This window comes from Vibrio hippocampi (genome assembly GCF_921292975.1).
Lineage (GTDB): Bacteria > Pseudomonadota > Gammaproteobacteria > Enterobacterales > Vibrionaceae > Vibrio > Vibrio hippocampi.
Genome location: NZ_CAKLCM010000003.1, coordinates 922,741 through 980,411, shown reverse-complemented (window position 1 = coordinate 980,411; position 57,671 = coordinate 922,741). Strand labels below are relative to the sequence as shown.

The following is a 57,671-nucleotide window of genomic DNA, read 5'->3' as shown; positions in this document are numbered from 1 at the left end:
TTCCATGGCGATCACTTGTTTCGCTTGACCATGTTTAAACAGATTGGACGCAAGATGTTCAACGCCTTGCGGCGTAGTGCGCTCTGACATGCCCACTAAAACGCTGCCTTTGCCGATAACTAAAACATCACCGCCTTCAATGGTTGATTTGTCGTAGTTGATGGTTTCATCGTCACCGAAATACTTGATGAAATCTTGCTGGGCAAAAAGAGGATGCCAGCGGTAGATTGCTCGCAGGTGATTGGTTTCGCGCTGACGCGCCGGTTTCGCCATTGGGTTAATGGATACACCACCATAAACCCAGCAAGAAGTATCACGGGTAAATAAATGGTTTGGCAGTGGGTCGATAACAAAGTCAGTAGGCTCGTACAGACCTTGTACCATTGACGATGAACTCTTAGGTAACGAGCTGTAAGCTAGACCACCTGTTAGGATTTTTGCCAATGTGATGTTGGGTAAGTCGTTAAGATAACAACGTACATTATTAGCGAGATGCTTACCTAGGCGATAATCAGACACTTGCTGATTTAATAACCAGTCTTTTGCTTCAGGGATAGCGATCGTCTCCGCTAAAAGATCAGTGAGAAGTAAAACTTCGACGCCTTGGTCACGCAGTGTTTGGGCAAAACCATCATGTTCGGCTCCAGCTCGTTCAACATCCAATACATCGTCAAACAATAAGTCTTGGCAGTTGGAGGGTGTTAAATGAGTTAATGATCTTCTTGGTCGATGAAGAATAACACGACGTAATTGACCAATTTCAGAACCTACATATAATTTGCTCATGATAGAACCTCTTTCATATTAATTAGCTTAAAATATGCAAATAGTCTGCTTAAAAAGCTAACAGGAAAATAAAATATAAAATTAATATTGACGGTGTTGTTTATAGACAACGAAGTAATATGTTTATCTAATCAATTTCGATGACTAAATAACGGTACCTAGACTTAATAAAACAATGCAGAAAAAAGTTAATATGCCGATTAATGGCATGACCCACTTGATCCATTTAATATAAGGAATGCGAGCAATGGCTAAACCACCCATCACTACCGCGGATGTTGGCGTAATTAAATTGACGAGTCCTGATGCAGACTGATACGCGGTAATGACAAGTTCTCGACCTACACCGGCAAAATCGGCTAATGGAGCCATGATCGGCATGGTGAGAACGGCAAGACCCGACGTCGAAGGAACAAGGAACGACAATATAATTTCCAAAAAGAAGATGACATTGACGAATACCACTGACGATAGACCCGTTACCATTTGTTCTGCTGAATTTAGAATGGTGTCGGTGATCATGCCGTTATCCATTACCACTACGATACCGCGAGCGATACCAATAATGAGAGCAACACCCAAGAGGTCACGTGCACCTTCTAAAAAGTTGTTAGTAAAATCTTCTTCGCTCATACGGTCTACAAAGCCAACAAGAACCGTAGCAGCAAGGAACATTGCCGAGATTTCAAGCATCCACCAACCCGCGGCAGACACGCCATAGATCATGACAGCGAACGCACAGCCAAAGATCGCGAGAATGATTTTACGAGTGGTGGTGAACTCAAGTTCTTCCTCTGATCGATTGCCAAGGAAGTGGGCTTTATTTTCTTCGTATTTATCGTGAACAATCGAATTTTTAGGATCGGTGCGAACCAAGCGAGCGTAGCGCATCACGTACCAAACACAGATAACATAGCCGAGAAACAACATAACTAGGCGCAACATAATACCGTCGGTAAACGGAATACCCGAAGCGTTTGCGGCGATCACGGTCGCGAATGGATTAATGGTTGACCCGAGTACGCCAATCCCCGCACCTAATAAGATGGTGGCAGCCGCGACAAGTGGATCAAAGCGAGCTCTCATCATGACTGGAACGAGTAGCGCATAAAAGGGCAGTGATTCCTCAGCCATACCATAAATGGTTCCTCCGGCAGCAAAAAGTGCCATAAGGATAGGTATCATCATTTCCTCACGCCCTTCTAAACGGCGTGTAATGCGTTCGATACCCGCGTCAATCGCTCCCGTTTTTGTCACAAGACCAATGAATCCACCAATGATAAGAATGAAAAAAGCGACATCAATAGCGGCATAGAAGCCTTGAATCGGCGCATAAAAGACATCGACGATACCTTGGGGCGCACTTTCTACAACTTGATAAGTGCCCGCAACAGGTACTTCTCGTCCAAGTTCTTCATTCATTGTGCGGTCATATTGACCAGCAGGAATAACCCATGTGAGAAGAGCCACTAATGCAATTAAAATAAATAAAATGGTATATGCGGAAGGAAATTTTAAATTAGTAAAGAAATTCCCTTTGTTTTTTGATTGATCAATTTGGGTGTTCATAAACACCTCCTGATATCTAAGTAATAAAGAAATTATCCATTAAAAAATGGGCGGGAAATTGATTTCGTGTATTACTCTAAATCAACCAAGTATTACTAACTTTGGGGGTCTTCACAAAAAGAATTTAATAAAGATTTGTGAAATTTACTTCTGAGATAAATAAGTGAATAGGGCAGAATAAAATTCATATTGGAGGGGGGTTAAAATCACTAATATAGGAATTTATGCAATAAAATAGATAATGAGTTTTAGGACGCTTTTTTGATTTAGATCAAAGAGAATTTTCACCTAAAAAATGGAATGAACACAAAACAATCAAATAGTTTGAACCGTGCTATCCAATCGGTGCGTGATCGTGTGCTCTACACCCAAGTGACGACTGAACTCCGCATCTTGAGGTAACTTGGGGATATAAGGGACATTTTGTAGAGTGATGGCAAACGTTTGTGCGACTGACCGGCATCATTCGCGCAGGCATCATTCGCAAAGGCATCGTGTGCGAATGTTGCCTGATTTAATATTGGAATCGACGCCAAAAGCGAAAGCAATAAGCCATTGATTAGAAGTGGGCAGCCCAACCAATTAAGAAACCTTGTGAGGCGGTATCGTATTCAAACGTGCCGTTGTTGTTGTAATCGACCCAAGTTGATTTGTAGGCGACGTTCAAATCAGACCAACCGTTCAGTCGGTAGCGAACACCAGTTAGCAGCGAAGAGGTGAAGTCGGTGTCACTGCCAAGCCCCATATCGATACTGGTATGTACGGTCCAATTATGATGGACCTGTTTGATCCAGCGAATCCCTAGCAGATAATCAATCCAATCTTCATCTAAAGACCTAGAATTCAGGCGTGTGCCGCTGTTTGTGTAGAGTTTAGAATCAATATCATTGTCCCACCAACGTAATCCAACCATATAATCAATCGTCCCGATATCGTATTGATAGCGCTTAAAGCCCTTGACCTCTAACACCCCTTGTCGGATCTCTAGGTCACCATTAAGGATGCCAGTGTTGCCGATGATTGAATCTGATTCACCACTTAACTTCATATAGCTGTAGTCGAGGTAATAGCCCCATTGGTTGTTGTAAATACCTTCAAGACGCAGCATGGCACCCATATCCAAATGGTCGACGATGAATGCAGGATCTACATCCACATCGCTGGATAGGTCACCAATGGTTGTATCTCCGCGAATGTTGAGTGCCTGCAAGTAGATCTCAACACTGTGCTGCCACTGTTTGTTGCCTGTGGGTTCGCTGGGTTGCTGTGCATTGACGACGGAAGTCGCTGCCAAGGTGGGTAAGATCAGGTAACGCCATTTAGCCATATTGATACCTCTAAATCCGATGTGAAGTAAAACAGTGGTGATCGTCCTGTCCTGATGATTCATTTTCAATATATGCAACTTGTATACAGCTGATTGTAGACTATGTTCTTAAAAAAGAGACAAATTCGAAGAAGGTGGGGGATATGAAGTCACAAAGTATTTTTTTGTTGGTCGCTGTCTTAGGTTTAACTCCGATTGCGCTGTCCTACGGGTATTCGCCTGTGGTTTCTCTTGACTACTTATTCGGTATTGATGCTAGCCCCATCAACGTGACGCATATTTTTCGTGCGGTAATGGGGCTCTATTTGGCTCTCGCTCTATTTTGGGTGAGTGGCGCATTGTTCAAAAAGTATCGACTACCTGCGCTTTATAGTCTGGTGGTTTTTATGTTGGGTTTGGCTGCCGGTCGAGTAATCAGCTTGGTATTGGATGGTATGCCTCATTGGCTGCTTGTCGTCTATCTAATACTAGAACTTGGCTTTGGCTTGGTAGGAATAAAAATGGTTCGCAAACAACAATCTGAAACAGTATAAGGACATTCTATGAAGAGAATTCTTCCCCCTGTTATTCTGAGTGTGCTGGGCAGTGTTTCGCTATCAGCATGGTCAGCGCAAGAGCAACCGAATATTTTTGTTATTTTCACTGACGATATTGGCATCTCAAATCTCAGTGCTTATCACAATGGCGTGATGAGCAGTCAAACCCCCAACATTGATAGTATCGCTGAAAAGGGCATGCTATTGACAGACTACTATGCGCAACCGTCTTGTACGGCGGGTCGCTCCGCGTTTTTAACCGGACAATTGCCCGTTAGAACGGGGATGCACTCCGTTGGTCTGCCGGGTGGTCCTGTGGGCTTAAATGCCGACACGCCAACGCTGCCTGAGATCCTAAAAACCATGGGTTATGTCACGGGTCAGTTTGGCAAAAACCACCTTGGTGACAGAGATGAATTCCTACCAACGATGCACGGTTTTGATGAGTACTGGGGTTGGTTATATCACCTGAATGCAATGGAATATACCGAAGATCCCGATTGGCCAAAAGATGGTTCATTGGATGCGTTTGCTCCTCGTAATGTGATTTATGCGAAGTCAGACAATAACGGCGGGCAAACCATTGAGGATGATGGCGCACTGACCATAGAACGTATGCGGACATTAGATGATGAAGTCAACAAGCATGCGATTAACTTTATCGAGAGAGCGGTTGAGGCCAACAAGCCATTCTTCACTTGGTACTGTCCATCCCGTGGTCACGTATGGACACATCTTTCCCCTGAATATGAAGCCATGCTGGGTCAGAACGGTTGGGGGCTTCAAGAAGTGGTCATGAAAGATCTTGACGATCATGTCGGTGAAATGATGGCGAAAATGGAACAGTTGGGCATAGCCGACAATACCATCGTTATTTTCACTGCCGACAACGGACCGGAGATCATGACTTGGCCTGACGGTGGTATGACGCCATTCCACGGCGAAAAAGGCACCACTTGGGAAGGCGGTGTTAGGGCTCCTGCACTGGTTAGTTGGCCCGGCAAGATTCCAGCGGGTAGCGTAGGCAATGGTATCTTTGATGGTATGGATTGGTTACCAACACTCATTGCTGCTGCAGGTGGTCCCACGGATCTCAAACAGAAAATGCTTGAAGGGTACAATGGATTTAAAGCGCACCTTGATGGTTATAACCAAGTGGATATGTTAACCGAAAAAGGCGACTCCAATCGTAAAGAAATCTACTACTACGAGCGAGACAAGTTACAAGCGGTACGTGTTGGGGATTGGAAGGCGCACTTCGTGGTTCAAAATCATGGTTGGAGTGGCCCAAAAGAAGAGCTTAACGCCCCGCTGTTGTTTAATTTACGCCGTGACCCTTATGAACGAGCCGCCGAAGAATCGGGTATGTACTTGAAATGGATGGGAGAGAAAATGTGGGCGTTTGGTCCTGCTCAAGCCGCGGTCCAGCAGCATTTAGCGACTTTCAAACAGTGGCCACCGATGACATCCGAGAGCCCAGCTCAAAACACGGGTGGTGTCGGTAATTAAATAAGCCATTATAGCTGGCTCGAAAGCGACTGTTGGCGCTGCTACTGGATTATGGTCTAGCGTTTATGTCCGAGAATGCTTCAAATCCCCATTCACCAACAATAACTTCTTTTAAAGCCAGATCGATTGAAGAGAGCATTTGCTCTCTTTTTTTTGTAAAAAAACTGATTTTTTGTTGCAATGGAAACAAAAAGGAGTAGAGTTCACACCCTAATTATTGTTGCGATGGAAACTAAAATGAACTCAAAAATTTACAAATACTCTCTCAATGCTGTCTTAGTCACTGCGGTTGGATTCTCAGCATTTTTAATCTCATCTGATAATGTTGCGCCATTCACTACTCAAGCGACTGTTCACAACATGATTGCTTCTGTTGCTCCGCAGGTTTCAGGAGTTGTTAGTCAAGTTAATGTGAAAAATGGGGACTTCGTTAATGTCGGTGACGTGCTATTTAAGGTGGACGGGAGTAGCTATTCGATTCTGGCTGACAAAGCGGAAGCTGAATTGACTCGAGCATCTGAGCTAGATAAGGCTGCCGTTCAATCTATTATGTCTGCAGAAAGGACAATTGAGTTGAGAAAAGTAGCGCTTTCTAATGCCACGTCTGATTACCACAGAGTGCAAAAGCTTCATTCAAGAAAATTGGCTACGACAAAGGAACTCGATGATTCAAACCTTGCACTTGCCTCAGCCAAGAGCGGCTTGGATATAGCGATTGCCGAATATAATCAATTAAAGTCTACCTCCCATGGGAAAGATTTAAACTCTGATATAAAAGTGGCTATGGCAAATTTAGAAACCGCTCAATTGAATTTAGAGCGAACAAGCGTTACGGCGGCTTCAAGTGGTTATATCACCAATCTCCAGTTGCACAGAGGGACTTATGTCAGCAATGGTGAGCATAGTCTTTACTTGGTGGATAAATCGGAATCATGGATATCTGCTGACTTCAATGAAAAAGGCATCGATAAATTATCGGTCGGTACAGAGGTTCGGATAGTTTTTGATGCAAAGCCGGGTTTTGTCTTTACAGGTTATATTACAAGTCAAGATGCTGCCGTGTACGACCAGTACAACCCTAGTAATCAGATTGCTACCGTTAGCAATGATAATCACTGGATTAGAGAGCAACAAAAAGTTCGAACTAGAATTCATGTGATAAATGGCAATGACACGTTAATTGGTGGCTCGAGAGCAACAGTGATGGTTGAAGCGGGTAATCAGTTCGTTGATCGGATTGGCGCTGTATGGATGCAAATGGTTAGCCTATTCCGCTATATCTATTAAGGTAAACCGTAATGTTTAATACCAAGTGCAATGAAGTAATACGAATCACAATGACAATAACTATTTGCATGGTTGCCGGTAAGGTTATGGGATTTGCATCACCTGTTTATCTTGCCTTATATCCAACCATAGCAATGACTAAGTGTAGAGATTATTCATGGTCGGGTTTGGTTGGGATGTTTTACCCAGTGCTATTAGCTGCTTCCACAGCGTTGCTTGTTTGTAATGTATTTGCAGACCATCCTTTTATCATCTGGACGATAAGCTTATTGTTCTTTGACTTTATGAGAAGACGTGCTGTCACTCCACAAGCCGTTGGAAGAATGCTCATGCCTACTTTTAACTGGATATTGGTGGTTATTTTCTCTATCCACACTACAGCATCAATGCCGAATAGAATCCATGAGATTCTATTGTCTATGGCGATCACAATTGTGGTGGCGAAATTATTTGTAGCTATGTTTCCAGTGACAAGCAAAGGCGAAAAATCACCGGTCTTTAAGCCCAAAGAAGTGACGTACTTGAACAGGTTGGTATCATTGGGGTTGATTGGAGGTGGCGTCGCATTTCTTATGATTGTTGATTTGATATCAGCAACGTTCTGTCTAGTTCCTGTTATTGCAGCGGCTACGCAATTTGATAGACAGTCATTTATCAAAACAGTTAATCTCAGATTTGTAACGCAAGTGGGTGGATGTGCAGTTGCTTCTGTGTTTATTGCTTTAATGATGGGGCATCAATCAGTCATTAGCTTTTATACCCTGATTTTAGGTAGTATCATTTTCTTAATATCAAAATGGATGTGTGCGGAGAAAGGTTCGAATCGTGATGTTCATGCTGATGCGCTTTTAGCAACTATGCTCCCAATTCAACTTTATGTTGGTAATGTTAACCTTGGCATGAATAGCACGTTTCTTCGAGCTTTTGAACTTGCCTGCACTTTAGCTATTTTATTTTTCTTATATCATCTAACGAATCGAGTAACAGACCATGAATGAAATCAGAGGCGTCACGGACAGCATAACTTTTGCCATGGATAGAGTGAGTAGTGAGTATAAAACGATGGCAAATGCAAAGCTACGTGCTCGATTGGGAGTTTCAATTGAAGAGCTTGGTGCGCTCATCGCTCTATCAAGTTTAGGTGAAATCAATCAACAGCAATTAGCAGACAGCTTACTTAGAAATAGGTCAAGCACCAAAAGGTTAGTTGATAATTGTGTACAAAAGGCATTGATCAATAGAAGTAATTCAAGCTCGAATTTAAAGAACGTGATGCTAAGTTTAACGGAGGATGGGCAACTAGCAGTGCAGACTGGTAACGATATTATGCGTGATATTAAAGATGATTTATATCAAAACATTACCGAACACGAAATGAAAATCGTTCGAAAAGTATGTGAAAAAATGCTCATTAAAATGAGATAAATTTCAGCACAAAAATGCCCAGTGACTGGCAAAAAAACCTTCCGATACTAAGCCAATCTGGGCGTTAACCGTCTAGGCGAAGGATTAGGGAAGTGATATCTTTACTCAGGTTATTAAATTGTTAACTCTTTCGCTAGCAAGGATGCGTATGAAAGCGACAACCTGTTTGAATTCTTTTATTATTTTATTGTTTGTTTCTATCTGTTCGATTAGCCCTGCACAGGCGATGGAGAAAATTAAGATAGCCTTACCCGAGGGGAGTATTGCGCCTTTTACCTACCTTGAAGACGGGCGACCTACCGGGTATTTCACTGAGTACTATGAGCTTGTTGCTGAAGAAGCCAATGTTGAGCTGGAATGGGAAGTGTTTCCTAATCGCCTGAAGTTGTTAGAACATGCGGTCACGAGTCTGGAAGGTTATATCACCGAAGGTGCCAAGGTCGATCGCTATAATGATGACTTTGTTTTTGGCGATGTGCTGCTTCCGCGCTTTGTCGGGACATTTTGGCGAGAAGGTCAAACAGAGCGTGTTGAGCAGCTGACACTTGAAACGTTGCCAAACTTAATCATTGCCAGTCCAGTTGGCTTTAGTATTACCAACAGTTTTAAGGCGAACTTCCCACAAGCTCAGATCGTCGAGACCGAAAACTTAAAACAAGCCTTGCAGATGGTAGCGCTTGGTACTGCCGATGTGACATTTATTGATGTTGCCACTGGCTTACATATCCAACGAGCGGAACTGATCCCTAACCTACGAGTGCTGCCAGCGCCAGAATTTATCCAATCTCACTTTAAACCTGTGCATGTGATGTACAGCAAAGCATTCCCAGAAGCGTTGAGAAATCGGTTTGAACAGGCACGCGAGCGTCTTGACCCTGCTGATGTCGATGCGCTCAAGCAAAAATGGTTTATTGATTTTCGCAATAATGATGTCGAGCTTAACCTGACCCAAGAAGAACGTAATTGGTTACTAAAGGCACCGACGATTCGAGTCTCTGCTTATGAAAATTTTGCTCCTTTTGTGTATGAAAAAAATGGTCGGTTAAAAGGCTATTCGATTGATTATCTTGACTTGATCGCCAAACGGCTGGGTATCCAATTTGTGTTTGACGCCAGCAAGACTTGGGATCAACAGCTTGATATGGCAAAAGACCGCAATCTCGATGTTTTACAGTTTATCCGTTACCGTGAAGAGATTGATCAGTATATGGACTTTACCTCGTCCTATTTTGAAGGATCTGAAACCGCATTTTTTGGGCGAGCGGGCGCTGAACCGATTGAATCGCTCGATCAAGCAGGTGACAAGGTCATCGCTGCGACGAGGGGTTATCTAGAGCAACGTTATCTAAGTAAAAACTATCCAGAGTTGAATGTTCAGATCTACAGCAACCAAGGAGAGGGAATCAATGCGGTACTGCGGGGTGAGGCAGACTATTACTTGTGCGAAGTTACCACATGTAATACTCACCTCTACAAAAATTTCATTTCTAATGTCGAAATTAAGGGCTACTTGGAAATCGAATCCGTTCATCTTGCCAATAAAGCGCGATTAGCGATACGAGACGACTGGCCTTTGCTGATTTCTGCTGTTGATAAAGCGATTGAGTCGATCACTCGGGATGAACTCCGAGACTTACGCGATAAATGGATGACGATTACCCGTGAACGCAATGATTTGATTGACACCTTGAGCACGGAAGAAAAACAGTGGTTACAACGTCACCCCCGTCTTGCATTCAGTTCGGCATTACGCGCAGCCCCCTTTGGCTATATTGATGACAAAGGGGAACTGGGGGGCGCAGCGGTTGATATCCTTGATCGTTTTGAATCTCACTATGATTTACGCTCACATCTTGTCGCCTACGAAAGCTGGAAAGATACCTATAATGCGCTGGTTGACGGTGAACTTGATTTTGTTATGACGATGAACGTGACGCCAGAACGCAAGAAAGAGCTGCTGTTTACTCATCCGACACACAAGCTCACTTATTCCATTCATACCCAATTAGACAAACAGCTGTTATCGAACATTACCGATTTAATCGGCAAGAAAATTGGTGGTGCCAAAGGCAGTGGTATCGTCGAAAAAATAAAAGCCGAATACCCACAAATAAAAATCGAACAGTATCGGACGCTGCAAGACAGTCTTCGAGCGCTTTCTAATGGCGAAGTGGACGCGGTGATTGAGAATCCGATGATCGTGAGATACCTTGCTCAAACCATGGGAATCAACAATATTAAGGTGTCAGGAGACACTGAATATTCACTTGAGATCGCCATTGGTGTCCATCCCTCTAAACCTGAGCTAGTCAGTTTGTTTAACAAAGTCATTGCATCCATTGGTTCCGAGCAGATGACGCTACTGACCGAGAAGTGGGGCAATGTCACGGTGATCGAGAAAAACCGCTGGCAACCCTATTTACTCTGGGGCTTGGGCATCAGTTTGCTGTTTATTTCGGTCACGGTTTCTATCGCTTATTACAACCGCAGAAAAACACTGGCAATGTTACAGAAAACCAGTCACCAACTAGGTAACGCACAGCGAGTCGCCAAGCTTGGTAGCTTAGAGTTTGATAGTGAAAATCGTCTACATAGCTTGTCCCAAGAGGCTGCACATATTATTGGTGTCGCTCAAGGTCGGTCGATGTCACGTCTCGATTTTGTGCAAATGATTTACCAACCAGACCGCGAGCAGTATCAATCCGCTTGGGCTAAGGCATTAGCAACGGGCTTGGTAAACGTCGAGTACCGTCTTGAACAACCAGATGGACTCAAGTGGGTGAATGAAATTGCCGAATGTCAATTTGGTTCCAATGGCAAGTTAGTCGGCGGTTCGGCGATTATTCAAGATATCAGCTTATTCAAAAGCAGCCAGCAAGCATTGATTGAAGGCCAGAAAGAGCTTAGAGAATTGGCATCGAAACTGCTGAATGTGCAAGAAGAAGAGCGCAAGCGTGTGGCAAGAGAACTGCATGATGATTTAAGCCAGCGTCTTGCCGTGTTGTCGATTGAGGCAGGTACACTCGAAATGACCATAGAAGATGTGACCACCAAACAATCTCTTAAAAAGATAAAGAAAGGGTTGGTTGGCATTGCGGAAGACACACACGGTTTGTCTCGTCGCTTGCACCCATCAATTTTGGATGACTTGGGGCTGGTTGAAGCGTTGCGTTCAGAAATTGATAATTTTAGGCGCAGAGAAGAGATCGAGGTGTCATTTTTCTGCTCTACCAAGAAGCTGGATTTAGCCAGTGACTCTGAACTAGCGGTGTTTCGCATCGTTCAGGAAGCACTGAGAAATGTCTCTAAATATTCAGAAGCTTCAAGAGTCGAAGTGAATATCGCGACCGTTCGTGGCAACTTCGTACTACAAATCACCGATGATGGCATGGGGTTTGATGTTGCAGCGGCACGTATTGCGCCGGGTTTAGGGCTTAAGAGTATGATGGAGCGCTCACGTTTGATTGGTGGGCAACTGGATATCTCATCCGAAGAGAATAAGGGCACGACAATAGAGCTTGTGTTTAATGCCAGCCAGCAGCGACCAATGTAAGGTCAACCTTTGACTATTGAGTAAAAAACCGACCACCAGTCACTGGTGGGCGGTTTTTCGATTTACTCATTTATACTGAATAAAAGTAGTAAATCTGTGCTTTCATTCGGATGATGATGCCACGGATAACATCAAGGAATGAGAGAGCATGGCTTGGCTTTTCGCCGCTTATCCATGCAAGACCGACTGCGCCAACGGGAATGTCATAGCCCTCGGGTTCGTTTAGCTTTAGACGCACAAAGTGGTATTTGTTTTTCACATTCTGCAGTGTCGTTTTAGACACCGATAGTTCACGCCCCATACTTCCCGCTTCGGATTCTCCCGTCGCTTCAACAATGCCCTGAACTTCGGCAGAGAATATTTTGCCTGGGTAGACTGGGGAAGCAAACTCAGCCAGTTGACCTGCTTTGACGTTTCTGATCGCTTGGTGGTTCACTCGCATCAGCACGTACTTTTCGTCGGTGTACATCTGCATACGCGAAAGGATACCCACATATTGACCCTCACGCAGAATAAAGTTGGTCACAAAACCATTTGAAGGGGCATACACTTTGGTCTGGGTTAAGTTCCATTGCGCTTGTGCGTGTTCTTCTTTGACAGTGTTCAATGTCGCTTCTGCATTGAGAACGTTAAGCTTTGCTTTCTCGATATAGATTTTTGACTCGGTGACTTGTACCTGATTGCGCGCAATTTCATTTTCAAGAGATTGAACATTGTTCTTCGCCAGAGAGACCTTGGTACGTTGCTCGTCCATTACACGCTCGGTAATGGTGTATTTCACCTTGTCGTTTTGGGCGATATAGCGATTCAGTGTATTAGTTTGCAATGCGAGGTCATCTTTCGCTGAATCGAGGTTGCTCTTTGAGATCTCAAGATTAATCAAACCGGTTTGATATTGCGTCTGAGACAGTTCGATTTCCTCTTTAGCCACCATGTATTCGACTTCAGCAGCTTGTTTCTTGGTCTCTGCTTGATGCTCGCGGATCTGGTAAATTTCAGAATCTAACTCAAAGATGAGCTGTCCTTTTTCTACCTTTGAATTGGGTTCAATATGTATCTTATGAACCTTGCCTTTGATCTGCGTATTGCCCGGTCTCAGTTGGACATGTGGCGCTTGTACAACCGAACCGCCAGATAAATCCATCGGAGTGTAATTAATGAGCCCGATCCAAACAAAGCCTAACCAAAGTCCGCCGCCAATATAGGCAAACAGCTTGAACGGTTTGTTCCATGGGATCCCAAGCAGACGCAGGATATAGATAAATAGTGACCAAATAGCCAGACCTTCTAACATGATTTATCTCCTTGAGTTTCATCCAGTGAATATTTCGCATCTTTGGCATCACCATGCCATAGATCGCGCAGACGAATGATGGCTTGCTCAGCATCGAGGAAAGCGATAATGATGGCGAGAACCCAAACCCAGTGCCAGACAAAGCCAACCCAGGTGAGTATGGTAATAAGCCCTAACTGGCGGTGTTCACTAGCATGAGCTTTATGAATGGGAAGTTCGTGTAGTTTCCAGAACGCAATAGCGGCGGCGCAAACGGACACTATCAGGACGAAGGCTGCAATGCCATGAAGCACAATATCGCTGGTACTGTCGACAAAAGGAACGCTGACTAGACTCATAACCTTTCTCCTCAATAAGGATAAATATGTATTCTGTTGGGTAACAAAATTGGGATTGGTTAGATCTTAAGTCATGGCAAGAAATTCACAGCTCGTAAAATTGCTAGTCGGTGAAACAATAAATACCAGTGAGCGGTTTGGGCATTGACGTCAGCACTGAACGCTTTCACTCAACACTAGTAAATTCCCGAGGGGTATTGGCAACCACAACAGGCTAGCATAATTGACAGTAATCATTATTTGGTGCCAATCAATGCAAATTCAGAGTAAAGAGGTGTTGTTCTTTGTGGAGGTCACGAATTTTTCAAGCTTCAGTGACGCGGCTGAGGCGATGAATATTCCGCAACCCACCGTGAGTCGTAGAATTTTAGAGCTGGAAGGAAAAATCAGATCGCAGCTGTTTTTGCGCTCGAAAGCTGGCGTTGTGCTGACAGAATTTGGTGAGCAGTTTCTAAGTGGAGCGATTGAAGTAAAGCAGAGCTTGAATGCATTGAAGAAGCTTGCGACCCAAGAGTCGGAGAACCCTTGTCATGTCGTGGTCGAAGCCCTTCAACCTATTGCTACTTTATTGGTGAATGATTTTCTTCCTTACTTTAGAACCTTGCACCCTGACGTGGTTTTGGAGGTGCGTTCGCTAACCAATCGAGAGCAACACCGCAAAGTGGGGGAAGTGCTAAGGCTTCAGAGTCACAAAATGGAGACGAGAAACAATTGCGTGATTCACTTCCTGCAAGCCGAGAGAAATTTTTATGCGCCGCCTCAATTGTTAACTCGTTACCCAGAGATTCAACACCCGGAAGATATTCTGCACACTGGCATTCCATGTATTGCGATTCAGCAACCTAGCAAAGAAATTGGTCGATGGCACTATAAGATGGGCAATAAATTTCATGAACTCAAAGTTAACCCAACGCTGATAGTCGATGATGCGATTAAAGCACGAGATGCCTTGTTAAACGATATTGGGGTATCGTGGAACTTTGATATTGTGATGAATGATTCCGTGAAAAACGGAGCTGCGGTCACGTTGTTTGAACAGAGCTTTTCTAGCCAAGAGAATGCTTACATTACTTATAAAGCAACGAAGCAATTGACAGAGCCTGAACACTGTTTTGTCGAGGCTCTGTTGTCATATTATGTCGTTTAAATAGTGCGGCTTAAATATAGCGTTTGTAATATAGCGTACGCAAAATAGTGTTTGCAATTTAGCGTCTGCAATCTAGCGGGTTACACCAAGCCGTTTTTGATGGCAAAAGGAACCAGCTCACTGGCACTATTGAGCTTGAGTATTTCTACCATCTTATATTTGTGGAACTCAACTGTTCGGCTTGAGACATTGAGGATATTGGCAATTTCTTTGGCTGAGTGACTTTCGGCAAGAAGCTGTAGAACCTGTCTTTGGCGAGAGGTCAGAATATCAAGTGGGTCTTCTGCCTTTCCTTGATTGTTCTTGTAAGCATCCATGATGTCTGCGGCGAGCGTTGGAGTGATATAGGTCTTATTAAGCAGCACGGTTTTAATGGCGGTGAGCAATTCTTCTGGAGCCGCGTGCTTTAGTAAGTATCCGTGGACACCAATATCCAGCGCTTTCATCGCATATTTAAGCTCAGGGTGCATCGTTAACAGAACGATCTTTACCTCTTTGTTGGTCGCGATAATTTTTTCGGCTGCGTTGATGCCGTTCATGATTGGCATTGAAATATCGGAAACGATGATGTCTGGTTTTAGCTCTTTTGCTTTTTGAACTAAGGCATTGCCGTCTTCGACGATGGCAACCACTTCATATTCGCTCGCCAGTAAATTTTTAATGCCTTCAGCGACCATCGTGTGGTCGTCTGCAAGCAATACCGTTTTCGGTGTCATAGCTACTTCCTTTGTATCCTGATACTCATCACTGTAGCGTTATCACTTTCAACTCTCAAGTGATTGTTCAGCCGATCATAAAGGAAATACTCGTGATACAAACTAGTAATTTTTCGAGTATCCCAAATCATTGAACACGGCGACAATCTGATCATAGTAAATGGAGAATTGACATAAAATGAAGGTTCAATTTATTGGTGATGAAAGGTTGTTTATTGCGGTAAAAAATTTATGCTTTCGGCTGAGCGAAATACACTTGAATTACGGGCAAATTGACGTCGCTGACAGTGACGAAGGCATCCATGGGCTCATACTCGACAGCAAATGGTTCCGTGATTTTTTTGCGCAATCTGATTTAATCCTCGCGTACAGAGTCGTGGTGATTGGTCCTTACGTCGATGACTTTAGTCGCGCATCATTTACCCCGAATCTTCAATATACCTATATTGCGTATAGTGAGCTGGAGTCTAAACTGGTGCCACTGTTGGAATCGATGATGGCATCATTTCACCATCTAGATCGCGAGTAAGTGTTCATGTCGGCGATTTTTGATGCAAACGCGATCTTTACCCTTGGCTTTGGCGGTGTACAACAAACGGTCTGTTCGTTGCACAAGCGCATCTAAACATTGGTCTTCACTTACTGTATCCATATAGCTAATACCAATACTTACCGTCGCGCTAAATGCCTGATTGTGAGCGCTGTAAAGGTGGGTATTTCTGAACTTCTCACAGATGGTTTGCGCTACACATTGTATGTGCTGCATGGATAGTTGGGGAACAAAAGCAATAAACTCTTCGCCTCCCCAGCGACCCGTCATACCACCGACACTCGCGATGGTCTCATTGGCGATATTCGATAACGTTCGAATGACATCATCGCCGACACCGTGACCATAGGTATCATTAATCTGCTTAAAATTGTCTATGTCCATTAGTAAGCAGGTGAGTGGTGAGTGCTGGGTGATCTGATCTTGTGCCCAACTATAAACGGCTCTGCGATTCAACAGTCCGGTGAGATCATCATGATTGGCTTGGTATTTAAGCTGATTTTCCAACGCCACTTTGTCTGTGACATCTTCAAGCACCACTTGCACCGCCAATTCTCCTTGCCAGTAAATAACGTTGTCATAGATATTGAAATATCGACTGATGCCGTCTAAGCCAATATTTTTCACAACACTGCTCGCTTTAGGATGCTTGCTCTCTATTAGTTCGGCATATCGCTGTTGAGCGCCTTCGATCACATGACTAGGCAGCAGTGGCAGAATGGTTTCCATGTCGAGGACTTGCTCAACCGAATCGCCGCCTTGCAGTTTCACCCAGGAGTTATTGACGAAGAGTGGCTTAAATGCTCTGTGGACAAGTATCCCCTGAGCAGAGTGTAAGATCATATCGCGAAACATCTGGTCTTGTTCTCGAGCTTTTAGGCACTGTGAGTAAGTAAACTGTATGTCAATGATCGTCATCTCTACAGCAGGTCGATTAAGCCACTCTGTTTTGTTAAGAATCAGTAGTACTGGGATAGTCCCTAGATATTGATTCTTCATGTCGAGAAGTTGTGGTTGAGATGTCGTATTGCCTTGCAGAATCAGTGCAATCTCGGCGTCAATTCGTTCTCTCTCTGTGTCAGCAAACAGATCAATCAACGACAGCGGTAGCGTGGTTGGTTGTTGGACACCCCCAAGAAGATGACAGAGCTCTTCACTCATCTCGACAATGTGACTGTCACAGACTTTAGCAGAGCCATAAATCAGGTTCATTTCTGGGTGGGGCATGGTTCAACTTCCTCTTTCGTTGGTATTGCATTGACGTACGCCCTGATGGAATGTCAATCACTGGTCGATCTAGTGAGGGCAGGCGGTGATTATATCGACAACGGCAATTGAGCGCGATGACGGGTTAAGTATGCTTCCATACGATAAGTGAATACATACAAATACCGTGCAGGAACAGCCTTAAGCCGTATGCATTTATGCTGACAATGACGTATGGTGCTGAGTCGTTATATCGTTGGAGCGGCACTTTGACCTATTATGACCGCATTTGTTTTTAGTGTTAACAAAAAAGAGTGAGCTAAATGCTCACTCTTTCTGTCTACTCGCGCGCAAAACTTAGAAGCGGTAGTCGACAGAGACCATAATTTGTTGAGTGCTATCGATTTCTACATTGTTTTCTTCAAAGTCTTGTGCAAGGTAGCGATACGACAGTTCAGTGGTCCAGTTATCGTTGATAACGTACATTGCGCCGACTTGACCACCCCAAACAAATTCTGTTGCACTTTCGTCTGCCACTTCACTGTCTGCAGCGCCTAACGAAACACCAGCAAACAAGTTGATGTCTTCGTGAACTGGCAGTAGGTAATCATAAGAGGCGATGAACTTACTTTGCTCTAGCTTATCCATATAACCATAGGTCGCCATTACGCGGTGACTGTCATCAAGAATGGCACCACTACGGATTTCAAAAGAAGCATCTTCGCCGTTGGTTGTGTTGTGACCGCTGACGTCATCGTTTTGATAACCGACACCGGCACCGACAAACCAATCTACACCGAAGTCTGAAGCGAATGTTGGTGCTGTCGCAAGAGCGGTTAGAAGTAATGTAGAGGTTGCTGTTAGCTTTTTCATAATAAAATCCTAAATATAAATGTGGTATTAAAAAGTGATTGAGCCAAATATTAATGGAGAGTCATTATTGGCTATAAATTATGATTCAAATATTGCATTCGTTAACGGTAAATTTGACTAGAAACTTACAAATTATATGATTGTCAATAGATCAGGTGTATTATTTAAAGAGCGCGATTTACCCTCTTTAAATGTATGTTCTTGTTAGAAATGGTAGTCGACGGAAACCATTACTTGCTGAGAGTTGTCGATTTCCACATGGTTCTCTTCAAAGTCTTGTGCTAAATATCGATAAGACACTTCAGTGGTCCAATTATCATTAATGACATACATCGCACCGACTTGACCGCCCCAGACAAATTCAGTCGAGCTTTCGTTTGCCACGTCACTGTCTACAGCGCCTAATGACACACCAGCAAACAGGTTAATATTGTCGTAGACAGGCAGTAGGTAGTCGTATGACGTTAGGAATTTGTGCTGTTCAAGTTTATCCATGTAACCATAGGTGGCTGATAATCTGTGGTGTTGTTGCAAAATTGCACCACTACGAATTTCAAAGGTGGCATCTTCACCGTTGCTTGCGTTAACACCGCTTACATCGTCATTTTGATAACCGACACCGGCACCAACAAACCAGTCCACATCGAAACCCGACGAGTAGGTAGGTGCGGTAACAAGTGCTGTAAGCAGAAGCGTAGAGATAGTGGTTAACTTTTTCATAATTACATCCTAAATATATAACGTGGCTTAAAATAGGTAGCCAGGGTTTTATGCGTTGTCCCTTTTGGCTTGACGCTATAATCGCAAGTTTTTTTGTTTGCAATAACTGTAAAAGTTACTAGTGAACCTAGGTAAAATTACTAGTCAGGATAAATAACTTAATGACTCGTCAGGTAAAGCAACTTAATTAGTAGTATTACTAGTTAAGGTATTTATTGATATTGTTTAATATTTGCTCTATAGAATAAATAACAACGTGTCCAAATTTAGAGAGTTTAATATGAAAGGTATAAATAGAAATATTGTTAAAGTCTGCGTTTTATTTCCTGTGAGTTTTTCTTTAGTGGCACATGAAAGTAATGAACACGATGAAGGAGAACCCGCCAAACTGTCAGCGGTAGAAGAACGACTTCAACTTGAACATGAGACACAAGATAACCCGTTTGTGCTTACACCGCACAAAATGAACTATATCCTTCCATATACCAAAACGAATTCGATCAATAGAGAGGCGTACACCAGCAATCCGAGCTGGCAGGAGAACTTTGATGATCAGGAAGCCAAGATCCAACTGAGTATAAAAGTACCGCTTAACTATGGTGATATGTTTGTTGAAGGTGATGCACTTTACTTTGGCTTTACCGCTCAATCTTGGTGGCAAATTTATTCGGATGACATTTCAGCGCCATTTAGAGAGACCAATTACCAGCCTGAGCTGTTCTATGCGGCACCGACTAACTGGACCCACTTTGACCACAAGTTTGCTTGGGGTGCTGGGGTTGAACACCAATCCAATGGTCGAAGTGAGCCCCTATCAAGAAGTTGGAATAGAGCGTATTTACTGGCGCTATGGGAGCAAGACAATACGGCCTTTGCCATTCGACCTTGGGTAAGAATAAGTGAAAGTGCAGAAGATGACGACAATCCAGATATCGACGACTACATGGGCAACTTTGAAGCCACCGCGGCGTACAAATATCAGAACATAAAACTGTTCGGTTTGGTTCGTAATAACTTTTCGACCCACAAAGGGTTTGTTGAGTTGGGTGTCACGTTCCCTATCTGGAAGCGTCTACGAGGCTACATTCAATATACCGATGGTTATGGAGAGTCATTGATTGACTATAACCACTCTCAACGTCGCTATGGTATCGGTCTCGCGTTGACGGACCCGATTTGATTTTCATTCCCTTGCTGTAACTATTGTCATGGCAATCTATGCCATGACAACTTATGTGATAGCGACTTATTGGTCATCACCGACTCTTTTTTGCTGACTTTCTCTTGGGCAAGTCAGCCGTATTTTTGCGGCTGGTTAGAAACAATTCGCCTTACGACTAGTAATTTTTACAGGTGTGACTAGTAACTCCCCGAGTATCGGCTTTTACCTTCATCCCCCACAATTACCTCATCAAATACGAAACGGGTTCGGTGAACTCAACTGCGGTTCACCGACAATTCACACTAAACCCAAAACTGAAGGTATGATTATGAAAAGCCAATCAAAAAATACCCTAGTTGCACTTGCTATTGCTGCCGCCATTACGGGTTGCAGCCAAGAAGAAGTGAAAGTTGTCGATAAGTCACCACGTCCAGTTAATGTGGTGGAACTTGGTGCTCAAGATTCGACGTATCAACAATTTTTTGCCGGACGCCTTGAGTCCGTAGACGAAGCCAATGTTGCTTTCCGCGTACCGGGCACCATTACCGAGGTGTATGTTGCACCGGGTGATATGGTCAGAAAAGGCGACAAACTGGCGCAACTTGATCAGCACGACTATCAAGTTGCACTGATGGAGCTACAGGCTCGCTTGAGTGAATCTGAGTCTGCCCACCGACTGGCAAGTTCTGAACTACGCCGCGTAAAACAAGCGATAGCAGACAATGCGATTGCAACCGTGAATCTTGACCGTGCAAAAAGTGGTTATGAACGCACTAAAGCCGCGATAGAAGTGGTTCAGCAAAACATCAAAAAAGCCGAAGATGCGATTCGTTATACCACGTTGATTGCCCCGTTTGACGGTGTCATTGGTGAACAAAACAGTGAACAGTTTGAACAAGTTCTGCCGGGCATTCCTGCCTTTAAAATTCATAAGCCTTCTAAGCTTCAAGCGGAAATAGACGTACCAGAAAGCCTGATTGAGCGTTTCGATTATGGTCAAACGGCGATGGTGTTTTGGCATAGTGCTGAGGTAAGCCTTTCGGCCGTCGCGACGGAAATCGGCACGGTGCCTCACCCAATTAAGCAAACTTATTCCGTGGTTTTCGAGCTTGATGAAAACGAAGCCACTTTGCTACCAGGAAAATCGGTGATCGTTGAAGCCCAGTTTGATACCGCTGCCGATGTACATTGTTTGCCTTACTCAACGCTATTTCAATATCAAGGTTCGGACAGTGTCTATGTCGTTCAAGATTCAAAAGCAGTAGCAACACCGGTAAAAGTTAAGCACCTATTAGGCAATGATGTGTGTGTAAGTGGAGCTATTCAATCGGGTGACAATGTTATTACGGCAGGTGTCGGCTTCCTTAAACCAAACCAAATGGTGGGTGACCTCATCGTAGTGGACAAAGACTAAGGAGCCGATGATGAATATTGCAGAATTTGCTATTAGACAAAGAACCTTCGTCGCGTTTTTCACTGTTCTTTGTATTATCGCGGGTGTCGCTTCTTACTTTAAACTCGGTAAGTTGGAAGACCCTACCTTTACAGTCAAAAGTGCGGTTATTGTCACCTTATATCCTGGTGCTTCCGCTAAAGAGGTGGAAGAGCAGGTCACCGATAAAGTCGAAACAAAACTTCAAGAAATGGCGTCACTGGACGAATTGCGATCACTTTCAACGCCGGGCATGTCAATGATATTCGTTGACTTGCGTGAAGACATCCAGTCTTCACAGTTACCGCAAGAATGGGACTTACTGCGCCGTAAAGTGAGTGACGGTAAGCTCCAACTGCCCGCAACTGCGCAAATCAGTGTGGTGCAGGATGAGTTTTCAGAGGTGTATGGAATGTTGTTCGCGATGACCAGTGACGGTATTCCAATGTCAGAATTGAAAGATCACGCCCAAGAGCTTCAACGTCGCCTAAAAGCGGTGAAAGGGATCAAGAAAATCGAACTGCACGGTGTTCAGCAACAAGTGGTGAACATTGAACTTCCTGAAGAGCGCTTAGCTCAGTTCCAACTCTCGGCGGCGCAAGTCATTAGTCAGCTTAATAGCCAAAATGCGATTTATGATGCGGGTCACTTCAAAGCGGGTATCGAGCGTATTCGTATGGAACAAAATAGTGAGTTCCAATCGGTTGAAGACGTCGCGAACTTTATGATTAAAGGTGGTGTTGGCGGTTTAAGTACCGGTCTGATTCGTTTGGGTGACATTGCGGATATTTCAATGGGTTATCAAGAGCCCGCATTAAGCATTAGCCGCTTCAACGGTCAAAATGCGATTACCCTTGCAGTGAGCCCAGTACCGGGCGTGAACGTGGTTTCATTAGGTGACGAACTGCGCGAAACCATTGCCGACTTCAAACAGAAGCTACCTTTGGGTGTTGAGATTGAAGATATTGCCTTCCAGCCGGACGAAGTGACCAAATCAATCAATAATTTTGTCAGTAACCTTCTAGAAAGTGTCCTGATTGTGGTTGCCGTGCTTTGGGTCTTCATGGGTGTTAAGAGCGCCATGATTGTTGGCTCTAGCTTGTTGATTACCATTCTTTGTACCCTTGTGTTTATGAACATGATGTCAATAGACTTGCAGCGTGTTTCATTGGGTACCTTTATCCTTGCACTTGGTATGTTGGTGGACAACGCCATCGTGATTGTTGACCTATTTACGGTAAAACTGAACAAGGGCATTGAAAGAACCAAAGCGGGCATTGAAGCGGTCAAAGAAACAGCGCTACCTCTATTTGCTGCGACAGTAATTGCCGCAATGGGGACGTTACCGGTCATCCTTTCTAATACCGATGCGTCTGAGTTTTCAGAGTCGGTACCTCAAATCATGATGTCTTCGTTAATGTTCTCATGGTTGGTGGCAGTGTCAGTGACGGTACTTATGTGTTGGTTCTGGATTAAACCTGTGCCCCAAACGGCAGAGAAAAAACAGTCAAAATTTGCTATTGGCTATCGCAAAGCGGTGAGCTGGATGGTTGAGAACCCGAAAAAAGGTCTGTCTGCGGTTATTCCACTGATTATGATTACGGTTGCGCTTATTCCACAAGTTCGCGTTGTGTTTATGCCAACGTCTGACCGAGCAATGGTGTTCCTTGATTACTGGCTACCGAATGGTGCGCAAATTGAGCAAACGTCACAGGACATGATGAAGATCGAGGACTGGCTACTACAGCAACCTGAAGTGAAGAACTTCTCTACTTATGTTGGGGCAAGTGCGCCACGTTTCTCAGTAACGGTTGAACCAGAACCTTTTGACTCGGCGTATGGACAGATCCTGATTAACACCGTGGACTATGCATCAATTAAACCATTAATCGAACGTGGTGATGTTTGGCTGAAAGCGGAATTCCCACAAGCTGAGCCTCGCTTTAGAGCGCTTAAACTTGCGACTTCAGACAAATATAGCATCGAAGCGCGCTTTAGCGGTCCCGATCCGAAAGTGTTGAAAGAGTTATCGTTGCAAGCGCAAGCGATACTAGAGCAAAACCCAAATGCCAAATACATTCGTGATGACTGGCGTCAGCCAAGTAAGGTGATTAAACCATTAATTAATGAAGACCAAGCGCGTCGAGCGGGTATTAACCGCACAGACATTGCTTTGGCATTGAAACGCGTATCAGACGGCTTCCCGATTAGCCAAATGAAACTTGAAGATGAAATTATTCCAATCCAAGTACGTGGTCGTGATGTCACGCTGGCGGATTTGAACTCAGTTCCTGTGCAGTCACTATTGGGTGTTCACACGGTGCCACTGGGGCAAGTTGTTGATGGCTTTGAGTTGAAAATGGAAGAGTCGATGATTTGGCGTCGTGACCGTGTACCGACTATCACCGTTCAAGCGGGCGTTGAGGGCACAACAGTCGCACTAGCGCGTGAATATAGCCGAGAAGCCATTGAAGCGATTGAATTACCTTATGGTTACACCTTGAAGTGGGGTGGTGAATACTACGACGAAAACAAAGCAATTGTTGATACCTTGTCCAATTTACCTGCTGCGATGTTAGTGATGGTGGTGATTATGGTGGCGATGTTTAACGGCTTTAAGCAACCGGTGATTATTTTTGGCACCGTGCCACTGGCGTTAACAGGTGTTGTAGCCATGCTACTGATATCTGATAAAGCGTTTGGATTCATGGCGTTAGTCGGACTGATTTGTTTGTCCGGTATGATCATCAAAAATGGCATTGTTTTGATTGACCAGATTGAGCTGGAACGCAAAAACGGCGCTGACCTATCGAGTGCCATTAAAGAAGCCACGATGAACCGCACCATGGCAATCTCAATGGGCGCACTAACCACGATGTTGGGTATGATTCCGTTAATGACCGACTTACTGTTCGACCAGATGGCAGCAACGATTATCGGGGGACTCGCCGCCGCGACTTTCCTATCACTGTTCGTGATGCCAGCACTGTACAAACTGTTCTACAAAGGTGAAGAACAACAGGCAACAAACGAAGCTTCGACTCTCATCGAAAACTAAGCACAGTAACGAGGACAACACGATGAAATTACGTAAATTACGCAAATTTAGCCCGGTACTTCTCTCGTTGATTCTTGCTGGTTGTGCGGTGGGTCCAAAGTACCAAGCGCCACAAGATGCGGTCGGTAACGACTTCCTTTATAGCGATGTACAAGGCGTTGCTCACAGTGAAAAAGCGGTTCAATCGGAATGGTGGTTGGCGTTTGATGATGCGATGCTGAATCAATTGGTTGAGCAGGCTCAAAAGCAGAACATTACGCTAAAAATTGCCGCTGAACGCATCAAAACAGCGCAATCTTACCAGAAAGCGATTGAGTCTTTTAAGGTACCAACGATTGGATTATCGGCAGGTGCCACCAGTTACCAAATCAGTGAAAACGACCCGCTCGCGGGTCCGTTAGTCACCCCGGAAGGGTTGGGTCCACAACTCGGTAGCCTAACGGGCGGCGACGCACTGATCGACAATCAATATGAGTTTGCGACGGTAAGCGCGAACATCACTTGGGAAGCGGATGTGTTTAATCGCCTAGGTTACCAAGCGGAGTCTGCACAGATCCGTGCCGAGCAAGCGGAGATCTTGAAGCAGGGCATGACGACGCTGATTACCGCCGATGTGATTCACAACTACCTTCAGTTACGTGGTGCGGAACAGCGCAAGCGAATCGCCCTTGAGACCATAGAGTCTCAACAGAAAACGCTCAAGCTGGTGCAAAGTGTGGTGAAGAGTGGTTATGGCTCAGAAGTTGACCTTGCACAAGCAAAAGCGGCGCTATCGATGACTCGCTCAGTACTGCCTCAATTGGATATCGCTCAGAGTGTACATAAGCAGCGCTTGGCGATTCTGTTAGGTGAAACGTCTTCGGATATGAATCAGATCCTCACGAAGGGCGGGGAACTGCCGGACTTTAGTGGCGTTGTTCCTATCGGCATGCCGTCGGAGGTTCTGAAAAATCGCCCAGACATTCAAATTGCTGAACGTGAGATGGCGGCGATTAACGCCGATGTTGGTGCCGCGGTAGCGAATAAATATCCGAAGTTTTACCTCACCGGTGCCCCCGGTCTGCTAGCTGGCGATTTTAGTGACTTGTTCAGTAGCGATTCTGCAGCATGGGTCGCCAGTATCGGTGTCAACTGGACCATTTTTGATGGCGGTCGCTCTGATGCATTAGTCGAGATCCAAGAAAGCCGATTCCAAACCGCAGCCTTGTCTTATGAGCAGTCGGTGAATACGGCGATTACTGAAGTCGAGACCTTGCTTTATGCCTACGGCAGTAGCCAAGAGCTGCAGTCATTGACGGCAGAAACTCGAGTCCAAGCCGATAACACGTTATCAAAGGCTAACTCGCTTTATAAGGCCGGCTTAGTGGATTACATGACGGTATTAGATGCTCAACGTCAGCAAAATTTAGTCAAAGATCGTGAAATTGCAGCCAGCTTGCAAACCTCTCAGGTCATCGTGGGTTTACATAAGGCATTAGGTGGCAACTGGGAAGTGACTCAGAACACCGACACGCTTGAAGCAACAGAAACGAACTAATGAAAGTCGCGCTCACTGTGATAGTGAGCGCACTTCACATTGACACTTTACTCTGAACCATAGGTCTCGTTATGGAATTTGAAAATAATATATTACAGCTAAGCTCATTCTTTGCTGTGACAATGGGCATCGTAGTGCTGTTTATCGGTCGCAGGCTCAACCAAGTGGTTGGATTCTTAAAAGAGTTCAGCATCCCAGAGCCTGTTTCTGGCGGCATACTGGTTTCAACCCTGTTCGCTTTACTTTACGCCACCACCTCTATTGAAGTGCAGTTTGACCTGATGGCACGTGATGTGTTGCTGGTGTACTTCTTCACCACGATTGGTATTAATGCAAGCCTGAAAGACCTACTCAAAGGTGGCAAACCATTAGTGGTGCTACTGGCGATTACGATCTTCTTTATGGTGATGCAAAATATCGTTGGAGTCTCAGTCGCTTCCCTGTTTGGCTTAGAGCCAGTGTTTGGCTTGTTGAGCGGCAGTATCTCGCTGATTGGTGGTCATGGTACCGCTATCGCTTGGGCACCCAAAGTCGCACAAGAATTTGGTTTAGAGAGCGCAATGGAGATCGGCATTGCCAGTGCCACGTTTGGTTTGATCCTTGCCAGTTTAATGGGGGGTCCAATTGCAAAATACCTGATTAAAAAGCATAACCTAGCGCCTGCAAAGCCGACGCAACAAGACAACCAGCAACAGGCACAAAGCTCCGTTAAAGAGAGTCTGACCTCTTTTCAATTCTTGGATGCGGTACTGGCGATTCATATTTGTATTATCGTTGGTGTGTTTCTTAATGAAGCCATCAGTCAAACCGGTTTGCAACTGCCGTTGTTCGTCTCATGTTTATTTGCGGGTATTGTGATTACCAATGTTATCCCTGAGTCTTACCCAAGAGTCTCTGGCACAAAGTGGCCAACGCGCTCTCCGGCGATCAGTTTAATCGCGGATATCGCATTGGGGACTTTTTTAGCGATGTCTCTGATGAGCATGCAGCTATGGACGTTGATTGATTTGGCCGGTCCTATCTTTGCAATTCTTGGTATGCAGTTGTTGCTTGCGGTCGTGATCAACATCTTTGTCGTGTTCCCATCCATGGGTAAAACCTACGATGCAGCGGTTGTCTGTGCTGGTTTTGGCGGGATTTCATTGGGTTCGACGCCAACAGCGATGGCAAACATGTCGGCAGTGAGCCAGAAATATGGTCACTCAGCACAAGCGTTTATCATTGTGCCTCTTGTGTGTGCGTTCTTTATCGATTTAGCCAATGCGCTGATCATCCCTTACTTTATGGGAATGATGTAGTTAGGCAGGTATCGCTTATCTCAATCTATAAAAGTCTAACTCTATAAAAAGTCCAAACAGATAAAATGCTCAAACACGAAAAGTTTACAGTAACAGGCGAAATGCCTCTTCAATAGAGAGAATTGTGATGATTAACCGCTTAGCACGTCTGGTGATGTTGATTGGCTCGTTGTCAGGCTGTGCGGCGGTTAATCATCCAAGTAATACCAACACGATAGAAGAAGTGAAACCAGGGGGAGGGTATGCGTTTTCTTCTTCCAATCATGAGGACAGCCAAGTCACGGTGATATTGGCATTTTCTGGCGGCGGCACTCGAGCCGCTGCCTTGTCTTACGGTGTCCTTAAGCAACTCAACGACACCCATATTGTGATCGATGGACAGCCGCGTTCTTTACTCAGCGAGGTGGATGTGATCAGTTCGGTATCCGGCGGTAGTTTCACCGCCGCATACTACGGCTTGTACCAAGATAAAATTTTTACTGACTATGAGCAGAGCTTTCTTAAGCGTAATGTCAAAGACGATTTGATCTCACAATTATTAAGTCCGTCAAGATGGTTTTCGGCGTTAGGAAGAACGGATCTTGCCAACAACTACTACCAAGATGAGATCTTCGGTGAAAAAACATTTGCTGATATTGATACCACAACGGCGCCCTATATCATCATTAACGCTTCGGATATCACCACTGGCGTCCGCTTTTCCTTTATCCAAGAATATTTCAATGTACTTTGCTCTGATGTGAGCCAATTCCCGATCTCAAAAGCGGTCACGGCTTCATCGGCGGTGCCTGTGCTGTTCCAACCGGTGGTACTTGAAAATCACCAAGGCTGTGAAACCAACGGCACTGCATCAATCGACGCTGTTTCATTTAACGAACTTTCTTTTCGCTCCAAGAAAGCGGTGGAGAATATTCAACAATATGACGACAAAGAAAAAAATCGCTATATTCACCTAGTCGATGGCGGCATCACGGATAATTTGGGTCTATTGGCGATTTATGATCTGCTGGAGATCGGTGATTTTCATCGCAAGTTGGATTATTCAGGACAGAGCCAGCACCATATTGTGGTTATCTCGGTCGACGCATCCACTGAACCCGAGCTAGGTATCGGGCAAAGTGTCGATTTCCCAACCGTGGCACAAACGCTCAACTCCATCACTGACATTCAACTGCATCGATATAATGACGCCACCAAAGCACTATTTATGGATTCGATGGAGCAGTGGTCAAGTGAAGCATCCAATGACCATGTCGAGGTTATCCCGCACTTTATCCAGATAGGTTTTAATCACACCCAAGACCCTGAATCTCGCCACCGCTTTAATCAAGTGCCGACCGATTTGACCATTGATGGCGATACAGTAGAGGCGATTATTGATGAAGGTCAAAGCCAACTGAAAGCCAATACAATCTATCAATCTGTTGTGGAGCAGCTAGCGCAAACACCCTAGAAAATGCTCAGGTTGTAATTAGTATTTTCCCCATTCTGAGCTGGTAATTCTACGAGCATCAAACTGGAACTCGTCTGAGTAAACTGACTGTAAATAAACCATACAGCACATTTGGTTGTGTTTAAGGATTGAATATGAACAGTCAGATAGCGTCGAACACTCACTTTAGATCTTCCACCGTTCAGCACTTACGCGAGGTTGATTTAACCAGCCATTCTCATGTTCAAATTCCCTTGGGGACAATGACCGCAGTGATTGGTTTTCTCACCATGTGCTACCCCATTGTCGATAAAGGTTGGTTTGTGTCGTTCTTGTCGATGTGTTTAGCGGTGATGGCGATGGTTTTGATGGTGAGCTCCATTGTAGCGAGTGGTTCACTCCAGAGATTGACGCAAGCCAGTGGCTTCAAGCGCTATACGTTTCTAACCGTTAATTTGCTTGCCGCCGCATTTTTTGCGACTGAACACGTTGAACTGACGCTGGGTTACTTAGGGTTTGCCATTCTGATCTACTTCCTCGCAGATGAATGGCTCGATATCGCAACCGCGTACCGTGACAAGAGTTCTCATTTATTGTTGAGTGCATTGCTGGATAACGCCCTTACGCTCGCGGCTATAGTCATGTTAATGACCAATGTTGAGCTAAGAGGTGAAACGCTAGTCACACTGATACTGGGCATCAAAGTAGCGCTGTTTGGCTTTGAGCTTATGCTATCGGGTAAAAGTGAGTACCGCTATTAATGAAAGTCGGGGGCTTGGGCTGCGACGGGTTTAAAGTACGTTGTCACTTTACATCAGTAATAGCAGCAATGACTTCATTGATGCTTGTGTCATCAAAGGGTTTTAACAGGCAAGCGCTAAACCCAAGCTCGATGGCTTTATCCTGAGTTAATTCCAAGTCACTGGCTGTCATTGCAACAACTGGCGTCGTTAACCCAAGCGCTTGAATTGATTTAAGCAGATCGTATCCACTCATAACAGGCATGTTGATATCAGTGACAATTAAGTCGTAAAAGTTGGGCTGGTTGATCAAGTCCATCGCATCTTTACCATTGGCTGCGACGCTCACAACAAAGTCCATTGTTTCAAACTGACTTTGAACAACGGTACGCATGATATCATTATCTTCAACAACCAAAATACGGCGTATAGTACGCGCTCTATGGTCTGGCATTGTTTGTTGTAGAGCTTCACGTTCCTCGTCGTGTTCAGCATAGACAAGGGCAATATCACGCAGTGTCGGCGCTACCTTTAAGAACACTTCGACGAGTTCAGGATCAAACTGCGTGCCCGCCCCATTTTTGATGATTTCAACAGCTTGAAGGTGCGTAATGGGCTGTTGATATACTCGTTTACTGATTAAAGCGTCATAGACATCGGCGATAGCCATGATCCGCGCTGATAATGGAATGCTTTCTCCTTTAAGTCCTTGTGGATAGCCACTTCCATCCCATCTTTCATGGTGACAGAGCGCCATTTCTTGTGCCATTTCAATGATGGGATCACGACCTAGCGTCGATTCAACCTCTTGCAGTAATTGCTGCCCAAGGGTCGCATGTTGCTTAACTTTTTTAAACTCGTCATCGCTTAATGACTTTGGTGTCAAAACAATGTTGTCTCTTATTCCCACCATACCGATGTCATACAACGGTGTGGAGTGATACAGATGCTCAACGGTATTCTGATTCAGTCTTGAGTCATCACTCGAAGCCGCGAGCAACGCCTCAGCCACGGTTTTTACATAGAGTTGAGTGCGCTTGATGTGAGCGCTGGTTTTGGAGCGTCTGTAATCAACCAATTTCCCCAGTGTTTCTAGCAGTACCGTTTGCGTCTGGTGCACCCTTGCGGTGGCATCGTCAGCAATTTGGCTGGCGCTTATTTGCAGTGAGGCTAAGTTAAGAGCGTTTGCTACCCGCACTTTGACCAAGCTAGGGTTAAATGGCTTGGTCAAATAATCTATCGCCCCCATCTCGAGTCCAGAGTAATCCGTTTGTTGCCCATTATCCGTGGTCATAAACACAATGGGTATCTCGCGGGTGGCGCGATTCTCTTTCAGTGTTCGACACACCTCAAAGCCATCCATTTCAGGCATATCGACGTCGAGCAGTATCATATCGGGTTGCGGTTGTTTATTCGCGAGAGACAGTGCGCGTTGACCATTGGTGGCAGCAATGACCATATAGTCGTTTTGTAGCAGTCCCATCAGCGTCTCTATCTCACTGATGGTGTCATCGACCACCAGCACTCTGAACTTCTTTTTCGTTTCCATTACTCAATACTCTTATAAAGTCCGCAAGGTACTTCTTATGATCAACGGTGTTTAATAAAATACGCTATCGAATCACAGTGAATGCTTTACGTTACTTAGTCCTCAAGGACAATATTCATTATTGACGCGATTCGCTCAATTGCCTCTATCGCCAATTCACTGTCAAACTCATCAATCGCCGCGCTAAACGTTAATAACTCGCTGTCCACATCGCAGTGGGCGAGTGCGGCCGTGAATTCATGCTTTGAGCCCCTTGCTTCCGAGAAATCTTGTTTGAGAGCAAGATACATATTGGACACCCGTTGCTGATGGCGCTCATTTTTATACGGGCTACTTGGTTGCGCTGCTTCTGTGGTGTGAGAGTTTAGTGACAGGATTGAAGACATAACGACGTCGAGCTGTTCAGACAATTGCGAGAGCAATGCTGTTGGCTCAGCCACTTCGGAATTTGAGAGTGCGAGTTCCAAGTTCTTAGCCGTTACAGAGAGTTCCTGCGCTCCTAGAGTCGCGCTAACACCACACAAAGTATGAGCGATTCTAACGGCTTTTTCTAAGTCGCCAGCGTCTATTTGTTGCGCTATTTCTTTAGCAGCCAACGGTTGTTCTGAGGCAAACTTATTTAGAAGCTCTCGGTATAGCGCTTCGTTTCCTGATACTTGTTCAATCCCCTGTTGGACATTGATACCTGGCAAGGAGTGCACCACGTCATCGCTAAGTTTGGCGTCTTGATGAGCGGCATCATTAATAAAATGATTCTCTGGTTTTTGAGTTGGTGTCACTAATTTGTGTGCCAATTCACGTTCCAATACTTTCATCAATACCACAGGGTCGATGGGTTTATTGATGTGGTCAATCATTCCTGCTTGCAGGCTCTTTTCTCTGTCTCCTGCCATAGCATGAGCCGTCATAGCAATGATTGGCCAGCCTCGACATTTGTCGATCAACTTTATCTGTTTGGTCGCATCAAAACCGTCCATCTCTGGCATTTGTATATCCATAAAGATAAGGTCAAAATCATGCTGGTTTACCCATTGAACCGCTTCTTTACCGTTATTTGCAATGGTGACTTGAATCCCCATGTCGGTAAGTAACTCCATGGCAACTTGTTGATTGATTTCATTGTCCTCAGCGATCAACACGTGAGCATCACTAAAGCTTGGTGAGGTAACCGCTACCTCTTGCTGAGCTTCAAAGTATGCTTTTTCACTGTTTGTGTTATCCAGCACTTTGGCGACACAATTAAACAAAGTACTTTGATTGACGGGCTTTGATAGAAAATCCTCGACGCCTATCTGTTTTGCTTGCTCTATGATTTGCTCCTGATCATAAGCACTCACCATAATGATGGTCGGGACCGTCACCAACTTCTTGTTTTGTTTAATCAACCTAGATGTTTCCAAACCATCCAATTCGGGCATGTTCCAATCCATGAGAACAAGTTCATAGCTTTGGCTACTTGGGCAGCACGTCAGAATATCAATAGCTTGGTATCCAGAAGATGCCTTTGTAACATGACATCCCATGGTTTCTAGGGACTCCGCCAATATGTTGCGCGACGTTTCGTTGTCATCGACAACTAACACATTCAAATGTCGAAAATGCTGCTGCAATACTGCGGGAGTAAAACCTTGCTTTTGATTGAGAGAGAATTTCGCTGTAAAGGTAAATTCACTTCCCTTTCCAAGTTCACTTTCTACTGAGATTTCCCCGCCCATTAACTCAACCAGTTTTTTACTAATGGTGAGTCCAAGTCCCGTCCCACCAAATTTTCGTGTTGTTGATGAGTCTGCTTGTGAAAAGGATTGAAAGAGTTTTTTTAGTTGTTCGGGGCTGATACCGATACCGGTGTCTTTGACAGAAAACTGTATGAGTACGGAGTGTTTCTTGATTTCAAGAGCCATGATTGAGGTCAGGATTTCACCTTGGGAGGTGAATTTTATGGCGTTGCTGGATAAATTTAGCAATATTTGACCTAGCCTAAGTGGGTCGCCAACCAACTCTCTAGGGACATTTTTATCGACTTGAAACAATAGCTCCACGTCTTTGCCACGGTTCTGAACCGCAAGTAGATTCGATAAGTCTTCTATCACTGAGTCGAGATAAAACTCATTGTTTTCAATATCCAGCTTGCCGGCTTCAATTTTTGAAAAGTCTAAAATGTCATTGATGATGCCAAGCAGCGACTTCGCACTCTGTTCAATTTTGCTGATGTAGTCTCTTTGTTTGATAGAGAGCTCGGTTTTGGAGGTGAGGTATGTCATACCAATAATGGCGTTCATTGGGGTTCTGATTTCGTGACTCATATTAGCAAGGAAATCACTTTTGGCTTGAGTCGCGGTTTCTGCGCTGGCTCTTGCTGAATCTAAATCTTGCATCATATTGAGCATGGTTTTGCGAGCTTGGGTCAACTCTTCCAACTGTTCTTCCAGTTGCTTCTTGTTCTGCTCAATTTGTGAAATATCTTCCATCGAACCAATGACTTCGATGCTGCTTCCATCGAGGCTTACTGGGTTGAACACCGCTCTAAGATACGACGTCTTATTGCCTTGATCAGGCGTGAAATAGTCTTCAAATATACTTTGACGACCATTGAGAGCCATTTTAATACAATCCACGAGCGCAACATCCGTTACCTGCTCAACTGCATTGGTGCCGATAAGGTCTTCTCTAATTAAACCTACCATTTCAAGTGCTTTATCATTGACATTGATAATGGTGCCAGAGCCATCAAGGTGAATAATTCCACCCGGTGAGTTTTCGAACACAGACCTAAGCTGGGTTTCACTCTCACGCAATGCGCGTTCTCGATCCGTTAACTGTTGAGTTCTCTCTGCGACTCTATCTTCGAGTTGCGCTTTATGGGTTTCTAATTGACGCTCAGTTTCCAAGCGACGAACAAGCTCTTGTTTCAGTTTGGTTTTGGAGCGAGACAGAGAGAACAGAACCAGAATAATCAGTGAACCTACTGCAATCGCCATCCATAATACTTTCAGGTCAACATTGTTGCTGCTGACCGTTTTACTCACCGTAAGCAGAAAAATACGGTTGCCGATATTTATCTGGTGCTCATTTTCAAACTGAAACATGGCATAGCCATCATGACTAAGCGTGCGAGTTCGAAGCGCCATTAATGGTTGGTCGAACTCTATTTCATTAGTGCTAGCGATATCTAAACTGAATGCGAGTCCATTAGGTAGTTCTGCGTTTTCAAAAAATAGCCCCGCGTCGATGTCTATCGATACGATACCGTTGTAAGAATCAATTTTTTTTGCCGTCGAAACAGGGACTTCTTTTCCTTCATAGATGGCAACAAGCAGCTTAAACTGAGCCATGGATTCACGCGCTTCCTCCGGGTAGGCAACGGCGAACGGCTCCCCGGAGCTGACGGTCTGTTCAATCGCAGAGGTTAGTTCTTTGCTGGAGAACAAATCAAACCCCAACAGCTTGGAGCTGGTCGGAGAAAAAGGCTCGACAAACAACACCGGCAGATATTGCTCTCGCTCCGTTGCCGATACTTTGGATTTTGTAGCGTCATATTCGAACACATTGTAATCGTAGTAACCCCAGAATCGCTGCTCCTCCTCAAAGGCATCAATATCTTTTTGATTGATGAGTGGCGAGTAAGACGCACTAGAAATGTAGGGAAACTTATCGAATATATCTTGCGAGATTATCCTGAACTCATCGGGTTCAACGACTTCTGAGGAATGGAATAACGCTTGAAGACGAGTCGATAATGCGTCCGAGTTATTTCCTGCTTTTCTCAACTCATCACTCAATCGTTGTGATTGAAGATTAAACACCTGCTCTTCGGTTAGCTTTATATTGTTAAAGGCGATCGCTAACAAGAGTAGCATTACGCCGCCACCAAAAAGTATCGCTAAAAAAGGTGACCAAAGGTTATTGGAATACTTATACATTGAATACCGCTCTGGAGAATACAACCATCATTAGTCCGTTAATTTCTTCGCTTTTCTCAATAGATCGCTGGGGATTTCTACATCTACTTTGGACAGCAATTCTTCGTTGACGTACAAGTCCCACTGTCTATTCGAGATGATTGGAAAATCAGATGGCTTCGCACCATTCAATATTTCTACTGCAATCTTTGCAGAATACTGTCCCTGTTCTTGTATCACTTGACTAAATGAGAGCATCGAAAAGGGCACCATCCAATCGCTGGTTGAGAAAATAAGTCGGGTAGAGTGCTTGGAGATAAATTCGATAGCCGCGTGATCATCCCAACCTTCAATACCGGCATTGTTGGTGAAGTAGATAAAGTCGTAGCTCTGCGCTTCAAGAAACTTGGCTTCAAACTCCTGATAGTTGTCGACCACGCCGTCATCAATAGTGATACCTTCGTGTTCAAAAATATCGTTTATACGTTCGTATTGCTTGTCAGCCGACAGTCGATTGGGGCGAATAAAAAGCCCTTTTTTATACTTTGGGTCGATTCGATTTAACTGCCTGATCAACTGCCTTACAGGAACAATTTCGATTATGCCGGTAACATTCTCATAGGGGTAACCGTAAGCTTCGACCGTCCAATCGACACCTGCAAATACAAAAGGTATTGGCGCATTTTTGTAATACGGTTGGACTAAGTATTTCGATGCGTTGTCTTCTATTGCGATAACCACGTCTGGCTTCCATTGTTCAATTAACGCTTTTGCTTCCAGCGCTTTTGCTTTTATAAACTGTGGATCAGGATTTCGCTTGGAATCCATATCAAACTTTTTGACTTCGCAGTGACCATTGAGCTCTTCCAGTGCCGGCTGCACTTTGAGTTGCTGACCGGGGAACTCGTCATGATAGGACGCAATAATTAAGCAGCGCTGTTCGTTGGCATGACTGTCCATACTGGTAATAAGCAGTGGCAACATGAACAGAGACAGCAAAGTGGGTGGGTTCCACATTTTTCGTGGTCTATGGCGGAGTGTTTTCATTATCGTTTCCCTACGTTGGTTGATTCCGTGTATTACTCTTAGGACAGCGGCACAATGAGTTCTATTTTGGTGCCTTGAAATTCCTTGGATGAGATGGAAAGTCGAGCATTAATAAACCGCGCTCTAGCATCCATGCTTCTCAGCCCGTGTCCTGTTTTTTCTTGGTTATTTTCAACGTCAAACCCCATGCCATTGTCTTCTATTTGAAGTAGCAAACAGTCATCAACCTGTGTCAGTTTTACTGAGACAAGGTAAGCTTCGGAGTGCATGGCTATGTTGCTCAATGCCTCTTGAACCATTCTGAATAGGGCAAGCTCGACTTTTCTTTCAATAGTGATTGATTCAATATCGGTGATAAACTTTGCATCAATTCGTTCTCTACGCTGGAAATTGTCGATTTCTGACCTTAGCGCTTCTACAAAGCCTAAGTGCTCAATCACGGACGGGTAAAGCTGTCGCGATAGTTTGTGGATTTCGTCAGAAATTGACACTAAGTCTGATTTGATTTTTTTGACTTTGTGAATGGTGGTCGTGGGTGCTTCAGCATCGTTCACTGAACCGAGTTCGATGGAAACCACCGCCAGTCTTTGACTGACATCATCGTGTAAGGCTTTGGCTGCCTTTTTCCGTTCTTGTTCAGAAATGGCGAGCATCGAAGATGCAAGTTCACGGCTCACTCCCGAGAGTTGCTTAGCACTATCGCCAGTGCCGTTCATTCTAAACTCGCTGATATCCTGAATAAGAGTCGTTGCCGGTTTATCGCTATTGTCTGATTGAATATCGAACTGACTGACTTCACGTATCCATTTAACCTGTCCGTTTATCACTAATCGGTAATCCATTTTCAGCTCACCATGTTGATAAGCGTCATAACGAGCATCGAGATAGGTCTGTCTATCCTTTTCTGAAATCATGCACACATAGTCAGCAAGGGTGATTGACGCACCGGATGACAATCCTAATATCCGCAGAGTTGGTGCAGAAACCTCGGTGAAGTTTCCGTTTCTGTCTACTGACCATTTTCCGAGTAATATGTCGTTCACGCTGCAATCCAATATCCATTAAGTTACGCTTCCACATCGAATTGTAGGAACCCGCAAATAGATTAAACAATAAGTGGCATAGTTAATTCTGCTGAGGTATTCACATACATCTCGCGCACAGTTGTTGAAAGTGCGGAGCAAGCAGATAAAAGTAACTTTTAGCTCTGAGTCTAGGCTGAAAGTTGTTCAGCTCATTCTTGTTCTGGACTATTCCTTCCTTTAAACCGCCAATGTAACGAACGTCATCACGTCGGCAGTCGGAATAATCCCGGTACTTAATACTATAGATCATCTCAATATGTTCAGTAGTTAAATCTACAAAAAAATGATGGATTTTAATGGGATAGCGTTAAATTCGTCGTTAGACAATATGCATTGGTGGTGGGGTTTTGATGACGCATATACTCAAGTTACCTCAAGATGCAGAGTTCAGAGGTTCTAGATGACTTAATATCAAGGACAACATGTGAAGGAATGGTGAATCCTTCCAAGCATATTTTATAAGCATGTCGATTTATATGGATTTGGTTAAAGGGCGAGCAGTGATTTGTGGCAACGAGATGATTGGGTGATTCGGTAGGGTGAACTGGTAGCGGCACTGAGTGTGGGAATTAAACTGGTGTTCTTTGGCTCTCAACTTATGCTATCGGGTAAAAGTGAGCATCGCTATTAGCCGCCGTATAAATAAAAATCCCGTTGCTTTCTTATATGGCTAAGAGCAACGGGGTTCTTAATCTTAGTAACAATTAATTAATTGTGGTTGAAATAACATAACCAACAGTTGTAGCAGTAATGACGCCAATAAAACCGGGCAGTAAGAAACTGTGGTTTAGAACGTATTTGCCTATCTGAGTCGTCCCTGAGCGGTCGAAGGTGATGGCGGCTAAATCACTTGGATAGAATGGGAAAAAGAAGTAAGCATAGCACGCAGGTAGCACACCAATTAAAACCGGTGCAGGAATTCCCATCGCAAATCCAAGCGGGAGCATAATAGTGAGTACCGCGGCTTGGCTCTTTAAAAAGACTGAGACAACAAACATCGCAATCGCAAATGTCCATGGGTGCGCGGCAACCAAGTCACTGACTAGGCTGATAAGGTAGGGCTTGTGGAAAGCAATAATGGTGTCGCTCATCCAAGCGATACCGAAGATGATGATCACAGCCGTCATACCAGCAATAAATACATTGCTCTGCACGATCTTTTTAGGCTCAACTTTTGTCGTCAGCAAGATCAGAGCACCAACCGAGAGCATAAGGAACTGAATGGCGACCGACATCTTCACACCATCAGGTAATAAGGAGAGATCCCTGCCAAACATGGCGACAAAAATAACGGTGACGATCCCCGCCAAGAAAATTCCCAAGCCTTTTTTTGCCTGCTTTCCCGCGTGTTGCTCGTCTTCATTTTCTTCGTTGATGTCAATGAGCTGAGCTTTAAATTCCGGATCTTGGCATCGCTCAATAAAGGTCTGATCTTGGTCTAAATCAATGCCACGTTTCAAGCTCCACAAACAACCCACTAATACACCTACTAATGTGGCAGGAATAGTGACCAATAGTACGTTAATCAAGCTGATATCTAAGTTGTTATCGGCTGCTGTTGCCATAACCACAGCAGCGGCAGCAGCGATTGGGCTAGCAGTGATCCCCATCTGGGAAGCGACGGTTGCCATGGCCATGGGTCTTTCGGGGCGAATCCCTTTTTTATAAGCGACATCGTAGATAACGGGTAACAGAGGGTAGACAGAGTGACCAGTACCAACCAGAACGGTTAGGGAATAGGTACATAATGGACCGAGAAAAACGATTTGGCTGGGGTGTTTGCGCAGTAGACGCTCAGCAAACTTCACCAGCAGCTTTAAGCCTCCCGTCGCTTCTAATGTGGCAGAAGCTGCGACAACGGCAAGAATAATCAGCATAACGCTGATAGGCGGCGTTCCCGGAGCAACCCCGAATACAAAGGCGAGTATGGATACCCCAAGCCCGCCAAGCAATCCAAAGGCAATGCCTCCATGGCGGATACCAATAAATATAATCATTAATAACAGGAGCATATGTACATAAAACATAATCAAACCTCCAACGCTTTTTGTTCGTAAGTGGTCATCTTATCGAAAAGAAGTCGGGGCAGGTGTGAGCGAATATGCGTATCCATGGTCGAAGATATAGGATCGACGCTTTCATTGTTGCTCGTCAAAAACTCGTCATAAAGGTAGCCGCAAAGTTGTAAGAACAAAGTCGTAACTGGCATGTTAGAAAGCTTGTCTATTTTGGTATTCGTTTGACAGGGCGTGGGTACTCAGAAGAACAGAAAGAAGTGTTGCACACAAGTTGGGACTGGCACTGTCATAAAATACGGAATACCCTGATACTACCACAGCTGCCTGTAGGGGCTGTTTATCACGTCTTATCAGTTCTACTGAACCGCTACACTACACACAACACCATAATGAACCCTTGTAGTAGCCCTAAGTTTTTGAACCTGTCTTTCTAAACGTGTGACAACCCACGTTTCATTAAGCCAGAAAGGGATAATAATGCCTTCTCCCAACATAAACAGAGCTTGATCTGAAGATAGCAGCGCTACATATTCATCCTGACTGGCTATAGTCACTGCCTTGCCTAATTTGGTACAAATCGATAAAGCGTTGGGGTAGGTTGTTCTTATCAGTTTAGCGTCAGAGTCCATCATAGCTAGCAGTTTACGCCCTTCTATTTCACCAAGCACCTTGACATAAGTGTGTTCAAGGTCGACTGGTGGAGTCACTGGCAGTGGGGGAGTAATGACAGGAGGTGAAGTTTCAGCAACAGGCGGAGAAGGAAGGACATCTGCAGTGCGACTTTGTGGTACCGTTCTTAATAATGTGCTGTCATAGCCTAATGACTTTAGCCCTTGAGTAAAATGTGCTACTTCTTTTGATTGAATTGGGCCTAACAATAACCGATAACCTTTACCCACTTTTTGAGTAGCAACAGCTTGAGCGGCAACGCCCACATTAAGACGCTGGTGCACATACTCAAGCTCTTTAGCTACACGAATAAGGCTTTTGCCTGAAAATTTAAACTGAATAAAAACAGGTTTAGCAGAACGGGAAGAGGCAGTGTTAATAGGGCAGGATGGGGAGTAAAGTGCCACGATATCTCCCTTTTCTATCTCACAGGCAAGCGCCATTGAAGGCAATAAAAGAAACACAAAAACCAACACAATTAACTTATCACTCCGATTTATTATTAAACCCATTCCTTCGTTCCTTATGTCAGTTAATATAAAGTGATTGTCGTACCTGCGAAGTTAATTTAACCACTACATACCATTAATATAAATGGGGATCTCAGTCACGCTAAGATCCCCATTTTTATAGGGTATATCAAAACCATTGGCTCACACATATAATAATTTAAATTAATCGTCTCACCTGGATAAATTAAATAAGCACGAGTCGGGACAGGAATATACATAATAGGTCTGTCCTTTTTGGGTTTTGGTTTGCACTAACTTACGTTAATTAAATTAGCAAGGAGGGTTTAAATAAATAGCATGATGCAACCGTTTTTTTTTGCATGACAGGCTGTGAAGGTTTTGTCGTGACGGTGGATACATTTGAACTTGCACGGATATCTGAAAAGTTTGGCTGTTATATAGGTGGGATGTGGAAAATATAATGAAAATTAAAAAATATATAATATTATTCTTACTGTTTAGTGTTTTTGGCTGTCAGTCTGAATCGGAAAAAGATAATAGCAACCTAGTAGTCGAGGCATTACCGGTGACGATTAATGCACAAAACTTTGTTGTTACCTCAGAGTTTGGTCAATCATTAACTGTCGACCTTGATAATAAGGTTGCGGTGTCTGATAAAAGTGCCTTTACGGTGAGTAGCATCGAGCGCTTAACCGACACCAGTGCCGATTGTGCAACGCCAAAAATACACAACGCGAGTCTTTTGATTTCGCCCCTGTCAGAGTCAGCGACAGCAGTGTGCGATTATCGTTATACCGTCACCAGTGCAGCACCGATTACTAATGATTCTGTGGTCTCTGGGGTGATGCGTTTGGTTGCTCCCTCACCGCGAGCCACCGTAACGGTACTCGATATGATGCCCATCAGTGCCGCTGTGTTGGTCGATGGCGGTGTTCAAACCATTGATATTGCCGCCTTGCTTGCTGATGCAGGAGAGGTGCTTACCGGCTTTACCCTGTTGTCTACCTATTCTCATGCTTATCCTTATGCGGGTGGCGTGACCATTTCCTCCGCCACTCAAACCTTAGACTACACCCCGGCGGCAACCGTGGGTCATGACCGTATTTTGTTTACGTATACCAATACGAGCACCAATACCAACAAGCTGGGGATTCTTGATATTGTGGTCGGAGAGAGCCACAACCAAGGTGTTACCCTTATTCCAACCTGTTATTACCCGTTCGTTGTGCCGCCCAACATAGAAACCGCTCTTGATATCACCACATGTGTTAAAACCGATCATGACGGCAATGATTACGGTCTCAATCGCGTCGATGCATTTTATGCCTCGGTCGCCATCGCTTCAGCGGCATGGAATGAAAAAAATATCAACTTTAAAGCCAGCGAAAACCGCTACCATGATGTCAGCTATATGATTGATGACGGCAAAGGCGGGACAGAAATGGGCATACTCCGTGTTGCCGTTGGTGATGCCGACCAGTTGCCGGGTTGGGAAGCGATTGAACTGAGTGTTACACAGTATTATACCGCGCCGAAGAGTGTTCTTGAGTCGCTCTATTCAAATACGGTGTATTCAGAATTATTGACCGATAGCAGTTATTCCCCCGCGATTGATATCGCTGGTTATTACCCCAATGAAGCCATCGGTTATTGCCAATCATTAGGCGCAAGTCTACCGACGACGCAGCAGTTGCAAGATTTGGTCAATAACCCCGCAGGAAAACCACAAACGTTAAAAGATTGGCCGATGGCTTATCACTACCTTGCCAACGATGGGACAGTGTTAGCGCCAGACTATCGCATTGTAAATTTAGACGATGGCACTATTTCTACCGTTACCAGTGGCGAGGCGTATTTTGTGTCCTGTTATAAGGGGGAGTTCAGCATTGCATTAACCAGCAGTTCGCGCTGTGCTGTTCCCGGTGACACGCTGGAATATAAGACAACCGTAACGACTCCCTTTGGTCCATACGCGAATGAGTATATCCATCAGTCACTGTCACCAACGCCCACCACAGCGGCATTTAGTCCCGCTGTGCCAGGAGACAACTACTTCACCGATGCCAATGGTCAGTTTGATTTTGGTGTACAAGATAGCACGTCAGGCGCGGTCACGGTTACCGCAACAGTAGATGGACTCACCGTAGAGACAAAAGCGTTTTTTGGATATGCTGATATTTTTTCAACTATGGACGCTTTTTCAGCCTTAAAGCCTGATGGCACTGTGGTCGCATGGGGAGCAGCCGACTACGGTGGAGATGCCAGCGCAGGTAACATCACTGGCGGGGATGGTCAGCTAGAGAATGTGGTCACCATTACTGGTAATGGTGACGCTTTTGCCGCCTTGAAAGAGGATGGCACCGTGGTCGCATGGGGATATGGCGACAGTGGCGGAGATGCCAGCGCAGGTAACATCACTGGCGGGGATGGTCAGCTAGAGAATGTGGTCTCCATTACTGGTTATGGTCGTGGTCAGGCTTTTGCCGCCTTGAAAGAGGATGGTACTGTGGTCGCATGGGGAAATGCCGCCTACGGTGGAGATGCCAGCGCAGGTAACATCACTGGCGGGGATGGTCAGCTAGAGAATGTGGTCTCCATTACTGCTAATGAGAGAGCTTTTGCCGCCTTGAAAAAGGATGGCACTGTGGTCGCATGGGGAGCAGCCGACTACGGTGGAGATGCCAGCGCAGGTAACATCACTGGCGGGGATGGTCAGCTAGAGAATGTGGTCTCCATTACCGCTAAAGAAAACGGTTTTGTCGCCTTGAAAAAGGATGGTACTGTGGTCGCATGGGGCTATGTGGGTGATATCGAAGACACCGCTGGCGGGGATGGTCAGCTAGAGAATGTGGTCTCCATTACTGTTATTAGATCTGCTTTTGCCGCCTTGAAAGAGGATGGCACCGTGGTCGGATGGGGAAATAGGGGCTTCGGCGGATACCCCGTCGCAGGTAACACCACTGGCGGGGATGGTCAGCTAGAGAATGTGGTCTCCATTACTGGTGCTAGATCTGCTTTTGCTGCCTTGAAAAAGGATGGTACTGTGGTCGTATGGGGATGGGATGACGACGGTGGAGATGCCAGCGCAGGTAACATCACTGGCGGGGATGGTCAGCTAGAGAATGTGGTCTCCATTACTAGTGATGCATTAAGAGGTCGGGCTTTTGCCGCCTTGAAAGAGGATGGTACTGTGGTCGCATGGGGACATGCCGACTACGGTGGAGATGCCAGCGCAGGTAACATTACCGGCGGCGATGGGAAGCTTGAAGATGTGGTCTCCATTACTACTAATGGCTTCGCTTTTGCCGCCTTGAAAAAGGATGGTACTGTGGTCGCATGGGGAGATGCCGACGACGGTGGAGATGCCAGCGCAGGTAACATCACTGGCGGGGATGGTCAGCTAGAGAATGTGCTCTCCATTACCAGTAATGAATACGCTTTTGCCGCCTTGAAGGAGGATGGTAGCGTGGTCGCATGGGGAGGTGCCGACTACGGTGGAGATGCATCAGGTGTTGATGTCACTCACTGTGACTAATTAAGCCTGTTATAACACAGCTTGCCTTTTATTGATGGACCCAATTATAGAGTCAAAAGGGACAGGCACGGTGATGACCACATCTCTGTGCCTGTTCTGACGGTTTTGTTATTAGGTAAATATTATGCAATTTAAACAACAAATGACATTGTGCGTACTTTTTGGCCTATTGGGTTGTCAAAGCGAGGACGGTAACAACGCGTCTTCTGAAACGCAACCCACGCAGTCTGCGGTCACTTTTGCGGCGCAAAGTGTCTCTTTTTCCGCAGAGGCGCAAGATCCGTTTTTGGTGGACTTAACCGCCTCCATGTAGAAACGTCAGTCGGGACAGGCATAGCAAAAAGCAACGTTTATACATTACTTTTTAGAGGTTTATGATAGGTTGGTTGAAAGTTACGCAGGCAGAAAACCGAGCCTGCCTGTTATTAAGAATGTTAGCCGCTCAATTTAGTGGTTCTACGAATAAGGAAATCATATGAAAACGAAAAAGTTATCTACCTGTTTTTGTACCACTGAAGTGGATTCTTGCCGTGAGTACTACATAAAGTATTTTGCAGCAAAAACAGTTTTTGATTGTGGTTGGTATGTCATGTTGAAAATTGATCAAGATGGTTCTGAGATTTGCTTTATTCAACCACAAGAAAATATGCCTGTTTTTGATGGTAATGGTGTGATGCTAAATTTCAACGTTGATGATGTAGATGCTGAATATTCCCGTCTCACTAAAGCTGGGTTGCAAATTGCCATGCCGCTTGAAGATCATCCATGGGGTGACCGAGGATTTTCTGTCGTAGACCCAATCGGTAACTTTGTCTATGTTTACTCTGATCGAGAGCCAAGCGGTGAGTTCAAACAATACTTCAGCAACTAATAAAACAATTAAGATGATGCATTACACTCGGCATTTTTGGTATGGGGTTCGGTGTGCTTGGCTAGTTCAGAGTTGGCACACCTTATTGTAGGCGTTATATTGCCCTGACAAATTCGGCTATCTAGAGCTTTAAAATCAGTGCATAAAAGGACAGGCATATCAAGGACATGCTGCTCTACGATTTCATGGGCAGCGTTTAACTCAGCAACACTTTTTATCTGATTCGAAACAAAACGCTGTATGGTGCAAGTAGGGACAGGCATAATAAGCCGCCAACGTCTAGAAGAAATTAAAAACATCGCCGCAGAGTACGATATTTCTCCAGCTCAGTTGGCACTTGCATGGTTGGTGGCTCAGGGAGACAATATTATGCCAATTCCGGGCAGTCGCAAAACGTCTCGAATTGATGAAAACATAGCTGCGCTTAATGTTACGTTGAGCCCAGAAACTTTACAAAAGCTGGATCAAATTGCGCCAATTGGTGCTTTTAAAGGTGCAACCTTAGTGTAGTTAGGATAAGACAGGTTCCTCAATTGCAGTAAACAAGGCTCAGTAAAATTAGAGGTTGTGATCTGTAACATCAATACGGGACACAAAGTTAAGCGACTCATGAATACCTATAGTTATTCATGAGTCGCGAATATTGATTCTTCGAAACTCATTTGTACAAAGGTTTCTCAGCGCAAACATAGCTAGCAAAGCAATGTTCAGAACCTTCTCAGAAGGTCATCACTAACAAGGTTCTGCTCTATTGATTGTTCTCACTATTTATCATTTGTGCTTTAATGCGTTCAGTTGCTTATTGATGGAGAAAGTAATGGCGCGGCGTAAAGATGGGATCATATGGCATTTAATGGATGCTCCATGGTGGCTAAGTGTGTTGCTTGCTGTCGTTATTTATTTTGCGCTATCGTACCTGTTACCGAGCTTAGCGGCTGAAAGTGATAATTTTATCTTTAACGCTATAGCTCCCAATCTTCCTCTGATAGCTCCCTATTTTACCTTTATGTTTTTATTTCCTGCGCCAATAGCGTTCTTCAAGCAGTACAAACGAAAGCAAAGCTATCTTACAACCAGTTCCCAAATTAAAATTCGTAAGAACACTTCGCCATTGAATGACTTAAGTTGGGTCGAGTTTGAAAGCTACATTGGAGAATACTTTAAATTTCAAGGTTATCACGTTAAACAATCTTTCTCTCAGAAGTCCGATGGTGGGGTTGATATTTGGCTGACAAAAGACGGTGAGCTAAGCCTTGTGCAATGTAAGCACTGGAAGACTCGCAAGGTTGGCGTGCAAGTTCTAAGAGAAATGTACGGTGTCATGATCGCAAACAATGCTAGTAAGATGATTATTGTTACATCGGGCAATTTTACTTCTGAAGCGATTGCCTTCGGGGTTGATAAGCGACTTTGGTTGGTCAATGGCAGTGAACTGGTTCACATGGTTGAAGATGGACGCAATTTTCAGAATAAACCAGTGATATCTAAACCTGAGAATGTGTCGGTAGTTGAACATAGAGTTTGTCCTAGTTGTCAATCTAAGCTTGTGTTGCGTATTGCTAAAAGGGGAGTGAATACAGGTAAGAGCTTTTATGGTTGCTCAAGCTATCCTAAGTGTCGTTACACCTGTGATTGCTAATGTTTACGTTGTCAATGAACGTATGGAGTATGGCAGGAGCGTTTGGCGATAACCGATGGTTGAGATATCCGTAACGCAGAATTGCCCCATTGTGTGTCAGCGGCACCTGTCTTCAGTCTATGCTCGTGGTTCAATACAGCTTACGCTCTATTGCCGTCCTAATGCCGTCGGTGGTTGTGCCACACCCGATGCGCCAAAGATAGGGTTTACATCCATGCTCTTATGCAAGATACGAATTATCTGAATATTTTGGCTACCAACCTGACGATAAAATATCACGTGGCTGCCTTGAGGGAACTTTCTATAGCCGTCTCTGATTTCATCACAAGGCTTTCCGATGTCAGGATTTTCAGCGAGTAGCCAAAACGAATCGTCAAACTGCTTCAAATATATATTTCGTTGTTCTCGTCCCCAACGACGTGACGTAAACAGAGCTATATCACGTAAATCAGTCTTGGCTTTGTTGGTTAATTGAAATGGTTTCATTTTCTCTCTTCGCTATCCAACTCATTGATGAACGAATCAAGATCATAATCAGCAGTTCCACTTTCTTCGCCTTCAGCGAGTAGCTGGCGTAAAGTGTTCATTTTGGTTTCTTGTGTCTCTAACAAGCGTAAAGCCGAACGGATCACCTCGCTTGCAGAACTGTATCGTCCGCTTTGTATTTGACCAGCAATGAATCCATCAAAGTGTTCACCAAGAGTAATGCTTGTATTTTTAGCCATGATATAATCCTCAATACCAATTAATACCTAATTATGGTACTAAAGTGACGTGGGTGCAAGGCGCATAACAAACGACTAAGGTTTCAAGATACTTTTTCTAATCTGACCGAAATGGTTTAGAGCAGCACACCTAAAAAATTTCTGTCCAGAGGCGTGCTAGCGGGGCATGAAACACGAAAATGCCCCATTGCTTGTTTCGAGTGATTCAACACATACTTCACCAAAGCTTCATCTTACTTACTTTTTCTTATCTAACTATGCGACCAAATTTACTAATCCACTACAGTCCGACGGATGAATCAGCTAGGAAGGTGGTGTATGTATCTAGCGATCCAAGACGCATCGAAAAAATGGACGATGCCGATCAGGAACTGGCGACAAGCCTTGAATCGCTTTATGATTATGTTCGAAGACAGACTTACTGATTACTTGTAACCCCGAGCAGTTACACAGAATTATTTACAGGATCTCATAATTGCCGAATGCCTTTTTGATCATTTAATTTTCACATCCAAACCAAGTGATATTAAGGTACCTACCAGTGTTGTGATCACCACCGATACCAATGAACCAATCAGCACATACTCAGTCATGCTTCGGTCGTCTGATTTATTCAACTCACCAAATCTAAATATTGACTTAGCCGCCAATACAAAACCCACCGCTGCATAGCTCCCCACAAGCGTAAAGGTCAGTATTAACACTCGCTCTAAGTAACCGATCAACTCACCACCTGCGATAAGACCACTATTATCTGTATCTTCGCCTGATATAGGATATTTTCTTAAGACGCTGCCAATCAGAATCGAAGTCGGCTTGAGAATTAGCAAGTAAGCAAAGACCACCATAACACCATCCGAGAACTTCTCATGTTGTAACACGGTATCAATCGTTACACCATCTGCCATGTGAAAGGCAATAACTGCTAGCACCGATATATGCAAAGTCTGGTCAATAATAAAATAGGAAAACTTATCACCATTTCGTGCTCTTACCTTCCACAAGTCGATAATAAAATGACTTATCGCAATGATAGCTACCAAGCAAGCAGTTGAGCGCCAATCAATACCTAATGCTATAGCAGGAACTAACAACGCGATGCCGTGTAATAGTGAGTGAAAGTACAGTTCAGTTGAACGGTAAGTGTATTTTTTCTTTGCTTCTACCCATTGGTTTGGTTGGAGGTAAAAATCACAGATGATGTGAATCATCAAGAACGGTATTAGAACACCAAAAAAATCAAACATACTTGAGCCCCGCTACTTGGTTTATGAATCGCCAATTTAGCTCACTGATTAGCGACCAACCTGAAGCTTTAAGTGACTTACTGGCAGTAGCAGTAGCAACATCGAGCTTTTCTGCTAACTCACTAATAGACAAACCTTCATTGGTTCGAAACATCGGAAGCATAACTTCACATTGGCGCGAGGTTAATTCCGTTAGTTGTTTATCGAGGTACTTAAAGAGTAAGTCAAAGTGCTCAGTGAGTTCGAAACGGTCAGAGTTAAATAACAACCTGTCGCTTTTCAAGGCTTTTAGTCCACGTCCAGAAAGAACAAATGCTTCACCCATCGATTCAGAGACCGACTCACGCAAATCGGTATTAGAGGCAATAGCAAGGCTGATGCGACTATCAAACTCTTTGCCAAGCGCTTTAATGCCAATACGATAAATGATGGTGTATCTCAGAGCGTTCTCAATGTCATGCACCACGGTCTGAAATTCATCGCCACGCTCAATACTGTGCGCATTTGATGAATTTCCTTCGGTGATCCATCTCTGAATATCTTTGATTCGTTTAAGTAGCTGTTCAAACTGATCAGATGTTAGCTTGGTTGAGTTGACAATATCGCCGCTGATCACTGCGATAGGTTTAGAGGTGGGCTCCACATTAAAACTCCTTCTTGCATGCAGATACCAATTTAGCCGTTTATGGCTAAAAATGCAAATTTAGCCATTTGTGGCTAAAAAATGCAATTTAGCCGTTTATGGCTAAAAAAATCATGGAGCATGTCATGACCTTAGTTTGGCTGTCATCACTCTTACAAGTGCCGTTATACTACCGTAGTAGTGAGCCAATATGATCTACACCATCAATACTGGATACTGAGTTAAGCGACTTTTCCATACTTGAAGTCATTCATTAATTACTAATTTAGTAAAGTCACTGACTCATTGATGTCCAAACGCGAGTTACACAGCAGTACGTAGACGTTAACACAGTCTCCACGACACCCTGCCATTTTCAAATTCGCCCTAAAAACAAAAAGCGAACCACTGACGGTTCGCTTTTGAATTTTTAGAAGTTAACCAACTTAATTAGTTATCCTCATCAACCACTGATCACAGATAACTAAGATGGAAACTAGCTAGCTTTCTAAATCAGCCATCTGGAATACTTCTCAAAAATAACCAAGTTGCAAACTCCTACCGCTTAATGGCAAATGAGGCCATCAGGTTTGGTTAACTAAGTTGAAAACTTCCTCTTCAATAGAACTCTCTCACTTAGAGTGATTGTTCAGTTCGTAAAACCCGAACCGTACTTTGCGAACCGCACTTTACGAACTGTGAATTTCCACCACACAAGCAGTATATAAACAGCTCAGAATACGAAACTCCTCTATCTTTTGGGTTGTTATGGATAGTTGTATCACTATGGATTCTAAAATTTGAGATTGGATTCATGTATTTGTTTCATCAATGAAACCTAGTATTGAAATTGAAACATATATGGGTACTGTTTATGTATACAGTGTCTTGGGGGTGTCATGTCATTAAAAAGTGTTAGACCAAAGAATGCGTATGTAAAGCTGTATTCTGAAGATGGTAGCGTGGGCTATTACCAAGAAGATGACATTTCAGGAGAGCATAGCCTTGTTAGTATAGAGAAGGCTATACGAATAGCCAAAGACAATCGCAAACTGCACAAGAAAAGGCACTATATGAGCTTGCATCCTAACCCAGATGATAGATATCGGCTTAAAGTTCATACAGTAAATAAACAGTTCGAGCGTTACAGTAAAGGTGAATCTGAGTTGGATATTGATAGAGGTTATGACGAGTCGATGACTCATAAGTGTGCAGTCGAGGCTCTTTCAAGAATGCAGAACATGAAATTCATATTTGTTGGTGACTGTAAACATAAGCCTTTGGAATTTGACTTCACCTCTATACGGAAAGAGCCTTATTTGAACTTACCCAATAGCGCGACGTACTACCCTGATGTTCTTTGTACTTTTGAAGAAGATCATGAAATGTATGATCAATGGGGGGGCAAGCTGGCTATCGAAGTTAAGTACAAGCACGGTTGTGAATCTTACAAGATAGAAGACTTCATGTTTCACAATATACCAGTACTCGAATTATTCATAAAGAATGATACGTTTCGTCAGTTCCCCGCTGAAAGGCCTGGTTGGCCAGAGGAGCGCTTATGGGGCCCCGAACTAGTAGAAAAGCATATCAATGACCTCATTTCATACTTTGAAAAAGGGATTTACGTAACTCTTATCGTCAATCCAATATCTACAAGGGTACACCATAAAGTAGTGCGTAAATTAATCAGCGATTTCCATGAAGAGAAAAGTCTCTTGGAGCAACAAATTGATGAGTCTGATTCAAAAGTAAAGTTATTTTCGAATGAGTTGAACTCCGAGAGGGCCAGAATTCAAAGGTTAAAGAGTGAAGTTGACTCATCTGAACAAAGACTTCAGCGTGTGCAGGGTAGGAAGCAAGAAGAGATAGATAACCAGGCGCTAGCACTTGAAAGATTTCGAAATACGGCCTTGCTTGAAAAAAAGAAGAACCAGATTAAGAACTGGGTTGTTTATGCCTTTATAGCAACTATGGTTTTTCTACCTAATCTTGTTATTGCATCATTAAATGAGGTTTTTTCTATTATCTTCTCTGTACATAGTAAAATTGCTTTAATGCTTGGCATATCCTGATGAGACTGTAACGAATAGAGGTGGTACATATCTATTAGGCTTTTTGGAGCTATGTGCCCGAGAGTTCACCACCATCAATCGTCTTTTACAAAACAAGCTGATTGTTAAGAACAAAGTTGCTTTAGTTTGTCATTTTATGAGCACCCTATACTGTTGTTAATGTTTTTAGCCGATTATCGATAGCTTCTCTGTATTTTGGATTTGAACATTTTTTTAATGCTCTCTTACAGTGCTGCCATGCCTTCACTGGGGAACCGCATTGCTCGTAGCATTTACTCAATAGTTCATGGTAAATAGATATTCGACTTATCCCATTTCGATCTTTGGATGCTTGATTAAAGCACTCCTTCGCGGTTCTTAATGCTGACTCATTCTGTTCATCTTCAAGGTAAGCTTTTGCAAGCTCATATAGAAGCCAGTGGTTTCTTTCGTTTTCGTCTATCCTGTTTATAGTTTTTATCGCTTTTTTGGGAACATTAGCAGAGGTGTAAGCTTTTGCGATCCCTCTAGCTGTAAATGAGGTTAGCGTAGGGTAATTACTTAATGCATCAGCAAAACGCAGGCTAGCTTCGTTTAAAGTTTCTTGCATAGATATTTTGTTCTCCCGATCAGCTTCAATAGCAGCATTGGTAAAAGCTTCGCAGGCGCTCAACCATTGCCTTTCATCAATTTGAACAGGAGAAACAACGGTTATCTCTGGAACGAGCTCAGCGATGTACAGCGATTGCTCACTGTGGTTGTATCCAAAACAAGAGGTAAATGAAACAAACCCTTCATAAAATTGGTCAAGCCCTTCAAGTGCTGATAGTGCAATTATATTGGCGAGCTTTCTTACGGAGTCTTTCTGGGAATTGACATCATTCTTCACATTCAAATAAGATCTCAGGCGTGCGATAGTTGCTAAGGATACTCGTAGTGGAACAGAGGCGGAGTCATTAAGCATTTCCTGAATTAAAATGCGCATTGACTCTTCACCTACTCGTTTAATTTCTGGTCTAGCCTCTCGCTGGCTACCTAGATGAGCTATTTGACCATGAGTTGCGTGCCAATCAGGTTTTAATGCTAGTAGTTTAGTAAATGATGCTAACGCTTCATCTAGTTCTCCACATCTGCGAAGGGCTTTCCCTTGATGGTGAAGAAGCTCAGCTCGTAAGTCTTCATCGGAGGTCGTTTCTATTAACTTGGCATAAGAAGTTGCACAGGTCTTGTAAAAGCTCGTCCGCTCAGCTTTGTCGAAAATTGTATAGGAATGAATTTCCTTCGCATCAATAACACATTTTAGGTAAGGTAAATCCAATCTAGTCAATGATGTTAAAGGCAATTGGTGTAAGCCATCATAGAGTTCTGTTTTTCTATCACTTTCACACTGAAGTATCGAATAGTGAAGCCAGTCAGGGGAGCGGGACCCTCTCTTTATATGCTCTTGGTATAAAGGTTTAAAGCATAGATGTATTTGACGAATGACACTGGGAGTCATATCACCCTTAAACTTAGCCACAAAATCTTCAACATCTTTGGCTATCCCGCTTATATCGATGGATTCAATCACCGACTGAGCGACTAGATCGTGAACTTTCAATACACCAGGCACTTTGGTCGGTACAAGCAAAGAAAGTTTTTGTAGGGTATTCAGGTTGAGAAACCCTATGTAATTTTTTAGAAATTGTATTTCGTGAGTGTTTTGCCCTGAATTAGAAATTTTGGTCAGTGACTTAAGTGTCTTAGGTTCTAGTCTTGATAAGATTTTCTTAATTATAGATTTGCCACTATCGTCATCGATCAGTTCTGGATCTTGTAGTATCTCTGTATAAATATCTGATTTACTTATGCCTTCATTCTCTGCAAGTTTTCTTGCCATGGACAATATCAAAGGTGAAAAACGACATTTGGATACAAACTTTTCACAATCTGATGTAGATGTTGGAAAAGACTCCCCCAAAATCGCATATGCAACTTGCAGGGAGAACTGCGGGATCGGAAGGTATATATCTGACAAAGGTTGTGTTAGCTGCGATGTAATCAAAACAATACTACCTTTCTTGAATCCCTCAGCTAATTCATTAAAGGCGGTTTCATCTATAACTCGTTCTAAACTATCAATTATTAAGATTGTTTTTGTGGAGTTAAATAGTCCAGCAATGTTTACAGGTGCTCCTCCCCTTGAGCGCTGAACGCTACTCAACGGTTTGTTTTCAGACCAGTCGTCACCTATTATCCACACATAGTTTTGGAAGTCCTCTGTACACTTGTGTACAAAATCAATTGCTGTTTGAGTCTTTCCCGTACCACTAAGACCAGAGAGAACACATATCGGATTTTTCTGAGTTACATGAGTTATAATTTTATCTAAGACGGCGTCATCCCGAATGTGCCCTTGGCAAAGGTGTGGCAACTTTCCATAATATTCATAGTTATCTAGATTTAAAGAGAACAAAGGGAAGAATTGCTTGTAGAAATCCGCGATGTTGGGGTTACTAATTGATTGTTCGTAAATGCCTATGGAGAGCCTTCTAGCATCGATAAATGATATGAGGTGCGAATGGCGCTTTGCAAGATCAGTGGTGTTGAACTTCTTTCTAAAAGAGTTTGGTTCTTCTTGATTAGTTATTAGATATATCTTTTTGAGCACACATTTCGCTGCATGATTGACGGCGTGGTTTACATCATTTTCGATCTTTTCAAAAGTAGGGGACTTAGCTGTCCCTTTATGAGTGAAGTAGTTTTTGTCCGTGCTATATTCGCCTACCACTGTAAAATCGTCCGAAAAGGAGTCTACAGTGTAGTTGGCGGGTTTATAATCTTTGTTAAGGCCGTGATGTATCATCGGTTGACCTTCGCTAACCGCTATGAAATTGTTACCAACAAGCTCTATATCTCGGTCATCGAGATTCCCAATTTCTTCTATCAGATCTTTTACTATTCGTTTCTTTATATGTTCATGCATGGCAAGAAATCCCAGAACTTGATGAATTCCAAAGCACCAATTGGAGTGATGAACCAAAATAATCCTTATGGGTGCTTATATACTGCGCAGTTCGCGTTGGTTTTGTGATCTTTGTTTTTACTCCACTTTATACCTTTTGATATTCTTTTTCGAGTTTTGTTGCTCAGCGCCTGATTGCGTATCTGTTTGGTGTTGTGACAGTTTAGATTGGATGTAAGGTGAACGATTGAAAATTTCAAACATGCATTTACAGGGTTTTCGTAATTACGAAGATACCGATATTAACTTCAACGAGAAAACCCTCGTAATCGGAGCAAATGATGTAGGCAAATCAAACATGCTTCATGCTCTTAGGCTTCTACTTGATAGAAGCTTCTCTGAGGCTGATGTTGAAGCGTCCGAGTTGGATTTTCATATCGGCAAAGAAGCTATAAGCACAGAGCTTGCTATTACCATTAAGTTTGACGAGGTGGTAGAGGAATCGGTGCTCTCTACCTTGAAAGGGTGTGTGAGTGACAATGGAGAAGTTTATCTACAGTATCGAGCAAGTAGAGATAACCTTGAACCAAGAATCTTAATGGGTGAATCTATGGAGTCACTTGATGACTTCCCTCGGAGCAAGTACCTAAAATGTATGAACTTGAAGTATGTTCAGTCAAAAAGGGATTTAGATAAATTCATACAAAGAGAAAAGAAACAATTATTGAAGCATGCCCAACAGTCTTTACTAAAAGATGAAGCTGAATGTGATGAAGCTCTAATGGCTGAGATAAGTAGCGACTTGAAGTCCTTGAACAAGAAAGTATCAGCTCTGAAATATGTAGAAGCCGCAACGAATGACGTAAATGTAGAGCTTAAAAAGCTTGCACACCACAATAGTGATTATGAGGTTCAATTAGATACTGGAGCTATACAGGTGGGTGACTTCATTGAGAAGTTGCAACTGGGAGCGAATACTAATGGTTCCGACGTTCTCCTTGGGGGGGATGGAAGGAACAACCAGATACTACTGGCATTATGGAAATCTCGGAGTAGCCGAGAAAATGCTGAAAATGATAGTGTGGTGTTCTATGTGATCGAAGAACCTGAAGCTCATTTGCACCCTCATCAGCAAAGGAAATTAGCCAATTATCTTGTAGAAGAGTTAAGCGGCCAGACGATCATAACTACTCACTCTCCACAGATTGCTGAGGGTTTTAGTCCTGACTCAATTGTAAGGCTCTATGTTGAGGATGGAGAAACATGGGCTGCTGATGATGGTTGTTCAGAGCGGATTAGCGAAGCATGGGACGGGATGGGTTATCGTATGAGCATCATCCCAGCAGAGACGTTTTTTTCTAACGGAGTGTTGTTGGTTGAAGGGCCATCAGAGGTTATTTTTTATCACGCACTCGCAGAGGGACTTGGCTATGACTTAGATTTTCTAAATTTATCGATACTCTCGGTTGATGGAGTCGATTTTAGGGTGTTCATCGATATTTTAGAAGGATTGGATATTCCTGTCGTAATGAGGACTGACAACGACATTTCGAAAGTGCCAAACAAGGAGCTCTGGCAATATGCAGGTGTCAATAGATGCTTGACAATTATCAATGAAGAAAAGTGGGAGCATTCTGAAGTTAAGTTAACTCCTTGTGACATGCCCGAACCTGACTGGCAAGTTGTTAGTGAACAACTTGAAACATATGATGTGTTTCTATCTAGAGTAGACCTTGAAACAGACTTAGTGAGTGAATTCAGTCAGCCAACTTTGAAAGCACTTAATAAGACATCTGCCGCTGCCGCTATAAACTATTTGCAAGATAAGAAAGCAGTTAGAATGCGAGAATTAGTGATCGCGTTACGCGGAAATATGAGTGATTTAGCTAACAGTAACATTGCTAAACCATTATTAGCATTGATTAAGACTGTTCAGGAATGACTATTTTGAAGCTAACCGAACAACAAAAAAACGCTGTCGATTATCAGGATGGTAGTGCCGTAATAACTGCCTGTCCTGGTAGCGGTAAAACAACAGTTGTTAAAGAGAAAGTGCGTGCTTTGACTCCAATGCTTCCAAGTTATAAAGGTGTTATCGGTATATCTTTTACCAATAAGGCGAGCACAGAGCTTAGACAGAAATGCGAAGCAAACGGGCATGATACAAAAGCCAGTTTCTTTGGCACCATAGATAGTTTTTGCTTCAGTGAATTGATAGCCCCTTTTTTAGAAAGATTATGGGGAGGACAAGTTGCAGGTTGCGAGATAGTTAAGAAACTGACTGAAGATCACCTCTCACAACTAAGTCAGAATTATCAGGCCCCAACTCTTGAAGATGTAATGAATGATGGGGGATTTAATTCTCTTTACGAACAAAATGTGCTTTGGATGAGCTCCTTTTCGGGACTCGCATTGTTTGTATTGAAAAACTCTGAGGGAGCAAGGAGATACATAAAGGCCAGATATACACATGTATTTGTTGACGAATATCAGGATAGCTCACTTGCTCAGCACGAGCTGTTTCTTGAACTCGTCGAACTAGGATTAGTTGGTATAGCAGTTGGTGATAACGATCAATCGATATATGGTTTTAGGGGAGGTGACCCCAAGCTACTTGAGGAATTGACGCGTGAAGGTTCTGGTTTCAAGCACTTTGAGATTGATTTGAATCATCGGAGTCATCCTTCGATCGTTAACTATGCCAGCCGCCTAAAAAGACCTACTTGTAACTTGGTGGAACATGAAGAGGGTGATCTACGCGTCGTTCGGTTAGTGATGGAGGGATGGTTACCGACATGCGCTTCTACAGTCTCGGATTTAATAAGCGAATGGATCGCTGGGAAAAAATTTAAAGTAGAAAAAGCTTCAGATATTGCCATATTGGCAAAAACGGAAAGAATTTTAAAATTAGTGTCTGAGAATCTAGAGGTGCCAAATAGGTTGTACGTCGATGACAAACTAAACGCGATTGGCACAACCGCTTCTGATTTTTTGACAGCTTTAATTGAGTATAAGTACGGCAAAATTGTTAGCGCACAGGAAATATGCGATAAGTTTGCTAGGAATAGCTCACCCAATATTCGTCGTAAAAGTAGCTATGCGAGAGAGCAAGTTCGTATGCTGAAGCAAGAGGAAGACCATACACGGCTAGTTACTATTGCAAGCGAGCTCATAACTTTGTTTGACTTGGAGGTAAAGTCTGGAGAGTTAGAAGTATTCGCTGAAATACTGTTGGATGACTTAGCACTAAAGTCATACAAACCAATAAATCGTGAAGAAGTGCAAATCATGACATTGCACAAGTCGAAAGGATTAGAGTTCAAAGTTGTGCTTCACTTCGGATTGGAAGAGTGGAACTTCCCTTACCGAAGATATACAGGCGATTGGAATGATCCTCCGCAATACCCTGACTTACAACAGGAAATGAACCTTCACTATGTAGGAATAACACGTGCAGAAGAACTTTGTGTTCTTTGTCAAAGTGAACTGCGTGAGAATTCGAGAGGAGAGCTCAAAACTTCAGCACCGTCATATTTTTTGAGTTTGGTTCAGTTGAATGGTTTGTTTATAAATTCGCTTCCTTCGTGAATTTTATATATCTTTCCGACGCCCTCTTTTTCGGATAGTTAAAACGGGTGTTAGAAAGTAATGCTTTTTGTCTTAATTCTGCGCCCATCAGGTCTTAACCAGTCCTCAACGAACACCTCAAACAAAGGCCCATCAATCAAGTCACAGGGTTTGGCGGTTACGTATTTATGACTTCGCGCTTCTGTTGAGACTAATCTCTCGTAGCCTTCTA

General features: G+C 43.8%; 44 protein-coding genes and 1 pseudogene (2 of these 45 only partly in view). 24 read left to right on the top strand and 21 right to left on the bottom strand.

What is annotated here, in order from left to right:
* From arcA to L9Q39_RS17480, 3 genes are all read right to left on the bottom strand, one after another.
* Nucleotides 1-786, bottom strand: partial view of an arginine deiminase gene (gene arcA / locus L9Q39_RS17490; RefSeq protein ID WP_237486370.1) — the 5' portion only. The gene continues 438 nt to the left of window position 1, outside the view; only the first 786 of its 1,224 coding nucleotides appear in the window; it begins with the start codon at nt 784-786; its stop codon lies beyond the left edge, outside the window.
* 144 nt (nt 787-930) lie between these two features.
* Nucleotides 931-2,355, bottom strand: coding sequence for a YfcC family protein (locus L9Q39_RS17485; RefSeq protein ID WP_237486369.1), 1,425 nt, complete (start codon nt 2,353-2,355; stop codon nt 931-933).
* Between the two features lie 559 nt (nt 2,356-2,914).
* On the bottom strand, nt 2,915-3,682 hold the full coding sequence (locus L9Q39_RS17480) for a hypothetical protein (protein ID WP_237486368.1): 768 nt from the start codon (nt 3,680-3,682) through the stop codon (nt 2,915-2,917).
* Between the two features lie 143 nt (nt 3,683-3,825).
* Between L9Q39_RS17480 and L9Q39_RS17475 the strand changes: the two genes are divergently transcribed.
* The 6 genes from L9Q39_RS17475 to L9Q39_RS17450 all read left to right on the top strand — a co-directional run bounded on the left by L9Q39_RS17475 (nt 3,826) and on the right by L9Q39_RS17450 (nt 11,992).
* On the top strand, nt 3,826-4,215 hold the full coding sequence (locus L9Q39_RS17475) for a DUF4345 domain-containing protein (RefSeq protein ID WP_237486367.1): 390 nt from the start codon (nt 3,826-3,828) through the stop codon (nt 4,213-4,215).
* Nucleotides 4,216-4,224: 9 nt separating this feature from the next.
* On the top strand, nt 4,225-5,727 hold the full coding sequence (locus L9Q39_RS17470) for an arylsulfatase (protein ID WP_237486366.1): 1,503 nt from the start codon (nt 4,225-4,227) through the stop codon (nt 5,725-5,727).
* 237 nt (nt 5,728-5,964) lie between these two features.
* Nucleotides 5,965-7,014: an HlyD family secretion protein gene (locus L9Q39_RS17465; protein ID WP_237486365.1), complete on the top strand. Its 1,050-nt coding sequence runs from the start codon at nt 5,965-5,967 to the stop codon at nt 7,012-7,014.
* Nucleotides 7,015-7,025: 11 nt separating this feature from the next.
* A complete protein-coding gene (locus tag L9Q39_RS17460) occupies nt 7,026-8,012 on the top strand; it encodes a DUF2955 domain-containing protein (RefSeq protein ID WP_237486364.1) in 987 nt (328 codons plus the stop codon).
* A complete protein-coding gene (locus tag L9Q39_RS17455; RefSeq protein WP_237486363.1) occupies nt 8,005-8,439 on the top strand; it encodes a MarR family winged helix-turn-helix transcriptional regulator in 435 nt (144 codons plus the stop codon). Before L9Q39_RS17460 ends, L9Q39_RS17455 begins: the two co-directional genes overlap by 8 nt.
* A gap of 148 nt (nt 8,440-8,587) precedes the next feature.
* Nucleotides 8,588-11,992, top strand: coding sequence for a transporter substrate-binding domain-containing protein (locus L9Q39_RS17450; RefSeq protein ID WP_237486362.1), 3,405 nt, complete (start codon nt 8,588-8,590; stop codon nt 11,990-11,992).
* Between the two features lie 70 nt (nt 11,993-12,062).
* On the opposite strand, the gene L9Q39_RS17445 is transcribed toward L9Q39_RS17450, so the two are convergent.
* Together L9Q39_RS17445 and L9Q39_RS17440 are read right to left on the bottom strand one after the other, a co-directional pair.
* Nucleotides 12,063-13,286 (bottom strand): HlyD family secretion protein, encoded by a 1,224-nt coding sequence (locus L9Q39_RS17445; protein ID WP_237486361.1) that lies wholly within the window; start codon nt 13,284-13,286, stop codon nt 12,063-12,065.
* Nucleotides 13,280-13,624 (bottom strand): MFS transporter, encoded by a 345-nt coding sequence (locus tag L9Q39_RS17440; RefSeq protein WP_237486360.1) that lies wholly within the window; start codon nt 13,622-13,624, stop codon nt 13,280-13,282. The genes L9Q39_RS17445 and L9Q39_RS17440 overlap by 7 nt, the downstream gene beginning before the upstream one ends.
* Nucleotides 13,625-13,877: 253 nt before the next feature.
* Here L9Q39_RS17440 and L9Q39_RS17435 point away from each other — a divergent pair, with 253 nt between their 5' ends.
* Nucleotides 13,878-14,771 (top strand): LysR family transcriptional regulator, encoded by an 894-nt coding sequence (locus L9Q39_RS17435; RefSeq protein ID WP_237486359.1) that lies wholly within the window; start codon nt 13,878-13,880, stop codon nt 14,769-14,771.
* A gap of 80 nt (nt 14,772-14,851) precedes the next feature.
* Here L9Q39_RS17435 and L9Q39_RS17430 read toward each other — a convergent pair whose 3' ends face one another.
* The gene (locus tag L9Q39_RS17430) at nt 14,852-15,487 is read right to left on the bottom strand and encodes a response regulator (protein ID WP_237486358.1); all 636 of its coding nucleotides are present in this window, start codon (nt 15,485-15,487) and stop codon (nt 14,852-14,854) included.
* A gap of 256 nt (nt 15,488-15,743) precedes the next feature.
* Here L9Q39_RS17430 and L9Q39_RS17425 point away from each other — a divergent pair, with 256 nt between their 5' ends.
* Nucleotides 15,744-16,016 (top strand): hypothetical protein, encoded by a 273-nt coding sequence (locus L9Q39_RS17425; protein ID WP_237486357.1) that lies wholly within the window; start codon nt 15,744-15,746, stop codon nt 16,014-16,016.
* Here L9Q39_RS17425 and L9Q39_RS17420 read toward each other — a convergent pair.
* The 3 genes from L9Q39_RS17420 to L9Q39_RS17410 form a co-directional block, all read right to left on the bottom strand.
* Nucleotides 16,002-17,264 (bottom strand): sensor domain-containing diguanylate cyclase, encoded by a 1,263-nt coding sequence (locus L9Q39_RS17420; protein WP_237486356.1) that lies wholly within the window; start codon nt 17,262-17,264, stop codon nt 16,002-16,004. The genes L9Q39_RS17425 and L9Q39_RS17420 overlap by 15 nt on opposite strands.
* Nucleotides 17,265-17,600: 336 nt before the next feature.
* On the bottom strand, nt 17,601-18,116 hold the full coding sequence (locus tag L9Q39_RS17415; RefSeq protein WP_237486355.1) for an outer membrane beta-barrel protein: 516 nt from the start codon (nt 18,114-18,116) through the stop codon (nt 17,601-17,603).
* A gap of 204 nt (nt 18,117-18,320) precedes the next feature.
* The gene (locus L9Q39_RS17410) at nt 18,321-18,836 is read right to left on the bottom strand and encodes an outer membrane beta-barrel protein (protein ID WP_237486354.1); all 516 of its coding nucleotides are present in this window, start codon (nt 18,834-18,836) and stop codon (nt 18,321-18,323) included.
* Nucleotides 18,837-19,116: 280 nt separating this feature from the next.
* Between L9Q39_RS17410 and L9Q39_RS17405 the strand changes: the two genes are divergently transcribed.
* From L9Q39_RS17405 to L9Q39_RS17375, 7 genes are all read left to right on the top strand, one after another.
* Nucleotides 19,117-20,016, top strand: a complete 900-nt coding sequence (locus L9Q39_RS17405; RefSeq protein ID WP_237486353.1) for a phospholipase A — start codon at nt 19,117-19,119, stop codon at nt 20,014-20,016.
* Between the two features lie 310 nt (nt 20,017-20,326).
* Entirely contained in the window at nt 20,327-21,412 is a 1,086-nt protein-coding gene (locus L9Q39_RS17400) for an efflux RND transporter periplasmic adaptor subunit (protein ID WP_237486352.1), read from the top strand.
* Nucleotides 21,413-21,422: 10 nt separating this feature from the next.
* Nucleotides 21,423-24,488, top strand: a complete 3,066-nt coding sequence (locus tag L9Q39_RS17395; protein WP_237486351.1) for an efflux RND transporter permease subunit — start codon at nt 21,423-21,425, stop codon at nt 24,486-24,488.
* A 22-nt stretch (nt 24,489-24,510) separates the two neighbouring features.
* On the top strand, nt 24,511-26,025 hold the full coding sequence (locus L9Q39_RS17390) for an efflux transporter outer membrane subunit (RefSeq protein WP_237486350.1): 1,515 nt from the start codon (nt 24,511-24,513) through the stop codon (nt 26,023-26,025).
* A gap of 71 nt (nt 26,026-26,096) precedes the next feature.
* Complete coding sequence (gltS, locus tag L9Q39_RS17385) at nt 26,097-27,323, top strand: sodium/glutamate symporter (protein WP_237486349.1); 1,227 nt, start codon at nt 26,097-26,099, stop codon at nt 27,321-27,323.
* A 127-nt stretch (nt 27,324-27,450) separates the two neighbouring features.
* A complete protein-coding gene (locus tag L9Q39_RS17380) occupies nt 27,451-28,776 on the top strand; it encodes a patatin-like phospholipase family protein (RefSeq protein WP_237486348.1) in 1,326 nt (441 codons plus the stop codon).
* Between the two features lie 134 nt (nt 28,777-28,910).
* Nucleotides 28,911-29,516 carry a hypothetical protein gene (locus L9Q39_RS17375; protein WP_237486347.1) on the top strand — a complete coding sequence of 202 codons (606 nt, stop codon included), beginning with the start codon at nt 28,911-28,913 and terminating at the stop codon, nt 29,514-29,516.
* 43 nt (nt 29,517-29,559) lie between these two features.
* Here L9Q39_RS17375 and L9Q39_RS17370 read toward each other — a convergent pair whose 3' ends face one another.
* The 6 genes from L9Q39_RS17370 to L9Q39_RS17345 all read right to left on the bottom strand — a co-directional run bounded on the left by L9Q39_RS17370 (nt 29,560) and on the right by L9Q39_RS17345 (nt 40,274).
* Nucleotides 29,560-31,044 carry a response regulator gene (locus L9Q39_RS17370; RefSeq protein ID WP_237486346.1) on the bottom strand — a complete coding sequence of 495 codons (1,485 nt, stop codon included), beginning with the start codon at nt 31,042-31,044 and terminating at the stop codon, nt 29,560-29,562.
* A gap of 95 nt (nt 31,045-31,139) precedes the next feature.
* The gene (locus L9Q39_RS17365; protein WP_237486345.1) at nt 31,140-34,901 is read right to left on the bottom strand and encodes a response regulator; all 3,762 of its coding nucleotides are present in this window, start codon (nt 34,899-34,901) and stop codon (nt 31,140-31,142) included.
* 93 nt (nt 34,902-34,994) lie between these two features.
* A complete protein-coding gene (locus L9Q39_RS17360; RefSeq protein ID WP_237486344.1) occupies nt 34,995-35,990 on the bottom strand; it encodes an ABC transporter substrate-binding protein in 996 nt (331 codons plus the stop codon).
* Nucleotides 35,991-36,028: 38 nt separating this feature from the next.
* Nucleotides 36,029-37,033: a sensor histidine kinase gene (locus tag L9Q39_RS17355; RefSeq protein ID WP_237486343.1), complete on the bottom strand. Its 1,005-nt coding sequence runs from the start codon at nt 37,031-37,033 to the stop codon at nt 36,029-36,031.
* Between the two features lie 746 nt (nt 37,034-37,779).
* Nucleotides 37,780-39,102, bottom strand: a complete 1,323-nt coding sequence (locus L9Q39_RS17350; RefSeq protein ID WP_237486342.1) for an anaerobic C4-dicarboxylate transporter — start codon at nt 39,100-39,102, stop codon at nt 37,780-37,782.
* Between the two features lie 347 nt (nt 39,103-39,449).
* A complete protein-coding gene (locus L9Q39_RS17345; RefSeq protein ID WP_237486341.1) occupies nt 39,450-40,274 on the bottom strand; it encodes a hypothetical protein in 825 nt (274 codons plus the stop codon).
* Between the two features lie 421 nt (nt 40,275-40,695).
* Here L9Q39_RS17345 and L9Q39_RS17340 point away from each other — a divergent pair, with 421 nt between their 5' ends.
* From L9Q39_RS17340 to L9Q39_RS17320, 5 genes are all read left to right on the top strand, one after another.
* Entirely contained in the window at nt 40,696-43,770 is a 3,075-nt protein-coding gene (locus tag L9Q39_RS17340) for an adhesion domain-containing protein (RefSeq protein WP_237486340.1), read from the top strand.
* Between the two features lie 124 nt (nt 43,771-43,894).
* On the top strand, nt 43,895-44,083 hold the full coding sequence (locus L9Q39_RS17335) for a hypothetical protein (RefSeq protein WP_237486339.1): 189 nt from the start codon (nt 43,895-43,897) through the stop codon (nt 44,081-44,083).
* Nucleotides 44,084-44,245: 162 nt separating this feature from the next.
* Nucleotides 44,246-44,641 (top strand): VOC family protein, encoded by a 396-nt coding sequence (locus L9Q39_RS17330; RefSeq protein WP_237486338.1) that lies wholly within the window; start codon nt 44,246-44,248, stop codon nt 44,639-44,641.
* Between the two features lie 240 nt (nt 44,642-44,881).
* On the top strand, nt 44,882-45,151 hold the full coding sequence (locus L9Q39_RS17325) for an aldo/keto reductase (RefSeq protein ID WP_237486337.1): 270 nt from the start codon (nt 44,882-44,884) through the stop codon (nt 45,149-45,151).
* Between the two features lie 307 nt (nt 45,152-45,458).
* Nucleotides 45,459-46,280 (top strand): restriction endonuclease, encoded by an 822-nt coding sequence (locus tag L9Q39_RS17320; RefSeq protein ID WP_237486336.1) that lies wholly within the window; start codon nt 45,459-45,461, stop codon nt 46,278-46,280.
* 147 nt (nt 46,281-46,427) lie between these two features.
* Here L9Q39_RS17320 and L9Q39_RS17315 read toward each other — a convergent pair whose 3' ends face one another.
* Together L9Q39_RS17315 and L9Q39_RS17310 are read right to left on the bottom strand one after the other, a co-directional pair.
* Nucleotides 46,428-46,766 (bottom strand): type II toxin-antitoxin system RelE/ParE family toxin, encoded by a 339-nt coding sequence (locus L9Q39_RS17315; protein WP_237486335.1) that lies wholly within the window; start codon nt 46,764-46,766, stop codon nt 46,428-46,430.
* Nucleotides 46,763-47,005, bottom strand: coding sequence for a type II toxin-antitoxin system ParD family antitoxin (locus tag L9Q39_RS17310; protein ID WP_237486334.1), 243 nt, complete (start codon nt 47,003-47,005; stop codon nt 46,763-46,765). The genes L9Q39_RS17315 and L9Q39_RS17310 overlap by 4 nt, the downstream gene beginning before the upstream one ends.
* A 287-nt stretch (nt 47,006-47,292) precedes the next feature.
* Between L9Q39_RS17310 and L9Q39_RS17305 the strand changes: the two are divergent.
* A pseudogene (locus L9Q39_RS17305) lies at nt 47,293-47,440 on the top strand (IS256 family transposase); the annotation flags it as partial.
* Nucleotides 47,441-47,499: 59 nt separating this feature from the next.
* Here the strand turns inward: L9Q39_RS17305 and L9Q39_RS17300 are convergent.
* The gene (locus L9Q39_RS17300) at nt 47,500-48,252 is read right to left on the bottom strand and encodes a DUF3307 domain-containing protein (protein ID WP_237486333.1); all 753 of its coding nucleotides are present in this window, start codon (nt 48,250-48,252) and stop codon (nt 47,500-47,502) included.
* A complete protein-coding gene (locus L9Q39_RS17295) occupies nt 48,245-48,895 on the bottom strand; it encodes a hypothetical protein (protein WP_237486332.1) in 651 nt (216 codons plus the stop codon). Before L9Q39_RS17295 ends, L9Q39_RS17300 begins: the two co-directional genes overlap by 8 nt.
* An 878-nt stretch (nt 48,896-49,773) precedes the next feature.
* Here L9Q39_RS17295 and L9Q39_RS17290 point away from each other — a divergent pair.
* Nucleotides 49,774-50,949, top strand: a complete 1,176-nt coding sequence (locus L9Q39_RS17290; RefSeq protein ID WP_237486331.1) for a hypothetical protein — start codon at nt 49,774-49,776, stop codon at nt 50,947-50,949.
* Between the two features lie 145 nt (nt 50,950-51,094).
* Here L9Q39_RS17290 and L9Q39_RS17285 read toward each other — a convergent pair whose 3' ends face one another.
* Nucleotides 51,095-53,893 (bottom strand): tetratricopeptide repeat protein, encoded by a 2,799-nt coding sequence (locus L9Q39_RS17285; RefSeq protein ID WP_237486330.1) that lies wholly within the window; start codon nt 53,891-53,893, stop codon nt 51,095-51,097.
* 226 nt (nt 53,894-54,119) lie between these two features.
* Between L9Q39_RS17285 and L9Q39_RS17280 the strand changes: the two genes are divergently transcribed.
* Both L9Q39_RS17280 and L9Q39_RS17275 read left to right on the top strand, forming a co-directional pair.
* A complete protein-coding gene (locus L9Q39_RS17280; protein ID WP_176289543.1) occupies nt 54,120-55,814 on the top strand; it encodes an ATP-dependent nuclease in 1,695 nt (564 codons plus the stop codon).
* Nucleotides 55,811-57,460 carry a UvrD-helicase domain-containing protein gene (locus L9Q39_RS17275; RefSeq protein ID WP_176289542.1) on the top strand — a complete coding sequence of 550 codons (1,650 nt, stop codon included), beginning with the start codon at nt 55,811-55,813 and terminating at the stop codon, nt 57,458-57,460. Before L9Q39_RS17280 ends, L9Q39_RS17275 begins: the two co-directional genes overlap by 4 nt.
* A gap of 50 nt (nt 57,461-57,510) precedes the next feature.
* Here the strand turns inward: L9Q39_RS17275 and L9Q39_RS17270 are convergent, their stop codons facing one another.
* A protein-coding gene (locus tag L9Q39_RS17270) for a hypothetical protein (protein WP_237486329.1) crosses the window boundary here: on the bottom strand, nt 57,511-57,671 show its 3' end. Its footprint extends 319 nt past the window's final position; only the last 161 of its 480 coding nucleotides appear in the window; its start codon lies beyond the right edge, outside the window; its stop codon occupies nt 57,511-57,513.

Coding starts and splice junctions, on each gene's coding strand:
- L9Q39_RS17440 (WP_237486360.1), bottom strand. CDS start 13,624: ATGAGTCTAGTCAGCGTTCCTTTTGTCGACAGTACCAGCGATATTGTG.
- L9Q39_RS17315 (WP_237486335.1), bottom strand. CDS start 46,766: ATGAAACCATTTCAATTAACCAACAAAGCCAAGACTGATTTACGTGAT.
- L9Q39_RS17290 (WP_237486331.1), top strand. CDS start 49,774: ATGTCATTAAAAAGTGTTAGACCAAAGAATGCGTATGTAAAGCTGTAT.
- gltS (WP_237486349.1), top strand. CDS start 26,097: ATGGAATTTGAAAATAATATATTACAGCTAAGCTCATTCTTTGCTGTG.
- L9Q39_RS17350 (WP_237486342.1), bottom strand. CDS start 39,102: ATGTTTTATGTACATATGCTCCTGTTATTAATGATTATATTTATTGGT.
- L9Q39_RS17300 (WP_237486333.1), bottom strand. CDS start 48,252: ATGTTTGATTTTTTTGGTGTTCTAATACCGTTCTTGATGATTCACATC.
- L9Q39_RS17430 (WP_237486358.1), bottom strand. CDS start 15,487: ATGACACCGAAAACGGTATTGCTTGCAGACGACCACACGATGGTCGCT.
- L9Q39_RS17380 (WP_237486348.1), top strand. CDS start 27,451: ATGATTAACCGCTTAGCACGTCTGGTGATGTTGATTGGCTCGTTGTCA.
- L9Q39_RS17465 (WP_237486365.1), top strand. CDS start 5,965: ATGAACTCAAAAATTTACAAATACTCTCTCAATGCTGTCTTAGTCACT.
- L9Q39_RS17480 (WP_237486368.1), bottom strand. CDS start 3,682: ATGGCTAAATGGCGTTACCTGATCTTACCCACCTTGGCAGCGACTTCC.
- L9Q39_RS17285 (WP_237486330.1), bottom strand. CDS start 53,893: ATGCATGAACATATAAAGAAACGAATAGTAAAAGATCTGATAGAAGAA.
- L9Q39_RS17420 (WP_237486356.1), bottom strand. CDS start 17,264: ATGCCCCACCCAGAAATGAACCTGATTTATGGCTCTGCTAAAGTCTGT.
- L9Q39_RS17470 (WP_237486366.1), top strand. CDS start 4,225: ATGAAGAGAATTCTTCCCCCTGTTATTCTGAGTGTGCTGGGCAGTGTT.
- L9Q39_RS17445 (WP_237486361.1), bottom strand. CDS start 13,286: ATGTTAGAAGGTCTGGCTATTTGGTCACTATTTATCTATATCCTGCGT.
- L9Q39_RS17275 (WP_176289542.1), top strand. CDS start 55,811: ATGACTATTTTGAAGCTAACCGAACAACAAAAAAACGCTGTCGATTAT.
- L9Q39_RS17485 (WP_237486369.1), bottom strand. CDS start 2,355: ATGAACACCCAAATTGATCAATCAAAAAACAAAGGGAATTTCTTTACT.
- L9Q39_RS17325 (WP_237486337.1), top strand. CDS start 44,882: ATGGTGCAAGTAGGGACAGGCATAATAAGCCGCCAACGTCTAGAAGAA.
- L9Q39_RS17475 (WP_237486367.1), top strand. CDS start 3,826: ATGAAGTCACAAAGTATTTTTTTGTTGGTCGCTGTCTTAGGTTTAACT.
- L9Q39_RS17395 (WP_237486351.1), top strand. CDS start 21,423: ATGAATATTGCAGAATTTGCTATTAGACAAAGAACCTTCGTCGCGTTT.
- L9Q39_RS17390 (WP_237486350.1), top strand. CDS start 24,511: ATGAAATTACGTAAATTACGCAAATTTAGCCCGGTACTTCTCTCGTTG.
- L9Q39_RS17400 (WP_237486352.1), top strand. CDS start 20,327: ATGAAAAGCCAATCAAAAAATACCCTAGTTGCACTTGCTATTGCTGCC.
- L9Q39_RS17330 (WP_237486338.1), top strand. CDS start 44,246: ATGAAAACGAAAAAGTTATCTACCTGTTTTTGTACCACTGAAGTGGAT.
- L9Q39_RS17415 (WP_237486355.1), bottom strand. CDS start 18,116: ATGAAAAAGCTAACAGCAACCTCTACATTACTTCTAACCGCTCTTGCG.
- L9Q39_RS17460 (WP_237486364.1), top strand. CDS start 7,026: ATGTTTAATACCAAGTGCAATGAAGTAATACGAATCACAATGACAATA.
- L9Q39_RS17310 (WP_237486334.1), bottom strand. CDS start 47,005: ATGGCTAAAAATACAAGCATTACTCTTGGTGAACACTTTGATGGATTC.
- L9Q39_RS17365 (WP_237486345.1), bottom strand. CDS start 34,901: ATGCTACTCTTGTTAGCGATCGCCTTTAACAATATAAAGCTAACCGAA.
- L9Q39_RS17435 (WP_237486359.1), top strand. CDS start 13,878: ATGCAAATTCAGAGTAAAGAGGTGTTGTTCTTTGTGGAGGTCACGAAT.
- L9Q39_RS17360 (WP_237486344.1), bottom strand. CDS start 35,990: ATGAAAACACTCCGCCATAGACCACGAAAAATGTGGAACCCACCCACT.
- L9Q39_RS17345 (WP_237486341.1), bottom strand. CDS start 40,274: ATGGGTTTAATAATAAATCGGAGTGATAAGTTAATTGTGTTGGTTTTT.
- L9Q39_RS17405 (WP_237486353.1), top strand. CDS start 19,117: ATGAAAGGTATAAATAGAAATATTGTTAAAGTCTGCGTTTTATTTCCT.
- L9Q39_RS17450 (WP_237486362.1), top strand. CDS start 8,588: ATGAAAGCGACAACCTGTTTGAATTCTTTTATTATTTTATTGTTTGTT.
- L9Q39_RS17375 (WP_237486347.1), top strand. CDS start 28,911: ATGAACAGTCAGATAGCGTCGAACACTCACTTTAGATCTTCCACCGTT.
- L9Q39_RS17340 (WP_237486340.1), top strand. CDS start 40,696: ATGAAAATTAAAAAATATATAATATTATTCTTACTGTTTAGTGTTTTT.
- L9Q39_RS17370 (WP_237486346.1), bottom strand. CDS start 31,044: ATGGAAACGAAAAAGAAGTTCAGAGTGCTGGTGGTCGATGACACCATC.
- L9Q39_RS17455 (WP_237486363.1), top strand. CDS start 8,005: ATGAATGAAATCAGAGGCGTCACGGACAGCATAACTTTTGCCATGGAT.
- L9Q39_RS17320 (WP_237486336.1), top strand. CDS start 45,459: ATGGCGCGGCGTAAAGATGGGATCATATGGCATTTAATGGATGCTCCA.
- L9Q39_RS17335 (WP_237486339.1), top strand. CDS start 43,895: ATGCAATTTAAACAACAAATGACATTGTGCGTACTTTTTGGCCTATTG.
- L9Q39_RS17410 (WP_237486354.1), bottom strand. CDS start 18,836: ATGAAAAAGTTAACCACTATCTCTACGCTTCTGCTTACAGCACTTGTT.